This window comes from Holdemania sp. 1001095H_141210_F2, from assembly GCF_015558105.1.
GTDB lineage: Bacteria > Bacillota_I > Bacilli_A > Erysipelotrichales > Erysipelotrichaceae > Holdemania.
Window position 1 is genome coordinate 1 of record NZ_JADNPO010000016.1, and the last position, 57,130, is coordinate 57,130.

At 52.6% G+C, this 57,130-nt stretch carries 59 protein-coding genes and 1 tRNA gene (1 of these 60 cut by a window edge); 54 read left to right on the top strand and 6 right to left on the bottom strand.

The window, feature by feature from the left end; genetic code table 11:
- The 17 genes from I2G61_RS16500 to I2G61_RS10495 form a co-directional block, all read left to right on the top strand.
- A partial coding sequence (locus I2G61_RS16500; RefSeq protein ID WP_229100740.1) for a hypothetical protein occupies window positions 1-246 on the top strand: 246 nt, incomplete at its 5' end.
- A gap of 25 nt (window positions 247-271) precedes the next feature.
- Complete coding sequence (locus tag I2G61_RS10420; protein WP_072684271.1) at window positions 272-2,191, top strand: BglG family transcription antiterminator; 1,920 nt, start codon at window positions 272-274, stop codon at window positions 2,189-2,191.
- A gap of 31 nt (window positions 2,192-2,222) precedes the next feature.
- Window positions 2,223-2,501, top strand: coding sequence for a PTS sugar transporter subunit IIB (locus I2G61_RS10425; protein WP_072684272.1), 279 nt, complete (start codon window positions 2,223-2,225; stop codon window positions 2,499-2,501).
- Between the two features lie 20 nt (window positions 2,502-2,521).
- Window positions 2,522-3,781, top strand: a complete 1,260-nt coding sequence (locus I2G61_RS10430) for a PTS ascorbate transporter subunit IIC (protein ID WP_139248601.1) — start codon at window positions 2,522-2,524, stop codon at window positions 3,779-3,781.
- 268 nt (window positions 3,782-4,049) lie between these two features.
- The gene (locus I2G61_RS10435; protein WP_229100741.1) at window positions 4,050-8,405 is read left to right on the top strand and encodes a PolC-type DNA polymerase III; all 4,356 of its coding nucleotides are present in this window, start codon (window positions 4,050-4,052) and stop codon (window positions 8,403-8,405) included.
- A gap of 136 nt (window positions 8,406-8,541) precedes the next feature.
- A complete protein-coding gene (locus I2G61_RS10440; RefSeq protein WP_072684273.1) occupies window positions 8,542-8,868 on the top strand; it encodes a hypothetical protein in 327 nt (108 codons plus the stop codon).
- Window positions 8,869-9,005: 137 nt separating this feature from the next.
- Window positions 9,006-9,476: a ribosome maturation factor RimP gene (gene rimP / locus I2G61_RS10445; RefSeq protein ID WP_020223702.1), complete on the top strand. Its 471-nt coding sequence runs from the start codon at window positions 9,006-9,008 to the stop codon at window positions 9,474-9,476.
- A gap of 21 nt (window positions 9,477-9,497) precedes the next feature.
- The gene (gene nusA / locus I2G61_RS10450; protein ID WP_195548257.1) at window positions 9,498-11,195 is read left to right on the top strand and encodes a transcription termination factor NusA; all 1,698 of its coding nucleotides are present in this window, start codon (window positions 9,498-9,500) and stop codon (window positions 11,193-11,195) included.
- 24 nt (window positions 11,196-11,219) lie between these two features.
- Entirely contained in the window at window positions 11,220-11,477 is a 258-nt protein-coding gene (gene rnpM / locus I2G61_RS10455; protein ID WP_006059090.1) for an RNase P modulator RnpM, read from the top strand.
- On the top strand, window positions 11,470-11,769 hold the full coding sequence (locus tag I2G61_RS10460) for a ribosomal L7Ae/L30e/S12e/Gadd45 family protein (RefSeq protein WP_083538496.1): 300 nt from the start codon (window positions 11,470-11,472) through the stop codon (window positions 11,767-11,769). Before rnpM ends, I2G61_RS10460 begins: the two co-directional genes overlap by 8 nt.
- 10 nt (window positions 11,770-11,779) lie before the next feature.
- Complete coding sequence (infB, locus tag I2G61_RS10465; RefSeq protein WP_072684276.1) at window positions 11,780-13,627, top strand: translation initiation factor IF-2; 1,848 nt, start codon at window positions 11,780-11,782, stop codon at window positions 13,625-13,627.
- Between the two features lie 36 nt (window positions 13,628-13,663).
- On the top strand, window positions 13,664-14,008 hold the full coding sequence (rbfA, locus tag I2G61_RS10470; RefSeq protein WP_072684277.1) for a 30S ribosome-binding factor RbfA: 345 nt from the start codon (window positions 13,664-13,666) through the stop codon (window positions 14,006-14,008).
- Window positions 14,009-14,138: 130 nt separating this feature from the next.
- The gene (locus I2G61_RS10475; RefSeq protein ID WP_072684278.1) at window positions 14,139-14,441 is read left to right on the top strand and encodes a WXG100 family type VII secretion target; all 303 of its coding nucleotides are present in this window, start codon (window positions 14,139-14,141) and stop codon (window positions 14,439-14,441) included.
- 15 nt (window positions 14,442-14,456) lie between these two features.
- The gene (locus I2G61_RS10480; RefSeq protein WP_072684279.1) at window positions 14,457-14,750 is read left to right on the top strand and encodes a pore-forming ESAT-6 family protein; all 294 of its coding nucleotides are present in this window, start codon (window positions 14,457-14,459) and stop codon (window positions 14,748-14,750) included.
- A 69-nt stretch (window positions 14,751-14,819) separates the two neighbouring features.
- On the top strand, window positions 14,820-16,688 hold the full coding sequence (locus I2G61_RS10485) for an Ig-like domain-containing protein (RefSeq protein ID WP_072684280.1): 1,869 nt from the start codon (window positions 14,820-14,822) through the stop codon (window positions 16,686-16,688).
- Entirely contained in the window at window positions 16,685-20,581 is a 3,897-nt protein-coding gene (locus I2G61_RS10490; protein ID WP_195548258.1) for an FtsK/SpoIIIE domain-containing protein, read from the top strand. The genes I2G61_RS10485 and I2G61_RS10490 overlap by 4 nt, the downstream gene beginning before the upstream one ends.
- 1 nt (window position 20,582) lies before the next feature.
- Window positions 20,583-20,837 (top strand): hypothetical protein, encoded by a 255-nt coding sequence (locus I2G61_RS10495; RefSeq protein WP_072684282.1) that lies wholly within the window; start codon window positions 20,583-20,585, stop codon window positions 20,835-20,837.
- On the opposite strand, the gene I2G61_RS10500 is transcribed toward I2G61_RS10495, so the two are convergent.
- The gene (locus tag I2G61_RS10500) at window positions 20,818-21,609 is read right to left on the bottom strand and encodes a tRNA 2-thiocytidine biosynthesis TtcA family protein (RefSeq protein WP_072684283.1); all 792 of its coding nucleotides are present in this window, start codon (window positions 21,607-21,609) and stop codon (window positions 20,818-20,820) included. The two genes, I2G61_RS10495 and I2G61_RS10500, sit on opposite strands and share 20 nt — an antisense overlap.
- A 135-nt stretch (window positions 21,610-21,744) precedes the next feature.
- Here I2G61_RS10500 and truB point away from each other — a divergent pair, with 135 nt between their 5' ends.
- From truB to I2G61_RS10560, 12 genes are all read left to right on the top strand, one after another.
- Window positions 21,745-22,620: a tRNA pseudouridine(55) synthase TruB gene (truB, locus tag I2G61_RS10505; RefSeq protein WP_229100742.1), complete on the top strand. Its 876-nt coding sequence runs from the start codon at window positions 21,745-21,747 to the stop codon at window positions 22,618-22,620.
- A gap of 11 nt (window positions 22,621-22,631) precedes the next feature.
- Window positions 22,632-23,570, top strand: coding sequence for a riboflavin biosynthesis protein RibF (gene ribF / locus I2G61_RS10510; RefSeq protein ID WP_072684285.1), 939 nt, complete (start codon window positions 22,632-22,634; stop codon window positions 23,568-23,570).
- On the top strand, window positions 23,563-24,894 hold the full coding sequence (locus tag I2G61_RS10515; protein ID WP_072684286.1) for an RsmF rRNA methyltransferase first C-terminal domain-containing protein: 1,332 nt from the start codon (window positions 23,563-23,565) through the stop codon (window positions 24,892-24,894). The genes ribF and I2G61_RS10515 overlap by 8 nt, the downstream gene beginning before the upstream one ends.
- 14 nt (window positions 24,895-24,908) lie before the next feature.
- Complete coding sequence (locus tag I2G61_RS10520; RefSeq protein ID WP_072684287.1) at window positions 24,909-26,282, top strand: hypothetical protein; 1,374 nt, start codon at window positions 24,909-24,911, stop codon at window positions 26,280-26,282.
- Between the two features lie 64 nt (window positions 26,283-26,346).
- Window positions 26,347-26,820 (top strand): SpoIIIAH-like family protein, encoded by a 474-nt coding sequence (locus I2G61_RS10525; RefSeq protein ID WP_072684288.1) that lies wholly within the window; start codon window positions 26,347-26,349, stop codon window positions 26,818-26,820.
- Window positions 26,821-26,897: 77 nt separating this feature from the next.
- Complete coding sequence (locus I2G61_RS10530; RefSeq protein ID WP_159432779.1) at window positions 26,898-27,236, top strand: Asp23/Gls24 family envelope stress response protein; 339 nt, start codon at window positions 26,898-26,900, stop codon at window positions 27,234-27,236.
- 51 nt (window positions 27,237-27,287) lie between these two features.
- The gene (locus I2G61_RS10535) at window positions 27,288-27,692 is read left to right on the top strand and encodes a PPC domain-containing DNA-binding protein (protein WP_072684290.1); all 405 of its coding nucleotides are present in this window, start codon (window positions 27,288-27,290) and stop codon (window positions 27,690-27,692) included.
- Window positions 27,692-28,546 (top strand): patatin family protein, encoded by an 855-nt coding sequence (locus I2G61_RS10540; protein ID WP_072684291.1) that lies wholly within the window; start codon window positions 27,692-27,694, stop codon window positions 28,544-28,546. The genes I2G61_RS10535 and I2G61_RS10540 overlap by 1 nt, the downstream gene beginning before the upstream one ends.
- A 288-nt stretch (window positions 28,547-28,834) precedes the next feature.
- The gene (gene infC / locus I2G61_RS10545) at window positions 28,835-29,377 is read left to right on the top strand and encodes a translation initiation factor IF-3 (RefSeq protein WP_072684292.1); all 543 of its coding nucleotides are present in this window, start codon (window positions 28,835-28,837) and stop codon (window positions 29,375-29,377) included.
- A 22-nt stretch (window positions 29,378-29,399) separates the two neighbouring features.
- Complete coding sequence (rpmI, locus tag I2G61_RS10550; protein ID WP_006059109.1) at window positions 29,400-29,594, top strand: 50S ribosomal protein L35; 195 nt, start codon at window positions 29,400-29,402, stop codon at window positions 29,592-29,594.
- A 20-nt stretch (window positions 29,595-29,614) separates the two neighbouring features.
- A complete protein-coding gene (gene rplT, locus I2G61_RS10555) occupies window positions 29,615-29,974 on the top strand; it encodes a 50S ribosomal protein L20 (protein ID WP_072684293.1) in 360 nt (119 codons plus the stop codon).
- 89 nt (window positions 29,975-30,063) lie between these two features.
- Window positions 30,064-30,139, top strand: a tRNA-Glu gene (locus I2G61_RS10560).
- Window positions 30,140-30,194: 55 nt separating this feature from the next.
- On the opposite strand, the gene I2G61_RS10565 is transcribed toward I2G61_RS10560, so the two are convergent.
- A complete protein-coding gene (locus I2G61_RS10565; RefSeq protein ID WP_072684294.1) occupies window positions 30,195-30,419 on the bottom strand; it encodes a helix-turn-helix transcriptional regulator in 225 nt (74 codons plus the stop codon).
- A gap of 350 nt (window positions 30,420-30,769) precedes the next feature.
- Between I2G61_RS10565 and I2G61_RS10570 the strand changes: the two genes are divergently transcribed.
- The 9 genes from I2G61_RS10570 (at window position 30,770) to I2G61_RS10610 (ending at window position 38,945) form a co-directional block, all read left to right on the top strand.
- Entirely contained in the window at window positions 30,770-31,615 is an 846-nt protein-coding gene (locus I2G61_RS10570; protein WP_072684295.1) for an Mrp/NBP35 family ATP-binding protein, read from the top strand.
- Window positions 31,603-31,989 (top strand): NifB/NifX family molybdenum-iron cluster-binding protein, encoded by a 387-nt coding sequence (locus tag I2G61_RS10575; protein ID WP_072684296.1) that lies wholly within the window; start codon window positions 31,603-31,605, stop codon window positions 31,987-31,989. Before I2G61_RS10570 ends, I2G61_RS10575 begins: the two co-directional genes overlap by 13 nt.
- A gap of 94 nt (window positions 31,990-32,083) precedes the next feature.
- Entirely contained in the window at window positions 32,084-32,659 is a 576-nt protein-coding gene (locus tag I2G61_RS10580) for a GNAT family N-acetyltransferase (protein ID WP_072684297.1), read from the top strand.
- Window positions 32,656-33,558 (top strand): ABC transporter ATP-binding protein, encoded by a 903-nt coding sequence (locus I2G61_RS10585; RefSeq protein WP_072684298.1) that lies wholly within the window; start codon window positions 32,656-32,658, stop codon window positions 33,556-33,558. Before I2G61_RS10580 ends, I2G61_RS10585 begins: the two co-directional genes overlap by 4 nt.
- Window positions 33,533-35,551: a hypothetical protein gene (locus I2G61_RS10590; protein ID WP_195548259.1), complete on the top strand. Its 2,019-nt coding sequence runs from the start codon at window positions 33,533-33,535 to the stop codon at window positions 35,549-35,551. Before I2G61_RS10585 ends, I2G61_RS10590 begins: the two co-directional genes overlap by 26 nt.
- Before the next feature lie 61 nt (window positions 35,552-35,612).
- Window positions 35,613-36,287: a response regulator transcription factor gene (locus tag I2G61_RS10595; RefSeq protein WP_072684300.1), complete on the top strand. Its 675-nt coding sequence runs from the start codon at window positions 35,613-35,615 to the stop codon at window positions 36,285-36,287.
- Window positions 36,271-37,737 (top strand): HAMP domain-containing sensor histidine kinase, encoded by a 1,467-nt coding sequence (locus I2G61_RS10600; RefSeq protein ID WP_072684301.1) that lies wholly within the window; start codon window positions 36,271-36,273, stop codon window positions 37,735-37,737. Before I2G61_RS10595 ends, I2G61_RS10600 begins: the two co-directional genes overlap by 17 nt.
- Window positions 37,738-37,929: 192 nt before the next feature.
- Entirely contained in the window at window positions 37,930-38,409 is a 480-nt protein-coding gene (locus I2G61_RS10605; protein WP_072684302.1) for a MarR family winged helix-turn-helix transcriptional regulator, read from the top strand.
- Window positions 38,406-38,945: a flavodoxin domain-containing protein gene (locus I2G61_RS10610; protein ID WP_072684303.1), complete on the top strand. Its 540-nt coding sequence runs from the start codon at window positions 38,406-38,408 to the stop codon at window positions 38,943-38,945. The genes I2G61_RS10605 and I2G61_RS10610 overlap by 4 nt, the downstream gene beginning before the upstream one ends.
- Window positions 38,946-39,017: 72 nt before the next feature.
- On the opposite strand, the gene I2G61_RS10615 is transcribed toward I2G61_RS10610, so the two are convergent.
- The gene (locus I2G61_RS10615; protein WP_195548260.1) at window positions 39,018-40,445 is read right to left on the bottom strand and encodes a spore germination protein; all 1,428 of its coding nucleotides are present in this window, start codon (window positions 40,443-40,445) and stop codon (window positions 39,018-39,020) included.
- 107 nt (window positions 40,446-40,552) lie between these two features.
- On the opposite strand from I2G61_RS10615, the gene I2G61_RS10620 reads away from it, so the two are divergent.
- The 3 genes from I2G61_RS10620 to I2G61_RS10630 all read left to right on the top strand — a co-directional run bounded on the left by I2G61_RS10620 (window position 40,553) and on the right by I2G61_RS10630 (window position 43,361).
- Window positions 40,553-40,888, top strand: coding sequence for a hypothetical protein (locus I2G61_RS10620; RefSeq protein ID WP_006059125.1), 336 nt, complete (start codon window positions 40,553-40,555; stop codon window positions 40,886-40,888).
- A 5-nt stretch (window positions 40,889-40,893) separates the two neighbouring features.
- On the top strand, window positions 40,894-42,060 hold the full coding sequence (locus I2G61_RS10625) for a cation:proton antiporter (protein ID WP_072684305.1): 1,167 nt from the start codon (window positions 40,894-40,896) through the stop codon (window positions 42,058-42,060).
- Window positions 42,061-42,203: 143 nt separating this feature from the next.
- Window positions 42,204-43,361: a M20 family metallopeptidase gene (locus I2G61_RS10630; RefSeq protein WP_072684306.1), complete on the top strand. Its 1,158-nt coding sequence runs from the start codon at window positions 42,204-42,206 to the stop codon at window positions 43,359-43,361.
- Here the strand turns inward: I2G61_RS10630 and murB are convergent.
- Window positions 43,358-44,257 carry a UDP-N-acetylmuramate dehydrogenase gene (gene murB, locus I2G61_RS10635; protein WP_072684307.1) on the bottom strand — a complete coding sequence of 300 codons (900 nt, stop codon included), beginning with the start codon at window positions 44,255-44,257 and terminating at the stop codon, window positions 43,358-43,360. The genes I2G61_RS10630 and murB overlap by 4 nt on opposite strands.
- Window positions 44,258-44,368: 111 nt before the next feature.
- On the opposite strand from murB, the gene I2G61_RS10640 reads away from it, so the two are divergent.
- From I2G61_RS10640 to I2G61_RS10680, 9 genes are all read left to right on the top strand, one after another.
- Complete coding sequence (locus I2G61_RS10640; protein WP_195548261.1) at window positions 44,369-45,556, top strand: type II secretion system F family protein; 1,188 nt, start codon at window positions 44,369-44,371, stop codon at window positions 45,554-45,556.
- Between the two features lie 14 nt (window positions 45,557-45,570).
- The gene (gene pilM, locus I2G61_RS10645) at window positions 45,571-46,995 is read left to right on the top strand and encodes a pilus assembly protein PilM (protein ID WP_139248603.1); all 1,425 of its coding nucleotides are present in this window, start codon (window positions 45,571-45,573) and stop codon (window positions 46,993-46,995) included.
- Window positions 46,992-47,546, top strand: a complete 555-nt coding sequence (locus I2G61_RS10650) for a type II secretion system protein M (RefSeq protein WP_072684310.1) — start codon at window positions 46,992-46,994, stop codon at window positions 47,544-47,546. Before pilM ends, I2G61_RS10650 begins: the two co-directional genes overlap by 4 nt.
- A gap of 23 nt (window positions 47,547-47,569) precedes the next feature.
- Window positions 47,570-49,069: a hypothetical protein gene (locus I2G61_RS10655; protein ID WP_072684311.1), complete on the top strand. Its 1,500-nt coding sequence runs from the start codon at window positions 47,570-47,572 to the stop codon at window positions 49,067-49,069.
- 18 nt (window positions 49,070-49,087) lie between these two features.
- A complete protein-coding gene (locus I2G61_RS10660; RefSeq protein ID WP_072684312.1) occupies window positions 49,088-49,405 on the top strand; it encodes a prepilin-type N-terminal cleavage/methylation domain-containing protein in 318 nt (105 codons plus the stop codon).
- Window positions 49,402-49,944 carry a PilW family protein gene (locus I2G61_RS10665; protein WP_072684313.1) on the top strand — a complete coding sequence of 181 codons (543 nt, stop codon included), beginning with the start codon at window positions 49,402-49,404 and terminating at the stop codon, window positions 49,942-49,944. The genes I2G61_RS10660 and I2G61_RS10665 overlap by 4 nt, the downstream gene beginning before the upstream one ends.
- A gap of 10 nt (window positions 49,945-49,954) precedes the next feature.
- Window positions 49,955-51,637, top strand: a complete 1,683-nt coding sequence (locus I2G61_RS10670) for a GspE/PulE family protein (protein ID WP_195396457.1) — start codon at window positions 49,955-49,957, stop codon at window positions 51,635-51,637.
- Window positions 51,638-51,754: 117 nt separating this feature from the next.
- Window positions 51,755-52,153, top strand: coding sequence for a type II secretion system protein (locus tag I2G61_RS10675; protein ID WP_072684315.1), 399 nt, complete (start codon window positions 51,755-51,757; stop codon window positions 52,151-52,153).
- A gap of 83 nt (window positions 52,154-52,236) precedes the next feature.
- Window positions 52,237-53,316 carry a type IV pilus twitching motility protein PilT gene (locus I2G61_RS10680; protein ID WP_072684316.1) on the top strand — a complete coding sequence of 360 codons (1,080 nt, stop codon included), beginning with the start codon at window positions 52,237-52,239 and terminating at the stop codon, window positions 53,314-53,316.
- A gap of 23 nt (window positions 53,317-53,339) precedes the next feature.
- Here the strand turns inward: I2G61_RS10680 and I2G61_RS10685 are convergent, their stop codons facing one another.
- Together I2G61_RS10685 and I2G61_RS10690 are read right to left on the bottom strand one after the other, a co-directional pair.
- The gene (locus I2G61_RS10685) at window positions 53,340-54,083 is read right to left on the bottom strand and encodes an A24 family peptidase (protein WP_072684317.1); all 744 of its coding nucleotides are present in this window, start codon (window positions 54,081-54,083) and stop codon (window positions 53,340-53,342) included.
- Window positions 54,084-54,122: 39 nt separating this feature from the next.
- Entirely contained in the window at window positions 54,123-54,374 is a 252-nt protein-coding gene (locus tag I2G61_RS10690; RefSeq protein WP_072684318.1) for a kinase to dihydroxyacetone kinase, read from the bottom strand.
- Window positions 54,375-54,542: 168 nt separating this feature from the next.
- Between I2G61_RS10690 and I2G61_RS10695 the strand changes: the two genes are divergently transcribed.
- The 4 genes in view from I2G61_RS10695 to I2G61_RS10710 are tightly spaced (at most 1 nt apart) and all read left to right on the top strand, a layout consistent with a single transcriptional unit that may run on beyond the window.
- Window positions 54,543-54,821 (top strand): autorepressor SdpR family transcription factor, encoded by a 279-nt coding sequence (locus tag I2G61_RS10695; RefSeq protein WP_039864372.1) that lies wholly within the window; start codon window positions 54,543-54,545, stop codon window positions 54,819-54,821.
- The gene (locus I2G61_RS10700; protein ID WP_072684319.1) at window positions 54,811-55,470 is read left to right on the top strand and encodes an SdpI family protein; all 660 of its coding nucleotides are present in this window, start codon (window positions 54,811-54,813) and stop codon (window positions 55,468-55,470) included. The genes I2G61_RS10695 and I2G61_RS10700 overlap by 11 nt, the downstream gene beginning before the upstream one ends.
- Before the next feature lies 1 nt (window position 55,471).
- Window positions 55,472-56,182, top strand: coding sequence for an ABC transporter ATP-binding protein (locus I2G61_RS10705; RefSeq protein ID WP_072684320.1), 711 nt, complete (start codon window positions 55,472-55,474; stop codon window positions 56,180-56,182).
- Window positions 56,175-57,130: the 5' portion of a hypothetical protein gene (locus I2G61_RS10710; RefSeq protein ID WP_195548262.1), read on the top strand. Its footprint extends 637 nt past the window's final position; 956 of the gene's 1,593 nt are visible here — the first part of the coding sequence; the start codon lies at window positions 56,175-56,177; its stop codon lies off the right edge, out of view. The genes I2G61_RS10705 and I2G61_RS10710 overlap by 8 nt, the downstream gene beginning before the upstream one ends.

Sequence of the window (57,130 nt, forward strand, 5' to 3'; positions counted from 1 at the left end):
ATCCGTACGTACGGTGCAATGGGAGGGGCGAAATTTATTTTCCCTCTACCCTATTATCGCCGGCAGGCAGATTTTTCAACATGGAAATCGGAAAATACGTTTGAGGTTCAGCTTCTGCATAAAAACAGAATTCTGGAAAGTGAGGATCAGAAGCAAAAGCGAGCCGAAGCAGAGGTTTTTGTGATGGCGTGCAAAAGTTTGTTTCTCCTGTGCAAGAAGCCGTTCTTGTCCCACTATAATAAATAAGAAATAATAAAGAAAAGGAGAAACCATGAAGAAAAGACAAAGCGAGCTGATCCGCTGGATTCTGCAGTCGCCGGGCCTTCCTTTTGAAACGGCGTTGGAGAAACTCCATGTTTCCAAACGTACGCTCTACTATGACATTGAAGAAATAAATTATTGTTTGCGCCATTGCGCGCAGCTGAAAAAAATCGCGGGACAACTGGTCTTTGTGGGCGATCTGCAACGGGTCAGCCAGATGATCGCCGATCAGGAACTCACGCTGCAGGGAACGGAGGAAAAGCTGGAGTTTATTTTATATAAAATTCTGTGTGATGATTTTCCAAGATTGGAACAGATGGAACAGAAGCTTCAAATCAGTCATTCCACGATGACCTATCTGATGAATGAACTCCGCGTTCAGCTGGAGGCGCAGGGCATTGAATTACGCTATGACGAGGGCGCCTATCAGATCCGCGGCGATGAAAATCAAATCCGCGACCGCTATATATACTGCCTGTACAACGATAACAATCTGATCAACCGCATCAGCAGTGAAATCCTTACGTTTAATCAGAAAAATCAACTGGGCTTAGCGGATTATTCGCTGGCGCTGCTTTCAGCCATGCTTCGGTTTGTCCGATTACGAATGACTAAGAAATGCCGGATCCGAGCCGACTGGACGCTGGAAACGCAGGCCTTCCATTACCGTCAGTCAGTCGCGGCTGATCTGAAAATCAACGATCCGCTGGAAGCAGCCTATCTCACAGCGTTTATCAGCTCTTTGACAACGCTGAGCGCAGGTGAAAAACAGACGATTATCGATCAGGGCGTGACGCGGCTGATCACCTGTTTTGAGAGTCGGATGGCAGTGGTTATCGAAGACCGTGAAACGATCCGGCGCAGTATTGCGCAGCATCTTCTGGCCTCTTATTATCGGATTCAATTTCAGTTTCCAATTCGAAATTTCTGTCTTGATGAGATTAAGTCCCGGTACTTCGAATTGTTTACCATGATTCGTCTGATTCTGGAAGACGAACAAATCTTTCCGGAATTCAAAGGGATTCGGGAAGAAGAAATCGCTTTTCTCACCGCCTATTTCGGCGGGGTGCTGCGCAGTCAGGAAAATCACCGGCGAATGCGCAATCGGATTCTGCTCGTCTGTCCGCAGGGACTGATGGTCTCCAAAATGCTTCAGATTCAGATCGAACAAAGCGTGCCGCTGATCCAGATTGTCGATCAGGTATCGCTGCAGCGCCTGCCGCAGCTTACGGTTCCTTACGATTATATTGTGTCTACAATGCCGATTGAAGGCTATGATGAGAAACTGATTCAGGTCAACCCGCTGCTGAATCGTCAGGACGTCTGTTTGTTGATGGAAAAATGTGCGGGGATACCGATGCCGGACTCCGGTCCGGAAATCCAGCCGCTGTTGCAGGTGATCGAAAAATACTGTGTCATCCAAAACCGTCCGGCGCTGGTCAGAGAATTGGAAGCCTTGTTATACAAACATAAAGAAGAAAGGGGAAGTCCTATGTTAAAAGAACTGATCACATCCGATAAAATCCGTGTATTAGATCATGTCGACAGCTGGCAGTCCGCGATAGCCGAGGCGGCGCAGCCTCTGGTTTATGACGGAAGTATCGATCCGGAATACATTCAGGAAATGATCGCCTCGATTGAAAAGTATGGTCCTTACATTGTGCTGGCCGACCGCTTTGCGCTGCCGCATGCCAGCGGCGCTCTGCATGTCCACCGGCTGGGCATGGCGATTCTTTCCGTGAAGGAAGCGGTGGACCTGTTGGGAAAACCCGTCAATTTGTTCGCGGTTTTGGCGACGGTGGACAGTACCTCGCATATCCGCGCGTTAGCTGAACTGACTGAGATTCTGTACGATCAGGCCAACATTGACAAGCTGTGTCAGGGCAGTGCGGAAGAGATCTTGAGATTGATCCGGCAGGATCCATCTTAGATAAAAACGTTCGATAAAGGAGGTGAGCGTTATGAAATTTGTTGCCGTGTGCGGCTTTGGCGTCGGATCCAGTCTGATCCTGGCGATGAGCTTACAGAAAGTCGCGGACAAGCTGGGATTGGACGTGGAAGTGGAGAACACCGATCTGACGTCAGCCCACAGTGCGGACTGCGACGCTATTTTTACAAGCCCGCAGCTGCAGCCCGAATTGTCGCAGAGTGTTTCCGTTCCTGTTTTTGCCGTTACCCGCTACATGGATCTGAGCGAAGTCGAAAGCCAGGTCCGCCAGTTTCTCAATGAAAAACAGTAAGTCGAAAGGGGATTTACACTATGGAATTGATGAATTTTATAATTAACAGTATCTTTCGCAATCCGCCGGTTCTGCTGGGCTTGATCGCAGCCCTCGGACTGGCGCTGCAGAAAAAACCATTCGGCACGATCGTCAAGGGCGCGCTGATGACAGCCTTCGGCATGGTCATCCTCAACACCGGCGTCTCGATGCTGGTACAGTCGATTCTGCCGATCAACACGGCGTTCCAGTCGCTGAACGGCACCGTTGCCGAAGGTCTCAACGACGCGACCTTTACCGCTTCCTTTGGCGGCGATATCGGCATGGCGATGTTTATCGGGATGATCCTGCATCTGTTGATCGCCCGTTTCACGCCGGTCAAAACGATTTTCTTAACCGGCCACATGCTCTGGTGGTTCCCGTTTATCTTTGTGGCCGCCGGGGTTGAAGGCGGTTTGCGCGGAATGCCGCTGATTCTCTTTGGGGCGATCTGTTCCGCATTATACTGGTCGCTGATGCCGTGGGCGCTCAAGAAATACACGTTTGCGGTCACCCGGGACAACAGCTTTCTGCTGGGCCATCCGACCGGCTATCTCGGCTTGATTTCCGGGTTTGTCGCCTCCAAAGTCGGCAATAAAGAAAAATCGACGGAGGATATTCAAATTCCGAAGGCGCTGTCGTTCTTCCGTGAGATCTCCATTACCGGCTGTCTGGTCATCTTCGTGATGTTTGTGATCGTCGGCCTGACGATTCCAACGATGCTGGGCGAAGGCGAAAACGTCGTCGTTGTAGCGATTGCGCAGGGTTTGAATTACGGCGCGGGCTTGATCCTGCTGCTGCAGGGCGTGCGCATGTTGATCAGCCAGATCGTTCCGGCGTTCAAGGGCATTTCGGAGAAAGTCGTTCCGAACGCGATTCCGGCTTACGACTGCCCGATGCTGTTTACCTACAAGCCGAATGCCGTTCTGATCGGCTTTGTCGTCGCGATGATCACCTCGACCGTTTTGATTTTGATCTGCAACGCGACGCAGGTCTTCGGCATTATGCTGGTTCCGTTAGTCATCACTTCGTTCTTCGAGTGCGGCACGGCGGCGATTCTGGGCGAAGGCCAGGGCGGCCTGCGCGGCGCGGTGATCGGCACATTTGTGGCCGCGGCGGTGATGGTTGTCATGGTCGGCTTCTCGGCGCTGGCGTATTCGCATACGATCGCCAACTGGATGCTGATCAATGCCGGCAACGACTTTTCACTGTTCGGCATGCTGGCGAAAGCGGTCGCCTCCCTGCTGGGCGGAATCTTCTGATCTGTCATTCAATTTGACTTTTAATTATGTAAAGAACCGGTTCGCTGAAAAAGGCGCCGGTTTTTTTGCTTTTGAAAAGCCGGTCATCGCTGTTACACCTGCGAAAAAGCCTTGGTTAAGGTTGTCCATCTCGTTTATTCCTGAGGTGGTTTGCGGCCAACGCCGGTTTCTTTTCACTTGTCTGACAAGCGGATGAAAGATATTTTCAATTCTATTTCAGGATGAAAAATGGTAGAATGATACCCAGGAACAGGATGGAGATGCGCCAATGGGAACAATCGAATTAAAAGAAACGCTAAGCAAGGTTCAGTTCGAAGGACTGGACAGCGCTTATTTTGAACAGGGAAAAATCACGCATTGTAAATTTATTACCGCGAAAAAAAAGGTTGTGCTGGAGCTTCAGCTGCCGCGGACGCTGCCGCTGGAACAGCTGCAGTGCTTTAACGACGGTCTGATCAAGCTGATCGGCTGTCCGGTTGAGCTGCGGATCAGCGCGGACGTCTGTGATCTTGATTCTGGCGAAATGTTGAAATATTGTAAATATTTCAGCGAGCACTCACGTTTTGGTCAGGGGTTGAAAGACGCGATCCCAACGGTCAGGGATCAGATTGTCGATTGTCTGTTTGCCGACGAAACGCTGAAGCAGCAGGCGACGGCCTGTCGGGAAGAACTCGATCACTTCATGCAGAACGCAGGGATCAGCTATGATTTTGAGTTTTCCTGCCGCGCGGCCAGCTTCACCCAGATCGAGGTCAAGATGCCCAAGGAAGCCCCGAAGCCGCAGGCCAAGCCGGCGTTTTCTGCGGATAAGCCGAGCTATCGCTCCCGCCGCACGAAGATGGAAGATTATACCGTGCTGACATTGAAGGAAATCAACGACGAAATTCAGAATGTCCAGTTTACCGGCACGATTTTTGAAAAAGATTCAGTGACGATCAAAAAGACCGGCAACGAGATTCAGACGCTTTATGTCAAGGATAACGACGACGCGATTACCTGCAAGCGGTTTGAGAGCGCCCGCTGTCCGAAGGAAAAGCTGAACGAGGTCGGTGTCGGGGACGACGTGCGGGTGTATGGTTCAGTCCGCTATGATTCCTTTGCCAAGGAGCTGGTGTTTTTCCCGGACGACATCGTCAAGCTGGAAAAGAAGGAAGAGGAACAGGATACGGCCGACGTCAAGCGCGTCGAGCTGCACTGTCACACGAATAAATCGGAAATGGACGGCGTTTGCGAAGTCGAGGAATTGGTGACGCAGGCGTTTAAATGGGGGCACCGCGCGATCGCGATCACGGATCACATGGCCTGCCAGGCATTCCCGAAGGCGCAGAGCTGCGCCGCCAAGCTGCTCAAGGGCAACAAGGACCGCGAATTTAAAATTCTCTACGGCGTTGAAATGAACATGGTCGACGAGTTTTTGACGATCATCCGCAATCCGCGCGCCGATTCGCTGAGCGATACGGCGTATGTCGTCTATGACCTGGAAACCACCGGCTTATCCTGCAGCTTTGATCACATCATCGAATTCGGCGCGGTCGTGATCGAACGGGGCGAGATCAAGGAAACCAAACAGCTGTTCGTCAAGCCGCCGGTGCCGATCAACGCCTTTATTTCAGAAAAGACCAACATTACCAACGAAGACGTCGCCCAGGCCAAACCGTTTGCCGAGGTGGCACAGGAGCTGGTTGATTTCATCGGCGATAAAGTGCTGGTCGCCCACAATGCGACCTTTGACTACAACTTTCTCAACGAAGAACTCAAACGCATCGGCATGGCGCCGCTGACCAATCCGGTCGTCGATACGCTGGATTTGGCGCGTGCGCTGCATTCCGACCGCCGCAGTTACCGTCTGGGCAACATCGCCCGCCATTACCGGATTACCTACGACGAAGAAGTCGCGCACCGCGCGGATTACGATGCCGACGTGCTGGCCAGCGTGTTCATGTTGATGATCAAGGAATGCAAGGACCGCGGCGCGCAGACTGTCGCCGATCTGCAGAATCTGCAGGATGAAAAAGCGTTTGTCAAAGTCATGAAGCGTCATGTCAACGTGATCGCCAAGAATCAGGCCGGACTGAAGGATCTGTTCAAGCTGGTTACGCTGTCCAATACCGATTATCTGGCGGTCTTCGGCAAAGCCAATTCCAAAAGCAGCGGCGAAGAATTTCTGGCTGAACCGCGGATTTTGCGGCGATGCATCCAGGAGCTGCGCGAGAATCTGCTGATCGGCTCGGCCTGCTACAACGGCGAGGTGTTCGAGCTGGCAGCTAACCGCAACCAGCAGGATCTTGAAGCGGCGATCGCTTTTTACGATTACATCGAAATCCAGCCGCTGGAGAATTACCGGCCGCTGGTTGAATCTCATTCCCTGCCGGATACCGATCGGCTGAAGCAGGTGCTGATGCGGATAATCCGGACGGCGAAGAAGCTGAACAAACCGGTCGTTGCGACCGGCGACGTCCACTATTGCAAAAAGGAAGAAAAAATCCTGCGCGATATCTACATCCAGACGCAGGGGATCGGCGGCGTCCGACATCCTTTGTATATCTATGATAAGGAACGGCGCTCCCGCACCGTAACGCCGGATCAGCATTTCTTAACGACCAATCAGATGCTTCAGGCGTTCGACTGGGTTGAGGATCGGCAGCTGGCCTATGAGCTGGTCGTCGAAGCCCCCAACGCGATCGCCGATCAGGTGGAAAAGGTGCTGCCAGTACATGACAAGCTGTATACGCCAGTCATCGAAGGTTCCGAAGAGAAGCTGAAAACGATCTGTTATGAGAACGCGCATAAAACCTATGGCGAAGTGCTGCCGGAAATCGTGGAAAAACGGCTGGAGCGTGAGCTGAACTCGATTATCGGCAACGGTTTCGCGGTTATTTACTACATTTCCCATCTGCTGGTCAAGAAGTCCAACGAAGACGGCTATCTGGTCGGCTCGCGAGGCTCGGTCGGCTCCTCCTTTGTCGCGACGATGTCGGGAATCACCGAGGTCAATCCGCTGATCCCGCACTACGTCTGCCCGGATTGTCAGCACTCTGAATTCATCACCGACGGCTCGGTGAAGTCCGGTTTTGACCTGCCAGCGAAGAAATGCCCGAAATGCGGCGCGGAGATGATCGTCAACGGCCATGACATCGCGTTTGAAACCTTCCTGGGTTTTGAAGGCGATAAGGTTCCGGATATCGACTTGAACTTCTCGGGCGAATATCAGGATAAGGCGCATGCCTTTACGAAAACAGTTTTCGGCGAGGATCACGTATTCCGCGCCGGGACGATCGGCACGGTCGCCCAGAAGACGGCGTTTGGCTATGTCAGCGGCTATGCGGAGGAAATGGGCTTGGAAAACATGCGTCAGGCGCAGCGGCTGCGATTAGCCAACGGATGCGAGGGCGTCAAGCGGACGACCGGCCAGCATCCTGGCGGCATCATCGTCATCCCGAGCTCCATGGACGTCTATGACTTTACGCCGGTTCAGTATCCGGCCAATAACCCGGATTCCGAATGGAAAACGACGCACTTCGATTTCCATGATATCCATGACAACGTCTTGAAATTCGATATCCTCGGCCACGTCGATCCGACGGCGATGCGTCTGCTGCAGAACATCTCCGGGATCGATCCGACGACGATTCCGATGAACGATCCGGAAACGATGTCGATTTTCAATTCCGTCGACGCGCTGAAAGCCGATCCGCGGGTGTACAGCGAGGCGACCGGGGCGGTCGGCCTGCCGGAATTCGGCACGAAGTTTGTCCGCGGTATTCTGGAGCTGACCCGTCCGAGCACGTTCTCCGAACTGCTGCGGATTTCCGGTCTGTCCCACGGTACCGACGTCTGGCTGAACAACGCCAAGGATCTGATCGACGGCGGGCTGACGCTGCACGACGTCATCGGCTGCCGTGACGACATCATGACCTATCTGATTGAAAAGGGAATGCCGAAGAAGGATTCATTCTTCATTATGGAAAGTGTCCGAAAGGGCAAGGGCTTAAAACCGGAATGGATCGAATTGATGAAGGAAAACAACATTCCGCAATGGTATATCGACAGCTGCTTAAAGATCAAGTATCTGTTCCCGAAAGCCCATGCCGTCGCCTACGTCATGATGGCGATCCGCATCGCGTGGTTTAAGGTTCATCATCCCTACTGGTACTATGTCGCGTTCTTCACGCTGCGCTGCGATGCCTATGAAATCGAAACGATGGTCAAGGGCATGGACGCGATCAAGCGGCGGATGGACGAGATTCAGGCGATGAAATCGAATCCGGAAACCAAGCGTCAGGTCACCAAGAAAGACGAAGATCTGTACTCGATGTTCGAGGCTTGTCTGGAGATGTACGCTCGCGGCTATCGCTTTTCCAACATTGATATCGACAAATCCCTGGCGACGGAATTCCGCGTGCTGCCGGACGATCTCAAGACGATCATCCCGCCGTTTACGACAGTCGACGGTCTGGGCGCCAACGTCGCCAAGTCGATCGTAGAAGCCCGCCAACAGGGCGAGTTCTTATCCAAAGAAGATTTATTAAACCGTACCCAGCTCTCCCAAACGCTGATGCGCAAGCTCGAGGTGCTGGGCACGCTGGAAGGCATGCAGGAAGAGAACCAGCTGAGTCTGTTTTAATTGGAAACTGGAAAAAGCCCGGCTGCAATACAAAATAACTCATTTGAATCAAATCTGGGAAATCATCCGCCTGCGGGCGGATTTTCCTGTTATAATAGAGGCGGGAGAATCTGTTCTCAAAAAGGAAGCGGTCGTTATGAAAATCGAATGTCCTGTCTGCCACGAAGAAATTCCGGCTTCGCAGCTCAATGAAGTCCGGGAATTCGACTGTCCGCACTGTCATTACCGCATTGAAATGGAGCCGTTTGCGGCTTCGCTGATGCAGCTGTTTCCAGTTGCGGCGCTGATCCTGTTCATCCTGGTGTTTACGATTCTGAAGCTCTTTCTGCCGGAACAAACGCTGGTGATCGTTTTTCTCGTCGTCTTCTGCATCGGCGCCCGGCTGCATTGGAGTCTGGCTGTTTTGCGGTATCTGGGACTGCTGAAATTCCGCCGTAAAGTCGATGAAGAGAAAAAACTGTGAGAAAAACGTCTGAAAAGCGGGGCCGAAGTTCAGAAAACGCTTGATTTTTACGCCAATTCTGTGTATAGTAAGAGTGCATAAAGAAACAGCAGGAGTGGTGAAAGCCACTCCTTCATTCATGTTATAAGGAGAGAAAAATGGAACAGTTGGAAAACATCAAGACGTTGATTCTGCCTGTCCTGGACTCCCTTGGCATTCAGCTTTACGATCTGAAATGGGTGAACGAAAAGAAATCCCGGATTCTTCAGATCGCAGTGATGAGAGCTGACGGATCTATGGACATCGATACCTGCGCCTTAGTCTCGGAGAAAATTTCCGAAGCTCTGGATGCCCATGACGATTGGATCAGCTTTGAATACTTTCTGGAGGTGTGCTCGCCCGGCGCGGAACGCGAACTGCGCAATGAGGAAGAAATCCGCGGCGCTTTGGGTAAGCATGTCTTCGTCCGGTTAAAAAGCCCGGTCAAGTCGATGATGGAAATCACCGGCGATTTACTGGAAATGAACGAAACCACCCTGACCCTTAGCTATCGCGATAAAGCTGTAACCCGCAAGGCTCAGGTGGAACTGGATCAGATTGAAAAGATCCGCCTGGCTGTGAAATTGTAAGGACTTGGAGGAGAAATCGCAATGAATTTCAAAGAATTTTTGAAGGCGATGCAGACGATCGAGGATGACCGCAAGATCACCAAGGAAATCGTCATCGCCGCGCTGCAGGAGGCTTTAGCCAAAGCCTATCGCAAACACATCGACATCCCGGACGTGCTGGTTCGCGTCGACATCAACGAAGCCAACGGTCAGATTCATGTGTACCAGCAATATACCGTCGTTGAGGAAGTCGAGGATGAAGAGCTGGAGATCGCGCTGGCCGAGGTCAAGGATAAAGGTTATCAGCTGGGCGATTTAGTCGACCGCGAAGTGGATATCAGCCAGATCGGCCGGGCCGCCGCGCTGCTGGCAAAAAACGTCATGAAGCAGAAAATCCGTGAGGCGGAGAAGCAGGCGGTTTATGATGAATACATCGATCAGCTGGACGAAATGGTCACCGGCATGATCGAGTCGGTCGAGGAGAAGTTTGTCGTCGTCAATCTGGGAAAGACGATGGCGCTGATGCCGCGCGCCGCTCAGATCCCGGGCGAACGCTACGTCGAAGGTCAGAGCATCCGTGTCGTCATCACCGAATGCAACAAAGATACCAAGGGTGCGCAGGTGCTGGTTTCCCGTTCCGACGCGAAGCTGGTCAAGCGTCTGTTTGAAAAAGAAGTTCCGGAAATCTATCAGGGTGTCGTCGAGATCAAGGCGATTGCCCGTGAAGCCGGGGAACGGACGAAGATGGCCGTCTGGTCGAACAATCCGGACGTCGATGCGATCGGCGCCTGCATCGGTCCGCGCGGCAGCCGTGTTCAGGTCGTCATCGACGAGCTGAAGGGTGAGAAAATTGATATCTTCGAGTGGAGCGACAACATCAGCGAGCTGATTAAAAACGCGCTGGCTCCGGCTCAGATTCTGGCGGTCTTGCCAACCGAGGACAAGCGTTCGCTGCTAGTCGTCGTTGAGGACAACCAGCTGTCGCTGGCGATCGGCAAGAAGGGCAAAAACGCCCGTCTGGCCGTGAAGCTGACCGGCATGCGGATCGATATTAAGACGGCCGGCGAGATCGAGGAACAGGGCATCGACTGGAAGACGATGATGCTGCAGTTTGCCGCTGAGGAACAGAAGCGGCTGGCAGAACAGCGGATCGCCAAGCAGCTGGAAGAGGCTGGCGTTCAGGAAGTTGAAACAGAGCCGGAGGCCGAATCGGAAGCTGCGGTCGAAGCACCGGAAGTTTCTGCGGAAACGGAAGTTGTCCAGGAAGCGGCCGTTGAAACGCCGCAGGCGGAAGCGGAAGTCGAACCGGAACCGGAGGCTGCGGAAGAAGAAATGCTGACAAAGCCGGAAATTCAGCCGGAAGTTAAACCGGTTGAAGTGCAGCCGGAAGTCAAACCGGCAGCGTCTGTCAAGAAAGAGGAACCGGTCCGCGCCAAGCGTGAGGTTCGCGAACGCCGCGAATATGTATCCCGCTTTGAACGGCTGGCTGATCCGACGCAGTCTTCGGCGCATACCGAAGAAAAAGCGCCGCTGCGCCGCCGCAAGAATGTCCGCGAGGATGACCGCAAGCTGCGTCTGAAAGATCTGAAGAAGGATAAGGACTACGAATTCAAGCCAGTCTATTCAGAGGAAGAGCTGGAGGAAATCCGCCGTCAGGAAGAGTTGGAAGCGCAGAACAGCTGGATCGAGGACGATATCGATTTCGATGAATTCGACGAATACTACGACGAAGAAAAATAAACCGGAAAGACGGGAGGGAGTACGATGAAGAAAATACCGATGCGCAAATGCGTCGCAACGCAGGAACAGTGTCCGAAAAAGGAACTGCTGCGGATTGTGAAAACGCCGCAGGGCACGGTGGAAGTGGACCTGACCGGCAAGCTGAACGGCCGCGGGGCGTATCTGAAAAGGGACGCGGCGGCGCTGGAGCTGGCGATCAAGCGGCAAAGTCTGAAGCGCGCTCTGGAATGCGAGATCCCCGAAGAAGTTTATGATAAAATCCGCGAGGTTCTCGGTGAATAACAAGGTTTCAGGATTGTTGGGAATCGCTTCCCGCGCCCGCAAGGTCGCAACCGGGGACAGCGTGATGGCGGCAATCCGTCAAAACAAAGCGAAGCTGGTTCTTCTCTGCGCGGACTGCGGTAGCAACGCGCAGAAGAAGATTCAGGATAAATGCCGTTTCTACGGCGTTGACTGGATAGTCGAGGGGACGGCTGAAGAACTGTCGGCCGCGCTCGGCCAGCCCAGACGGATCGCATGCGCGGTTCTGGACGAGGGACTGGCCCGGTCTATTCAGGATGCAGTTATGAAATGAGGTGAAGGTATTGGCTAAACAACAAAGAAGGAATAACTCGGGAAGACGGAATAACCACAGATCCAACAATTCCAATAATTCCTATAACCCACGGCCGAAGATGGAAGCCGTAACCAGCATTACCTACGAGGAAGGAATTACCGTCGGGGAATTAGCGCAGAAGATGAATCGCAATGCCAGCGATATCATCAAGCTGCTGTTTATGCTGGGCAAAATGGTGACGATCAACAGCTCGATGGATGACGAAACGATTGAGTTGGTCTGCATGGAGTACGGCGTGGAAGTCAAGAAAGAAATTCCGGTGGATCAGGACAGTCTGGAAGACGAAGTCGAAGAAAATCCGGAGAATCTCGTGCAGCGCCCGGCGATCGTTACGATCATGGGGCACGTCGATCACGGCAAAACGACGCTGTTGGACACGATCCGCAAGACGCGGGTCGTCGAGGGCGAATTCGGTGGCATCACGCAGCATATCGGCGCCTATCAGGTCAGCGTCCAGGGCAAGAAGATCACGTTCCTGGATACGCCGGGCCACGAAGCGTTTACCGCAATGCGCGCCCGCGGGGCGAAGGTGACGGATATCTGTATCATCGTCGTCGCCGCGGATGACGGCGTCATGCCGCAGACCAAGGAAGCCGTCGACCACGCCAAAGCAGCGGACGTTCCGATCATCGTCGCCGTCAACAAGATGGACAAGCCGGCTGCGAACCCGGACCGCGTCATGAACGAGATGGCCGATCTGGGCTTATTGCCGGAAGAATGGGGCGGCGATACGATCTTCGTCAAGTGTTCGGCGAAGCAGGGCGACGGCGTCCAGGATATTCTGGAAACGATTCAGGTCGTTGCGGAAATGCGCGAGCTGAAAGCCAACCCGAAGCGCAACGCGACCGGTACGGTTATTGAAGCGAAGCTTGACAAGGGCCGCGGACCGGTCGTCACGCTGCTGGTTCAAAACGGCACGCTGCACACCGGCGACTGCATCGTTGTCGGCGCCTGCTTCGGCAAGGTCAGAAAGATGACCGACGACCGCGGCCGTGAAATCAAGGAAGCCAGGCCATCGACGCCGGTTGAGATCATCGGCTTAAACGATGTTCCGGTAGCGGGCGATATGTTCAAGGTCTTCGACAATGAAAAGCAGGCCCGTGCGATTGCGGAACGCCGTTCCCAGACCAAGATCGAGCAGGAACGCAAGAGCAGTTCCGCAATGAGCTTAGACGATCTGGCGCGTCAGATCGAAGCTGGTGAGGTTCAGGAAATTCCGGTTATCGTCAAGGCCGATGTGCAGGGCTCGGCGGAAGCCGTCAAGTCCTCGCTGGAAAAGCTGGATGTCCAGGGTGTCAAGGTCAACGTCATCCGTTCGACCGCCGGGACGATCAGCGAATCCGACGTCATGCTGGCGAGCGCTTCCAAAGCGGTGATCTACGGCTTCAACGTCCGCCCGGACGCCAATGTGCGTAAAAAAGCGGAAGAAGAAGGCGTCGAGATCCGTCTGCACAACATCATCTACAAAGCCATGGAGGAAATGGAACTGGCGATGAAGGGCCTTTTGGCGCCGGTGTACGAGGAAGTCGTCATCGGACAGGCGGAAGTCCGTCAGACCTTCAAGGTTTCCAAGATCGGCACGATCGCCGGCTGCATGGTGACCGACGGCAAGCTGGTCAAGGACTGCAAGGTGCGTTTAATCCGTCAGGGTATCGTCGTTTACGACGGCCAGCTGGGCTCGCTGAAGCGTTTCCAGAACGACGCCAAGGAAGTCACCAACGGTTATGAATGCGGCTTAACGATCATGAATTTTAACGACATTAAGGAAGGCGACCTGATTGAGGCCTACGCCGATCAGGAGGTTCCTCAGAATTAAGGAAACGCTTTTCCTGAAGAAACAGGAGGGACGCTCATGTCTGTCAAACAAGAACGGGTAGCGCAGATCATCCTCAAAGACGTCACGGATATCATTCAGTTTTCCCTGAAGGATCCGTCCGTCGGATTCGTCACGATTACTGACGTGCAGGTGACCAACGACTACTCCTACGCTACGATTTACGTTTCTTTCTTAGGCAAGGAAGAACGCAAGCAAGCAGGTCTGAAGGCACTCAACCGGGCAAAGGGTTTTATCCGCTCGGAGCTGGGCAAACGGCTTTCGATCCGCAAGGTTCCGGATTTGATTTTCAAGCTCGACGATTCGCTGGAAAAAGGAGAGCGGATCGACTCGATTATTTCGCAAATCAATCACAAAGCTTAACCGGAAATCCTGTCTGAAATGAATCGGACAGGATTTTTTTTGTTTTTTTTCAACTTTTTTCCTTTTTTTGGAAGGCTTTTTCGAAAAAACCGCAATATTAATACTAGGGGCGTGCAGAAAGGAGAACACAATGAGAACGATTGCGGTGGAACCAACCCGGCTGGAAGCGTGTGCCGGACAGATCGAGCAGCTGCGGCAGGAGGTGGAAAGGACGGTCGCACGGCTGTACGAGCGGGTAGAGCTGATGGCGGCGAACACCTGGATCGGCCGGGACAATCTGGCGTTTACAACGCAGATCCAGGGCTATCAGGATGATTTCCGAAGGGTCGAGCTGCTGATGCAGCAGTACAGCGAATTCTTAAAAGCCTCGGCGCGAAGCTACCGGCAGATGCAGGAAGAACTGGCGGCGCAGGCCAGCCGGCTGGTCAATTAAAGGGAGGAATTGAAAATGGATAACTTGAAGATTTCATTAGCGGGAGTTAAGGATACTTCCGGTGCAATTCGCGTCTGCAATGAACAAATTTACAGCGCATTAATCGAAGCGAAGAAACAGATGAACGATTTGGCGATGGTGTGGCAGAGCGACGGCTCGGAGGCGATCCGCCAGCGTTTCAATCAGTTTGCGGCGCAGTTTGAAACCCAGAAGCAGATCATCGAGTCGTACGCCCGGTTTCTGGATACCGCCGTGTCCAGCTATGATACGCTGGAAGCGACGATTCAGAACAACGCCTGTTCATTTTAGCGTATGCGCGGGCGCTGGAGAAGTCTTTTCGCCGCGGGGCTGACGGTGCTGATGATGGCGGAGGGCTGTATGCCGCAGCCGACGGGAGTTTTGCGGTGCGATTGGGCGAAGATGTTGGCGGAAACGTTGTTTTTTGACGATTCCGCCGCCGGCCTGGCCGCCTTGAAAGATTGGGGCGTGGAAGTGGAGATGGACCGGCAGCGGGTTTCACGGCAGGCGGCCTGTCTCAATCTGCTTCAGGCTTACGATGGTGAAGATCCATCATTAGAGCGCTGCCAGACGCTGGGATTTCTGACGAAGCTAAAAGGCTGGCTGACGGCGGAGGAAGCGGCAGCGTCATTGAAGGAATTGACGCGGCAGCTCAACCAGTCTGAAGCAAAGACGCTGGTGTTTGAGTGGGAAGCAGCCGGGTTATGGAATGGAGAGGGACGGCCGGATGAAACGGGAAGGATTGTGCTGAATCCCGGACAGACTGGAAAGTTGGGAAGCTGGTTTACCGATCCGGATTCCCGTCAAATCTACATCACGGATTCGATCGTTGAAACCGAAGGTCAGATCATGGCTGAAGTCCATCCAGAGGATCCGCAGACGTGGCTGGCCGAAACGCAGTTTAAACTGGCGTTTGATGCGGATTGGAGTCAGGCTGAGATCGAGCCTTATGGGCAGAACGGTGAAGAACTTCTGTCCCTTGCAATGAATGCCGCGGAAAGGGCGGAACCGCGGTTTGCGTTGATGAAGCAGCAGTTTGAAGTTGGCAAAACGCAGGTAAGCTGGAGCGTGGCCGCCAGCGGAATTCATGTCCATGCCGCAAAAAAGCTGGCCAACAGCGCGACGCTGCAGATGGACTATGATCTGACCGGACTGCATCCGGTGATCGAATGGAACGGCTTGAGCAGGGATGGCCGGCTGCAGCTGGACTTTGTGATGAACGAATCGGCCGGTCTGACGCGCGGGGTGTCCAATACGCTGACCAGCGACTTTTCTGGTCTGGATCCGCACACACTGTTAAACTCGCTGACCGCTTCCTTTACAAGCACGCGCAAGGACGCCGACACGATCATCCCGATCGCCAGGATCAAACTGCCTGTACCGCAGTTTCCGATCGTCGACCTGCTTTTAACCCTGCAGCTGCATTGTTATGCCGGCGGCAAGATCGAGCTGCTTCTGAGTCAGGAGGGCAGCGTGGGCATGGAAATAAGAAACGGCGTTCTGCGGCCGATCCATCAGCTTGAACACCGGCATGATTTCATCTTTCAGGGCTCGGCCAAGATGACTGCGGCCCTGGATGCTTCCGCCCGGGCAGCCGGGATTTCACTGATGGATCTGATGCTGCAGACAGGCTTGCGCGGCGTGATGCGCACGACGGCCTGGATCAGCCAAAACGGCGAACTGGAATCCCGGGCAGCGGGAGAGTTACCCCTGGAAAGTCAGCCGGTTCATGCGAATCTGCAGTTCTGCAGCGATTTAAACGTTCACGGTATTCTGGAATTGGAAATCAATTCTCCGGAGTCGTTAGCCGGTCGGTTTGGCATGGGCCGGACATTTTCAATCCTGAATGAGAACAACGCGACGCTCAATCCCCATGGCCGCACGCATCTGGAAAACGGGATCTTTGTGGATCGCTGCACCCGCGGTGAGCCTTCTTCCTCACCAGCGCCGACCACGGCTCCGATTGTACAAACTGATCGGATCGAGCTGGCGGAAGTTTTGTTGATATTAAGTCCGAATCAAAGCGGACAGATTGTGATCCGCGGACTGCCGGAAGGCGTGACGGTGTCGGATCTGATGTATTCCGTGGACGATCCGGGGGTGGCTACCGTCGTGCAGACCGGCAAGGTGCGGGCAGTCAAAGCCGGGGATGCGATCGTCACGATCAGCGATCCGTCGGAAACCTACAAGACAAGCTGTCATATTCATGTGCGGGCTGAGGCGGCATGATCGTCTGCATCCTGTGGCAGCACCGACTGGCGATCCGTCATGTCCATCCGCAGCGCGGCTTATTCTTTGCCCCTGAAGCGGACAGCGTGCTGGCGATTACGCAAAAGAAGGAAGGGTGGCAGCTGCAGCTCAGCGACACACTGCAGTTTCTGGACAGTCCGCGCCGCTGCCGCCTGATCAGCCGGCGGCATGACGAGCTTTGTTATCTGCCGTTCTATGAGAAAATTGACCTCTTTTATACCTTTGATGAGACCGGATTTAATCAATACACGCTCTATCAGCGTCCGCAGGGTTGCTGGATGCTTAATGACCAGCGGTTGAGCGAACCCTGCGGCGATCAGGACGAACCGTGGGCAATACTTGACTTCGATCAGAATCTGGCGAAGGAAACAACGCAGTTTCCCGGTATGATCGTCAACGGCGTCCATCAGCGTCAGACCCGGCTGGAAGCGGGAATGCGCCTGCAGTTTGCTGCAGTAACGATCCTGATTCATCCGGCATTCATCGCACTCAACAATCCGGGAATGCAGCTCAAAATCAAGCTGAAGCCGCTGCGCCGGCAGGCTTTAGCCGACTGGATGTACCAGCCGCCGGATAAGCTGCCGCTTCCCTTTCATCCGACTTTTCAGTTTTATCCCGTCTATCCCCGATGTCCGCTGCACTTGCCCCCGGGCCCCCCAGTCAAGCTCAGACCCATGACTTTCAGCGTACTGACGATCGGTCCTTCGCTGATGATGGGCGCGGCGTCGATTGCCGTCGGCTTGTCGTTAGGTCAGGGGGCGGCAGGGATGATGGTGCTGATGCCGGCCGTCATGATGGTTTCGGCGGTGTTCTGGCCGCTGGTTCAGCTGGCCGTGAATCATCTGTTAAACAGGCGTGATCGGCGTCGGCGCAAACAATGGCTGGCGGACGTGCTGGAAGGGTGGGAACAAAGCTGCCAAACGGCGCTGCGGGAAACGACGGTGTTTCTGTCGCAGCGCTATCCGGAGGCTGACGCGCTAAAAAGGCAAATTGAAGAACAATCTGTTTTTGATACCGACAGTGCTCATCCGCTGTTCGGCAAGCTCAGTTTAGGCCGCCAGCGGCTGACGCTGATTCCTGAAATAAATCTGGACACACTGGATTTGCATCAACCCGCGGATCAAACGGTCAAGCAACAGATCGACGCCTGGCAAACAACCCATCCCTTCACTGCTGCCGCGCCGCTTCCCTGGGATCTCTTTGAGTGGGAACGAGTCGGTTTAGTCTGCGATGAAAAATCGCTGGCTGCTTTTTTCAATACGATTTTAATGACGCTGGCGCTCCATCACCAAGCGCAAAGCCTGGCTCTGGCCTGGATCGGTCCGGTGCCTGAAATTCTCTTTGAAACGCTTTGCTGGCTGCCGCAGATTTATGACGAACAAGGATTGCGGCGGATCTGGACGAAACGGGAAGATTGGGATCGCGGCCGGCGGCAGATTCAGGAAATTCCTGTTCCGACGTGGACGCTGGTGAGCGATCCGGGCGCGGCTGCTTATTGGGAAGCGTCGAAGCCGAAATCCTGCGTGTGGCAGTTGGCGGCCCGATCGGAGGATCTGCGGCTGGCAGCGCAGCGAATTTTGATCATTGAGCAGGGACATGGCCGGATTCTGACGCGCTCACGTCAGCTTTGCCAGGAATTCGACGTGGATTTCAGCTATGCGAAAAGCTTCCGCGACAGTGCGCTGGCACTGTACCGCTATGGACAGAAAAGCCGGCCGTCCAGCCGGCAGGTTGACATTCAAAGTTTGCTGGGCCAGGCGGGAATCGGCTGTCCGCCCTGGCAGGAGTCGGCACGCCTGACGCAGCTGCGAATTCCTTTGGGGCTGGATGAACAAGGCCAGCCGGTAATTCTGGATCTGCATGAAAAAGGCCAGGGACCGCATGGCTTAATCGCCGGGATGACCGGCAGCGGTAAAAGCCGGCTGTTGGAAACGCTCGTCTTGTCAGCGGCCTGGCATTACAGTCCGGATCAATTACAGTTTGCGGTCATTGATTACAAAGGCGGCAGCCTGATCGAGCAGCTGCGTTTTCAAGGGCGGCTGATCCCGCATTGCTGTGCTCAACTGAACAATGTCGCAGAAGGTGGGGCAGAACGATCTTTGATCTACCTGCGGCAGGAATGCGAACGCCGGCAGCGCTGTTTCGCTCAGGCGCAGACACGGTTAAAGCAGCCCGTTGCCGATCTGGATCATTACCGCCAGCTGTGTCTTGACCACCCGCAGTTGACACCTTTGGCCCATTGCGTATTGATTATTGACGAATTCGCCGAGCTGAAGCAGTCGCAGCCGGAGTTTATGCGGGATTTGATCCAGATCTGCCGGATCGGACGCAGCCTGGGATTGCACCTGATCCTGGCGACACAGCGGCCGGCGGGCATCGTCGACGAACAGATGTGGAGCAATTTCAATTTTAAGCTCTGTTTAAAAGTGGCGCAGAAACAGGACAGTCAGGAAATACTGCATTGCGATAAAGCGCTGCGGTTAACCCGGCCGGGACAATTTCTGCTGCTGAGCCAGCAGGATCTAATCCAGGGACAATGCGCGTGGTTAGGCGGTAAGCAGACGCCGGATCCCATTATCCGCTGGCTGGATTCCCGGCTGCAGCCGATCCGCGAGGTGCGGCGGGGTAAAAATAACAGCCTGCGCCAAAGTGAAGCGCTGATGGCAGCGATGCTGCGGGAAGCGGACCGCCGCGGTTTGTCTGCGCCACCGCTGTGGCCGCCGCTGCCGGCGGCGGTGGATTTGGCCGAGCTGAAAAAACAGACGGCCGGGCTGGTGCTGGGCGTCGGCGATGATCCGCAGCATCGCGCCACGCCGGTGATTGTTCACCCTTTGGCGCATGGTTTGTTCATCAGTGAGGAAGCGGCGCCACAGGAGGCCTTCTTGCGATGTCTGATCCAAAGCGCGGGACGGTTTGACCAAGCGGCTGAGTTTGTCGTGCTGGATCCGCTGGATCAGCTGCCGCAGTTCTATGCGGAACCCGCGGTTATCGAAGTTCTGACGTTACAGCAGCCGGAATTGATGGAACGATTTTTCAGCTTGCTTAAGCGCGGTCTGCGGCAGCGTCAATCCGCTGAAATTCCGTTGTTTGTCCTGACGCTTCAGCTCAGCACAATTCTGGAACGTTATGACAATCTGGCGCTGTTTCAGCAGCTTTTGGAAGAAGGTCCGTCGTTAAACCTGTATTTATTGTGCGCGGAGAAGCAAGTCAGTCGGCTGCCGCTGCGTCTGACGCAGAGTCTGCGGATTCGCTATATCCTTGGTCCGGCCGCGCCGGCCCAGCTTGGCGAGGTGCTGGAGCGAACCTGGACTCAACCGCTGGCGAGCGGTTGGGGATTGGTTCAGAAGGAGTCCGTTCTGAATTTCGTTTTGGCCCGGCCGCTTTCTCCACTTCTAAACGATAAACCGAAACGCTGGCAGCTGCCGCGTCTGCCGCAGCGTCTGCCGCGCCGCTGGCTGAAAAAGAAAGCCGTGTTTCTGGGCGTGGATCCAATTCTGTGCAGGCCGGTCTATGCGACGCTGCATTCGCGGCAGCATCTGGTTGTACTCAGCTGTGAAGCGAAGCTCTGCGCCGCCAGGATCCGTCAGCTTGGCGGCGGGCCTTATCCCATCGTCGATGTCTCCCGGCTTGACGAAGCGGAAATCATCGCGTTTTTGGAAGGAGAAGCGCCGTTTGTTCTGGTTGGCACAGCGAGCGATTTGCAGCGCAGCACATGGCGCAGGCTGGTTGATTTTTCATTGACGTTGTGGTCCGGCCCGGGCTTGCGGCAGCAGCTGTTTTTCCCGGTGCCTGCCACGATAGCAAATTTAACAGATCAGGAAAGTATGTGGATTCAAAACGAACAAATGCAACGATTGAAGGAGATAGAATAAAATGGAAAATGAAGTTTTACTGGGTTTTGAATTAGTCTGCTGCGACGCGTATTTTGAATGCAGCGTCGATTCGTCGCTGACGCTGCGGGAAATTGTCGAAGGCCTGCAGGAGATGAGTCCGCCGGAAATCCGCGAGGAATTTGATCTATGTCAGCCGCTGATCTTATGTGATCCCCAAGAGCACCGGATTCTGGACGAACAAAAAACAGCCGCCCAGCTGCGGCTGCCGGACGGCTTTAAGATTCTGATTTTCTGATCGGATGAATTTCGGTTTGGCCTGTGGCAGGTTCTTTTTGCCACAGGCTGAGCTGCTTTTCATTGTGCAGCATCAGCAGGAAGTTGTCGCGGGCCATTGGATATTCCGCGTACAGCCGCTCCAGCATTTCTTTCATATCCTGCCTTCGGGTGTAGCCATCCATCGGACAGGTCGATTTCACAACCGGTACGCCGCAGCTCTGTACCGCCGCGCGGATTTGATTTTCACGGGCGTAGATGAAAGGCCGGATAAACGGCATTTCGGCGTTGGATAAATACATCTTCGGCGCGAAGGTGGCCAGCCGGCCGCCATAGATCGCATTCATCAATAAGGTTTCAATCGCGTCGTCCCCATGGTGCGCAAACGCGACTTTCGTGCAGCCGAAGTCCTTTGCGGCCCGGTTGACGGCGCCTTTTTTCAACGTTGAGCACAACGAGCATTTCAAGGAACCGTCCGCATTGGCCTGAATTTTTAAAATCTCGTAGATTCGGCTGGGCACGAGTTCCAGCCGGATGCCGCGCTGTTTGAAAAAGGCTTCGGCATCCGTAAAGTCCATATCGGGAAAGCCCATCTGAATATGAATGCCGACGACTTCAAACTGCTTGCTTTGGATCCGCCGGCAGAACTGCTGGTAAAGATGCAGGCAATAAAGCAAAAGCATCGAATCCTTGCCTCCGGAGACGCCGACGGCAATCCGGTCGTGATCGGCGATCATGCCGTAGTCCTGATCGGCTTTGCGGATACAGCCTAAAATTTGTTTCATCGCATTCATGGTTTTGTCCTCCTGACGTTTTTTACTTCCGTCCTATTATACCACAGGCCCTGTTTGAAGCCCAGGTGAACATTCCGTGTGAGATTTACGCGGATACGGCGATAGGCTTTGCAAACGGATGGGAGCCTTGGTATAATGAAACGTGGAGTTTGGAGTGATACAGTGGACGGAATTTGTTTAATTAATAAACCGGCAGGCATGACGTCGTTCGACGTGGTTTATCAGGTCCGTAAAGCCGCCGGCATCAAGAGCGTCGGGCATACCGGAACCCTTGATCCGCAGGCGACGGGCGTCCTGGTTGTGCTGCTGGGCCGGGCTTGCAAAGCGCTGCCGTATTTATCAGGCAAGACGAAAGAATACATCGCCGAGCTGACGCTGGGCACAAAAACCGATACGGGCGATATCTGGGGTAAACCGTTGGAAACCAGACCGGTTCGCGAGGTTGAATCGACGCAGCTGGAAGCGGTGCTCAACAGCTTTCTTGGCGTTTCGCTGCAGCTGCCGCCGATGGTATCCGCAATCAAAAAGGACGGCAAGAAGCTGTATGAATATGCCCGCGAGGGCGTGGCGGTCGAACGGGAAAAACGTCCGATCGAAATCACGGAAATCGAATTATTGCAGACCGCTCCGGTCATCCGTTTCCGCGTCGTTTGTTCCAACGGAACTTATGTGCGCACCTTGTGCGAAGACATCGCGGAAAAACTGGGAACCGTGGGCACGATGAGCAGTCTGGTCCGGACTCGGGCCTGCGGCTATACCTTAGAACAATGTCAGTCGCTAAACGAGGTCCGGCAGGGCTGTTTTCAGCTTGTTTCCATCTATGACGGCATTGCCAGCCAATATCCGCTGATCGAAGCGGATCCAGCGCAGATTCCGGATATTAAAAACGGCAAGCGGCTGCACTTGGACAGCATGGAACCCATCGTCGGCGTCGTCAGCGGAAAGCAGGTGCTGGCGATGATGGAACGGCAGGAAGATGGAATTTACCGCTGCCTGCGGGGATTATGGTAGGAGAAATATCAATGAAAGTAGATATGATAAAAACGCATGGCGGGCCGGTTCTGGAAGGGCCGGTCTGCGCCTGCATCGGCTATTTTGACGGTCTGCATCGCGGACACCGGGCGTTGATTGACGAAACGATCCGCCGGGCGAAGGCGGCGGGGTGCGACAGCGCGCTGATCACATTTTCACCTGATCCGTGGATCACGATCGGCAAGATGCAGAAAGTGCAGCATTTAACGACGCTGGAGCAGCGCATCGAGCTGGCCGGCAAGATGGGAATAGACCGTGTGATCGTACTGGATTTTGTTAAAGAAATGGCCGAGCTGTCGCCGCAGGCGTTCATTGACATGCTGGCGGAGCATTGCCGTCTGAAGGTATTAGTCTGCGGTTTTGATTTTCATTATGGAAAATTCGGCAGCGGCAGTGTCGAAACGCTCAGAGCTGAAGCTGATGGACGGTTTGACGTCGTGGTGATCGCGGCGGTCAACGATCAGGGCGATAAGATCAGTTCTTCACGGATCTGTCGTTGTCTGGAACGGGGCGACGTTGCGGAGGCCGGGCGTTTGTTAGGCTATCCTTATGAAATCCGCGGCGTGGTCGTTCACGGCCGTCAGAAGGGCCGCGAGTGGGGCTTTCCCACCGCAAATTTAAAAACGGATGAGGAAACGCTTCTGCCTTTAGGCGGCGTGTATGCCGGGGAAGCGGAAAGCAAAGGCCGCTGTTGGAAGGCGATGATCAATATCGGCCACAATCCGACCTGCAATCCGGTTCGCGAGCTGTCGGTTGAAGCAAACCTGTTGGACTGTGCGGAAGATTTTTACGATCAGCCGATGCGGCTGCGCTTTTACAAGCGGCTGCGGGCAGAGCAGCAATTCGCTTCGCTGACGGAATTAGTCGATCAGCTTCGCCGGGATCAACAGGCCGTCCGCGAGGTTGTTCAGGAGCCGGGAGATGAATGAACAATTCTTAAAGCGGATGCAGACGCTGCTGGGGGCGGAGTACGACGCTTATGTGGAAACCCTGCACAATCCGCCCTTTCGCGGTTTGCGGGCCAATTTGTTAAAAATCCAGCCAGATGCCTTAGTTAAGCGTCAATTCGCTTCCTTGTCGCCCTCTCCCTTTGCCCGGGAAGGCTTTGTGCTGACCGGTTCGGAAACAGGTCTGGGCAATCATATTTATCATCGCCAGGGATTGTTTTACATGCAGGAGCCATCGGCTTCGTCGGCGGTGACTGTGCTGGATCCGCAGCCGGGCGACTGGGTGCTGGACTTATGCGCGGCGCCGGGCGGCAAAAGTACGCAGATCGCGGCGCGGATCGGCCATGCCGGCTTTCTGATCGCCAATGAAATCGACGGCGGCCGGGCGCGCGTCTTAATGAGCAATCTGGAACGTTTAGGCGTCAGCGAAGCCCTGATCACTCACGCTTCCCCAGAACAGCTGTGTCCGCAGTTAACGGGCTGGATGGACAAAGTTCTGGTAGATGCCCCATGCAGCGGCGAAGGTATGTTTAAAAAGGAAGATCAGGCGCTGGCCGACTGGAGCGTCGAGCATGTCCGCTCCTGCGGTCTGCGTCAGCAGAAAATTTTAGAATCGGCCGTATTCACGCTGAAGGAACAAGGCATTCTTGTCTATTCGACCTGCACGTACGCCCCGGAGGAAAACGAACAGGTTATTGATCAGTTTCTGCGGAAGCATCCGGAAATGGAGCTGCTCGACTGCGGCGTGAAGTTTGGCCGGCCAGGCTTGTCGCTGGGGCTTGTCGACGGTGCGAAGGTCCGGCGGATTTTCCCGATGGATCAGGGCGAAGGTCATTTTGTCGCGAAGCTGCGCAAAAGGGCGCCTCAGCCTTCAGTCCGCCAGCGGTTTGTCAAAAGTTCGCCGCTGCCGCCGGCAGCCCGGGACTTTTTCAACGATCAGCTGACGGAGATCGGCAACCTGCATTTCCATCTGGAACAGGACCGGTTGTCCCTGATGCGGCATGAATTTATCCAGCTGGATAAAATTCCGGTGCTGCGGCAGGGGGTAATGGCCGGGGAAATCGTCAAAAATCGGCTGGAACCGCACCATCATTTCTATACGTCCGCCTTGCTTCAGGATCGTTTTATAAAAACCGTGGAGCTGGATGAAAACCAGCTTGTGCTCTATTTGCAAGGACTGCCGTTAACGATGAACGCCCCGCGCGGCTTTCTCTGCCTGAGATTTGAAGGCTATCCCGTCGGCTTTGGCAAGAGCGACGGCGCCGTGATTAAAAATAAATACCCCAAAGGACTGCGTACACGCTGAAGGAGGATGATCCCATGCGTCTTGAACTGTTTGATTTGATCGACGATTCGGTCAAACTGCTGGAACTGAACAACCCGTCCTACCAATATGTCGAAGGGGCGATTAAAGGCTGCTTCGAGCATCTTCTGGAAGACTATATGGATTATGTCGTCGGCTTCAGTTCGCGGATAAAATCAATCGGGTCGCTGAAGGAAAAAATGATCCGCAACAAATATTACCTGCAGTTTTCAACCGGCGAGGAGGTTTTGAATTTTCTTCCCGATTTGATCGGACTGACCGTGGAATGCCGCTTTATCAGCGATGAAAACCGGATTTACCAGGCGATCCGCCATCATTTCAGCTTTGTCGAGGGACAGGAATATGCCCAATGCATGCTTTATCCCGATCTCTGTCTGAATCTGGCGATGCCCCAGCCCCAGCTGCAGCGCAACGGCTTTACGATTTACCGGATCGACGGCTATTATCTGTTCAACGGCCGCAAGGTGAATTTTGAGCTGCAGATCAAATCCATGGTGCATTCCTTCTGGAGCGAGATCGAGCATCAGGTCGTCTATAAAAACACCCAGTACGTGATGTTTGACAGCTTCATGAAAGATATTCTGGCTTCAATCCGCGATAATCTGGACGTCGTCGATCACCAGCTGGAAATCGTCTATACGCAGATTCTCAATCAGAATAAAGACAAGGATATCGGCATGAGCGAACGCGGCTTCAAGATGTTCATGGCGAAATCGATCAGCGATCTGTATGCGATTAAGATGATCGAGTCGATCGGGTTTACGACCGATTTCAAGAAATGCAGCGCCGTGCTCAGCCAGTACATCTACATTAAAGATTTTGTCCAGTCGGACCAGCCGCAGCAGAAAATGGTCGAATATTTCGAACATTTCAACCTGCTGAAAATCAGCGATCTCGATTTCACGGAACCGATCACGCTGGAAAAAGAATTCATTCATTACGATCCGTTCTGCGATGTGCTCGGCCGCTATTGGCAAAGCATCATCAACATTGATTTTGAGTGGCACGTGTTCTTCGTCATGCTTTTTGCGATCCAGCCGGGCAACAACATTCAGGACTTCACGATGTTTGTCGAAGTGCTGAAATCGCTGATTGTCAATCGTTTCTGGTACGAGAAAAAATTCACGACGCTGGACAGCGTCAGCGCTCAGACGATCCGCGACGATCTGCTGCGGTGCGTCGCGGAAGCGATGGTGGAGGTCGGCAAGATCGAGATCATCCACGAAGACCGCCTGCTTCAGATCATGGAGCTGTTCCACGATGAAATCGACGGTCTGGACGATGCGTTGGGAAGTATGGAGGAATATCAGCTGCAGCGCAAGGATATTCTGGCGCAGCTGAAGCATAAAATCTGCGCTCTGTTTTATTGACAGTCAAATCGCTCATAACGGACAAGCCTGCCGCATACAGTACAAGTGAGCAGGAGGCCGTGATATGAATAAACAGGCATTTGCATTTCTCACTTTATTTACATTGATTCTGATGCTTTCAATCTACTATGTGACGCTGCCGGCCGATCAGGGACAATTAAATCCCGATCAGCTTTTAACCGGACAGAACGAGGATCAGGATTCCCTGGCCACGATGCAGCAGCAGCTGCAGGACAAACATAATGCCCAGGCCCAGAACTCTCAGGCAATCGTCGCGTCGCCTTCAGCCAGCACCGAAGAAAAACAGGATGCCTTGCAGCAGGCGGGACAGGTGGAACAAAACAGGAAAACCGAAGAAACGATCGTCGCGGCGCTGAGTCAGGCTGGAATGGAGGGATGCGTGGCGGAACTGCAGGACGAGGTCGTGCGGATCGGCTGTCCGAAAACGCTGGCCGGCGCCGAGAACGCGTCCAAGATCATGAAGATCGCCGCGGATCAGCTGCAGGATGAACGGGTGCCGGAAGTCACGTTTAAGTAGACGGCGCTAAAAATAAAAACCCCGTTTCATTTTCTTTGGCAAGTTTGGCTTTCTCTGGTATAATAGGAACAAAGAAGGTGAATAAATTGGCTCAGGAATATATTCAGATTAAAGAAAAAGACGAAGGCACAGGCCTGATTGCCTTATCAAAAGGTGTATTTGAAACGATTGCCCAGATCTCGATCGACGACGTCGATCAGGCGTATGCGATCGAACCGACAACGCTGAAGAAACCGATTCAATGCAAAATCGCGAACAACCGTTTAAACGTCATGGCGGAAATCAAAGTAAAATTTGGAGCCAACGTGAATGCGGTCTGCGAAACACTGCAGGATCGGATCTATCAGAATATTCTGCAGATGACCAGCCTGAAATGCAATCTGGTTGACGTCAAGGTCGTTGGATTTCTCTTTTAACAAACAGCCGGATTTCTTCCGGTTTTTTCTTTTTTACAGGAGGTATTGAAGATGAATACAGAATGTTTCAGAGTGCTGCCGGGACAGGATCTGGCAAAGACGATTGAACGCTATTGCGCTGAGCGTCAGATTACCGCCGCGGCGGTTGTGGCCTGTGCCGGATGCCTGCGCGTCGTCCGGTTTCGGATGGCGGACGGCGTTACGATCTATGAAAAACAAGTCGATGCGGAGATCGTTTCGCTCAGCGGCACGATCAGCGAACAGGGAATGCATGTGCATATCAGCGTCTGCGACCAAAAGCTGCATACCTTCGGCGGCCATTTAACCTCCGGCTGCATCGTCAATACGACGGCCGAGGTCGTCCTGCTTCATCTGGATCAATGGCGGCTGACGCGCACGCCGGATCCGGCGACCGGTTATGACGAGCTGAACGCAGAAAGGATCGGTGAAGCGTAATGGGAGAAACGAAAATCGGTCTGGTACTGGAAGGCGGCGGGATGCGCGGCGTGTATACCGCAGGTGTGCTGGACGCTTTTTTAGATGCCGGCCTGGAATTTGACGGGACGCTGGGCGTTTCCGCCGGCAGCTGCCATGCGGCCAGTTTTTTATCGAAACAGCGCGGCCGGGCTTACCGCGTCAACGTCAGCTACCTTAATGACTGGCGCTATTGCAGCGCACGTTCATGGCTGACCACCGGTGATTTCTTCGGCGCGAAAATGCTTTACGATACGATTCCCAATCAGCTGGATTTGTATGATCATACCGCATTTGAACAACGCCGCGGCTGGTTTCGCGCCGTGGTCACCAATCTGGCGAGCGGTGAAGCGGAATATCCGGTAATCGAAGATCTGCATCGCGATATCATCTGGCTGCAGGCGTCCAGTTCGCTGCCGTTGTTGTCGCGCACAGTCAAAATTGAGGGACAGGAATATCTGGACGGCGGGATCAGCGATTCAATTCCAGTTAAGGAAGCGATGCGCCTGGGCTGTGAAAAGAACGTTATCGTCTTGACCCAATGCGCCCAATACCGGAAAAAACCGAATGAGCTGATGCCATTGATCCGCGCGAAATACCGCCGCTATCCCAAGCTGATCGAACTGATGGCGACCCGTCATTTGCGCTATAACGAAACATTGGAAGAAATTGAAGCGCTGAAGCAGCAGGGCAAAGTCTTTGTGATTCAGCCGCAAAAACCGGTCACGATCGGCCGGCTGGAAAAGAACCGTAGTGAGCTGCATGCCTTATACCGCGCCGGTGTGGAAGACGGCGCCGCGCAGGCGGAAGCGCTGCGGGAATTCATGGGACGCTGAAATCAGGACGAAGAGAACGTCCAGTCCGGTATGGATCCGGCTTGTTCAGCAGGGAAACGCCGCCGGGCTGACCGTTTGCATGTCCAAAGCAAATTCGGATAAGTTTTGGAAAAAACCTTTGACAAGCCGCAGGTTCCATGGTAAAGTAAACAAGCAAAGAAAAAGTATGTAGAAAGTAGAAGTGCCCCTTCTCACCTGATGTCCTTCAGACTTGGGTTGACGCTGCAAACACAAAGAGAACTGTGTAAGTAGAAGCGGGTATTCTAGGAGTACCTGCTTTTTTGCAGTATGGAGGTGTCGTTTATTAGCAAGAAAGTCATGACCAACGATGATCTGGTCAATGAAAACATTCGTTTCAAAGAAGTCTTAGTCATTGGCCCTAAAGGAGAGCAGCTAGGCGTGATGATGCGCCGGGAGGCCCTGGAAAAAGCCTACGATTATGAACTTGATCTGCTGTGTGTCGCTCCAAATGGAAATCCGCCGGTCTGCAAGATTGTCGATTACGGACGGTATCGTTTTGAGGCGCAGAAAAAGGCGAAAGAAGCCAAGCGGAATCAGCATGTCACAGAGGTTAAACCCATGCGCTTATCCCCGGTTATTGATACGCATGATTTTGAAACCAAACTTCGTCAGGCCCGCAACTGGGTTGAAGATGGAATGAAGGTTAAGATCGATATGCGCTTTCGAGGCCGTTTGATCACGCGCCTGGAGGTCGGTAAAAAGGTTATGAATAGCTTCGTCGAACAGATGTCGGATATTGCATCCGTTGAAAAGGCTCCGGCCCTGGAAGGCAATACGATGTCTGTGGTTCTGACACCGAAGAAGAAATAAAAAAGTATAGGAGGACTTGATTATGCCAAAGATGAAAACAAAAAAGGCGCTGGCAAAGCGTGTTAAAAGAACAGGCAGCGGAAAACTGAAGAGAAGCCATGCTTATATCTCTCACTTTGCAGCGAACAAAACTCATAAACAGAAGGTACAGCTGAGAAAGTCGGCACTGGTTGACAAGACCGACATGAAGCGGATCAAGTACCTGATTCAGGACTAATTAGAGGAGGACGTTAGAACATGCCAAGAGTAAAAGGCGGAACTGTAACCCGCGCAAGAAGAAAAAGAACATTAAAGTTAGCGAAGGGCTATTTCGGCTCGAAGCACCTGCTGTATCGTACAGCTCATGAACAGGTCATGCGTTCTCTGCGTTACTCCTATATCGGACGTAAGCAGCTGAAGCGCGATATGCGCAAACTGTGGATCGCACGAATCAACGCAGCAGCGAGAATGAACGATATGAGCTATTCTCAGCTGATGCACGGCTTAAAGCTGGCCGGCGTTACGATCAACCGCAAGATGTTGTCGGAAATCGCGATTCACGATGAGAAGGGCTTCAAGGCAATCATCGAAACCGCAAAGACGGCATTAGCGAAATAAGTCAGAACCCCGATGAAAAAAAAAACGGTGCAAATTGCACCGTTTTTTGTTGAATTTGCCGCAGGAATAAGCTATAATAATTAAGCACTGGCTCGTTGGTGAAACGGTTAACACAGCGCCCTCTCAAGGCGTCATTCACGGGTTCAAATCCCGTACGAGTCACCATAGATAAAATAAGACCCTTATCCAAGGGTCTTTTTGTTGGTTCAGTGCAGAAAACTCAAAGCGAAGTTTCGCAATCAGAATCGGCTGGCCGGATACAGACAATTTTTTCAATCGGGACCTCCAGAATCGAACACAAGATATCGACGGTGACTAAGGTCAGCGGCTTATTTTTGCGCATGCGATGAATCGTACCGCGGCTGATATTATGATGGTAGATCAAATCGTACTGGGTTACGCCGGTTTCCTTTAAGGTTTTCCAAAATGGACTGTAATCGATCATAAATTCACCTCATTTCATTACCATTCTAAGCGGTGAACGAAAAGGTTAATATTGCCAACAATTCAGGAATATAGCCGGTTAAGTGAAGGAAAAGCGGTTTTCGTGGTATTCTATCCCTGTTTTCCGGCTTTATTCCTCAGGGATTAGGATCTGCAGTAAATCTTGAAAAATGTAAAAAAAAGCTGGAAATGTCAGGAAATTACCGGAAATTAACCGCCCTTTAAATCCGTATTCGAACAATTGGGAGAAAATTTGGGAAGCAATTTGAAAGATTTCAGGCACAGCGTTGGATTGTTCGGCTTAGAAATGATATAATACATAACGTCAGAAAAGAATTGAGGTATTACGATATGAGCGAAACATGCAATCACGACTGCGGCAGCTGCAGCGCTAACTGCGCCAGCCGGCAGGAACCGCAGAGCTTTTTGGAAAAACCGAATCCGAACAGCCGGATCCGCAAGATCATCGGCGTCGTCAGCGGCAAAGGCGGCGTCGGCAAATCATTAGTCACTTCGTTGTTAGCGACGACGATGCAGCGGCGCGGACATCAAAGCGCCGTCATGGACGCCGATATCACCGGACCGTCGATTCCGAAGGTGTTCGGGATCCATGGCATGGCGTATGGGAACGACGACGGCATTCTGCCAGCCGTCAGCTCGACCGGCATTCAGATCATGTCCGTCAATCTGATGCTGGACAATGAGGAAACACCGGTGATCTGGCGCGGCCCGATTTTAGCCGGCATGGTCAAGCAGTTTTATGGCGAAGTCATCTGGTCGGACGTCGACTTCATGTTCGTCGATATGCCGCCGGGAACCGGCGACGTCCCGCTGACCGTATTCCAGTCGCTGCCGTTGGACGGCATCGTCGTCGTCACCTCGCCGCAGGAGCTGGTTTCCATGATTGTCGCCAAAGCCGTCAACATGGCGAATATGATGAACATTCCGGTATTGGGCGTCGTGGAAAATATGAGCTATTTGGAATGCCCGGACTGCGGCAAGAAAATCGAAGTCTTTGGTCACAGCAAGCTCGATGAAGTCGCGGCTGAAAAGGGTCTTGATATTCTGGCGCGGCTGCCGATCAATCCGCAGTTTGCCAGTCTGTGCGACGCCGGCCGGATCGAAGATTTTGAAGGCGATTGGATGACGAAAGCCGCCGAAAAACTGGAAGGATTGTTGGAAAAATGGAACAGGTAGCAGCGATTCCTTATGAAAACGGACAGGTTTTCGGACATTACGGCAAGACGCGGCAATTTCTGATCGCGACGATTGAAGCAGGAAAAATCGTAACCAGCGCGATTGTGCCGACCCAGGGCAAAGGCCATGGCGAACTGGCGGGCTTTTTAAAGGAACACGGCGTCACAGCGTGTCTGTGCGGCGGCATGGGCGAGGGTGCTTACCAAACGTTGAGGGCGCAGGGCATTGCGGTTATCCGCGGCGTCAGCGGCAGCGCGGAAGCGGTGCTGGCAAGCTACGCGCAGGGCCGGATTGCGGATGATCCTGAAGCAGTCTGCACGCATCATCATGATCATGACGAAAGTCATAGCTGCAGCTGCGGAAAACATTCGTAAGAATTTGAATCCTGTCATAAAGGCTTAAGAAATTGAGCCTTTTTTTCATTTCCCAGCTCGGCTATAATGAAAGAAACAAAGGTAGGAGATTGCGATGAACATCAAGAAAATGATCGGAGAGAAAGTCATTTTATCCCCGTTGGACAGTCGGGAAGCGGAGCGGCTTGTTCATTGGGTCAATGATTTGGAGGTAACGCTGGGCACGACGCTGGCCGCTACCAGCATGACCTTGGATAAGGAAACTGAAATGTTAAAGCAGATGGAGCAGGGCGGCCGGGATTTTTATATCGTGGCCCGCGACAGCAGGCAGCCGATCGGCACCTGCGGCATTACGAACTGGGATCCAATCAATCAGTGGGCCAGCGTCGGGATTATGATCGGCGAGCGGAACTATCACAATCAGGGCTGCGGCAGCGAAGCGCTGGCGCTGTTATGCGATTACTGCTTTAATCTTTTAAACTGCCACAGCGTTCATCTGGAGGTCTATTCGTATAATCTGCCGGCCATCGCCTGTTACAAAAAGGTGGGCTTTCAAGAATGCGGACGCTATCATCAGGCGAAGAAGATCGGCGGACAGTGGTATGATTGCATCCAGATGGAACTGTTTGCGGAACAGTTTGATTCCTGCTGGGTAAAACCTGCCGTAAAGCGCAGGCAGGGAAACGCATGATCATCGCAGAAAATCTCGGCAAGAAATTCCGGAATAAAACCGTGATCCGGCAGATGAACTGTGCTATCAAAGAGGGCAGCATCTATGGGCTGGTCGGCGCCAACGGGGCGGGGAAGTCAACGTTTTTACGGATGTTGGCGGGGGTGTATCAGCCCAGCGAAGGCAAGGCCGAGATCAATGGGGAAGCGGTGTTTGACAACGCGAAAATTAAAAAGGAGATCGTCTTCATCCCTGATGAGCTGTACTTTTTTCCCAACTACAATTTCCGCATGATGGCCGATTATTACGCCAGTCTGTACGAACATTTCGACCGCCATCGCTTTCAGATGCTGTGCGATCATTTCAAGCTCGACACTGAGGCGCGGATTCAGAATTTCTCCAAGGGTATGAAGCGGCAGGGCGCGCTGATTCTGGCGCTGTCGACCCGGGCCCATTATTTCTTCTTTGACGAAACGTTTGACGGTCTGGATCCGGTCATGCGCTCATTGGTGAAATCAGTGCTGTCCGAGGACGTCGCGCAGCGCAGCTCGACCGTCCTTTTAACCTCGCATAACCTGCGGGAGCTGGAAGATCTGTGCGATCACATGGGCTTGCTTGTAGAAGGCCGGATCATGTTTGAAAGCGACATTGATTCGTTGAAAACCGAGATGTTCAAGGTTCAGATCGCGCTGCCGGACAAAACGTTCGACCGCGATGAATTCCATCAGCTCAAGGTGCTGTATTACAAGAAAAGCGGTTCGATCGCAACGATGATCGTCAAAGGCGACCGTGAGCTGGTCACCGACGTACTTCGCAGCAAGCAGCCGATCATCCTTGATCTGCTTCCGCTGTCGTTGGAAGAAGTGTTTATTTATGAAATGGAGGGATACGGCTATGAGTTCGATTCGCTCCGTCTTTAATTTTAAAGTATTCTGGCAGAACTTCCGCAGCGCGCAGGGACTGCTTCTGGTGGCGATGATCATCTACCAGGCCGGAATTTTAATCAACTGTTTTTCGTTCAGCCGCACGCCGGGGATGACCCGGGTCGTCGCGTTTTCCGAAATCTCGGGAATTATCAGTCTCTGCGCCTGTTTTCTGCTTCCGATCGCGGCCTGCGTGACGCTGTTTGATTTTCTTTTCAGCAAAAAGAAAAGCGACCTTGTGTTTTCTTCACCGATCCCGCGCAAAACGCTGTACTGGTCCAACTGGGCCGGGGGCATGATTTTTCTGTTGATCAACGTTTTGATCGCTTCGCTGATGCTGCATGTCACGCTGCTGCGCAATCCGCAGCTGATCGTCGAAAATGGCGTCGTGATCCGGTTTCTGATCTTATGGGGCTTAAGCATGATGATGGTGTATTCGTGCTGCTGCCTGGCGGTGTCGCTGACCGGCAACCGGTTTGTGCAGTTTGTGCTGGTCGCGGTGCTGACGTTATTGCCAGGGTGGTTCCACTATACGTTCCAGACGCAGTTTTACAATTATGATCAGCTGTCCCAGGTTGACTATTCAAGTCAGAAAGCGACGGAAACGCTGACCAATCCTTATTCCATGCGGATTGTGCAGGATGAGGGAAAAGTGGATACGCTGCCATATATCGCTTTCGATCAGTTGATCAGCAGTCTTTCCGGGATGCGTCAGTCGTTCAGGGTGACGGATTACAACAACCACACAGCGTTCAGTTACAGCCGCTGCTGGATCATGCTGATCAATCTGCTTGCCGCCTCGGCGTTGGGCAGCTGGGCGTTTATCCGGCGCAAGGTCGAGGTAGCGGAGACCTCCTTTATCAGCGAAGCCGCGCATGAAGCGGTGCGGATTGCGGCGTTTGTGCCGATTTTCTACACGCTGGGCATGAAAGACTGGGTTTCGGCAGTTTTATATGCCGGAATCTTGTTGATTTTATATCATCTTTACGATTATCTGGCGCGGCGCGAATTCATCAGCCTGCGCAGGACGCTGATCAGTTTTCTGGCGGTCGTGGCGATCGCGGCACTGATCCGTTTTCCGATGCGGATTCTGGTCCGCCGGGAAGCATCGCGGCAGATTTCAATCGAAGACGTCAGCGCAGTCGCGCTGGCCCCGGCCTCCACGCTGGGATCGCGTCAGCATGAGGCGCTTTTACAGCTCAAACTGGACGATCCGGAGCTGATCCGGCTGGTTTTTCAAAGCAATGTCAACAGCGAATACACCGAAGGTTCAATTCATATGATCGTCCGGTTTTACCAGGGCCGCGGCTACTCTGATTTCTACGTTAACTTCGCGCCGGAACAAATCCCGCAGCTGGAAACGCGGTTAGGCGCCAACGATCAATATCAGCTGCTTTACCGCAGCCTCGATCCGCAATCGGTCTACTGGATTGAAGCCAACGGGATTTCGGCCGGTCTGGATAAAGCCGAGGTCGATCAGCTGGTCGCACAGCTGCAGCAGGAACAACAGCAGCAGAATTTTGCCGATCTGCTGCATGAAACAAAACAGATCGCCTGCCGTCAGTCCGACGAGTCCTATTGCTTTTTAAGCCTGACGCTGGTCTCGTTTGAAAACGGCGAGCGGACGGAACAGAATGTCGATCTGCTTCGTTATCAGTCGGTATTTCAGCTGTACAGTTCGTTTGTCAACCAGCAGTTTTTAAAAACCTATGCCGATAACGTGCGCTTTCTGAATTTTTACAGCATGTACGACAATCAGCTCGAACAGATCCGGCAACAAACCGATTTGGATTATGAAAGTTTTAATCTCCGGCTGTCTCAATGGCTGAACGAGAATCTGCCGACTCAGCTGCAGAAAGCGCCGCTCTCTTCAGAAGAATTCCTGTCGATCACCTATTATGATTCCCAGCGGCAAAGTCAGGGGGCAATTTTTATCGAGAAGAACGAGAAGTGGCAGGAATTTGTCAGCTCATTAATTCAACCTGAATAAAATTCACTTAAAATTCACATCGTCAGGGTAAAATAAAAAAGAAATCAGGAGGTGCATCCCAATGGTCAAAATCTTGGTGGTCGACGACGAGCAGCGGATTCGCGAGATGATCCGCAAATATGCTGAATACGAGGGCTTTGCGGTGGATGAAGCCTGCGACGGTCTGGAAGCGGTCGACAAGGCGCTGAAGGAAAACTATGATCTGATCGTCATGGATATCATGATGCCGAATCTGGACGGTTTTTCAGCGTGCCGGGAAATCCGCAAAACGCATGAAACCGTACCGGTTATTCTGTTGTCGGCATTGGGCGAGGAATACGATAAAATTCATGGATTCGATTTGGGCGTCGACGATTACGTTGTCAAGCCGTTCTCGCCGAAGGAGCTGATGATGCGGATTCACGCGATTTTAAAGCGGACCTCCCAGAGCGAGAAAAAAGAGCTGATCAAGATCAACGATCTGACGATCGACTTTACCGGGCGGATTGTGAAGATCAAGGATGAGAAACTGAATTTATCGCCGAAGGAATATGATCTGTTATTCTATCTCGTTAAAAACCGCGGGATTGCGCTGACGCGGGAGAAGCTGCTTCAGAATGTCTGGGGCTATGACTTTTTCGGCGATGAGCGGACGTTGGACACGCATATCAAGCTGCTGCGTAAGAATCTGCGGGAATACAGCCGCTACATTACGACGCTCAGAGGGGTAGGCTATCGTTTTGAAAACGGAAACTAGTCTGCAATGGAAGCTCGTTAAATATCTTCTGGCGTTTGTGATCGCGCTGTTAGCGCTGCTATGGCTGTTTCAGGTCGTTTTTCTGGACAGTTTCTATCAGCGGTTTAAGATCGAGGGCATTGAAAAGATCGGCAATACGCTGGCGGCGAATCTGCAGAGCGAGAAGTTTACGGAAATTGTCGCCCAGCAGGCCCGCCAGAACGACGCGTGCATCCGCGTGCTGCAGGGCATCTATCAGATTCAGACGACCAATACGATGGGCTGCCAGATCTATAATCTCAAGAACAGCGATATCGCTCATTACATCGCGTTAGCGGAGGCCAATGGCGGCGATTATCTGGATATTCAGTCGGAGCAGGTTGTCAGTGAACTGCCCAACGGGAGTTTGCTTTTTTCGAATAAACAAGGATCGCGGAATTTGATTTACTTTAAAATTGTTGAGGACAACAGCGCGCTGAAAACGATCATTATGGTCAATACGCATATCTCACCGGTCAATGCGACGACGGAAACGCTGCGCACGCAGCTCAGCTATATCGCGCTGATCGTCATCATCGCTTCGCTGGGACTGGCCTATCTGATGTCCCGCAAGATTGTCAAACCGATCGTCAACATCAATCAGAGCGCCCGGCAGATGGCGGAGGGAAATTATGATATTGTCTTCACCGGCCGGGGGTATAAGGAAATCACACAGCTTAATGATACGATGAATCACACGACGCGCAAGCTGAAGGAAGTAGATCAGATGCGCCGGGATCTGATTGCCAACGTCTCGCATGATCTGCGCACGCCGCTGACCATGATCAGCGGATATGGCGAAATGATGCGCGATCTTCCGGGTGAAAACACGCCTGAAAATGTTCAGGTTATCATCGACGAAGCGCACCGGCTTTCCAATCTGGTCAATGATCTGCTGGATCTGTCGAAGCTGCAGGAAAAGAAGATAGAGCTGCATGCCCGAAATTTTGATCTGACGCAGTTGATCGAAACGGTGCTGCACCGATATGAAAAGTTTACGACACAGGACGGCTTTGATATTCAGTTTCAACACACCGAATCTGTTGTGGTCAACGCCGACCCGGATCGTTTAGGTCAGGTCTTGTATAATTTCATTAACAACGCGATCAACTACTCGCTGGAGGATAAACGGATTGTAATTCGTCAGACAATCGTCGATGGTCAGGTGCGCGTGGAAGTGGAAGATCATGGCGAAGGGATCAGCGAAGACAAGCTGAACTATATCTGGGACCGGTATTACAAGATTGATAAGACGCATAAGCGTTCCAGCGCCGGCAGTGGAATCGGACTGGCGATTGTGCGGGAAATTCTGGAGCTGCACCAGGCACGATACGGCGTGCGCTCCCAGGTCGGTCAGGGCTCGGTGTTCTGGTTTGCGCTTCCGCTTGCGGCGTCTGCGCCGCAGGAAAAGTGTGCTTCGGAACATTCCTGACAGGTTGACTGAAATGTTTGTCAGTATTTGTTTCAAAATAAAGATCAGTTTTGACGCAGGCGCCGTGAACGAGGGCCTGCGTTTTTTTTCTCCTTGCCGTCTTGAAGCGTGCCGGCGGCGATTGACAGCTGCGCCGCGGCTTGTTACAATGAAACAAGAAAGGTAACTTGTTACCTGTAAAAGGAGAACAACATGGAAATTTCCGATTTGGTGAGGCGCTTTTCCGATATGCCCGAACATCAGCGAAAAGCGATCTTCAGCCAGCTGATGATCGCCGCGAACCGGCTTCAAACAGTTTTTGATCATGAAATACCGCAGGTTACGTTGAAACAGTTCATGCTTTTAACAATGGTCCGGCAGTCTGATCAGCAGCTGACCCTCACGCAGTCAGGCAAATTGTCAGGCTGTTCGCGTCAGAATGTGAAAAAGCTGGCGGAAGCGCTGCAGCGCAAAGGATTTGTCCGCGTGCATCCTGACGCCGCAGACAGCCGCGCCTCACGGATTGAACCCACGCCGGCGCTGGAGGCTTATTTTAATTCGCTGAGCACTTTGTTCCAACAGCGGCTGGCGACGTTGTTCGCGGATTTCAGCGAAGCGGAAACGGAACAGCTTTTTCAGCTTTTGGTTAAATTAGCGGCGGGGATCGACGCGCTGGAAGGAGAACGGGCATGAAAAAAGTTCTGGTTCTGGTTCAATCAAAGTATGGCGCTTCGCGGCAATATGCCAGGTGGCTGGCGGAACGGATAGCCAGCGATCTGGCGGAAACAAAAAATTTTGATCCGCAGAATTTTGATCGTTATGCAAAGATCGTGCTGGTGGGCGGCGTGTATGCTGGAACGATGGCCGGCGTAGATTTTCTGAAAAAACACCGGGCGCGTTTAAACGGGAAGATGATCGCCGTGTTCGCGGTGGGCGCCAGTCCGGCGGATGCGGACGAACTGAATCGGATGCAGCATTGGCTGAACGAAAGGCTGCCGGATGCGGCGTTATTTTACGGCCGGGGGCGTTATGATGAGCAGCAGATGAATTTTATGGACCGCACGCTGTGCCGGATGCTGAAAAAATCACTGCTTAAAAAAGATCCGGCTACTCTAAAGCCCTGGGCACGGGCAATGCTGGAAAGCGAAGGGCGGGGGGCTTGCGACTGGTGCGATCCGAACGCCTTGGAGCCGCTTTGTTCCGTCTTGAAGAATGAAATGAACGAATAAGATAAGACTGCGGCATGGGAGAGTGATCCATGCCGCAGCCGTTTGATTCCAGAGAAAATGAAGGAAAATAATTTATTGTTTTTGTCCGGGATGGCGATGGTCCGCCGGTTTGCGCAAAAGCAGCGAGCGCAGCTTTGTGCCGTCGTAGGGATAAAGCGGATAGCAGTAGTTGCCTGACAATGTGTCGGTCTTCAGCATCAGCACGATGATTGCGGCAGTTCCCACAACCAGCCCCCACGGGCCGAACAGCGCGATCAGAATCAACAAGCTCATCCGGAAGAATTTGAAGCTGTACCCCAGTTCAAAGCTGGGCTGGGCATAATTGCTCAGCGCCACAAAGGCCATATATAAAATGACCTCGCCGTTAAACCAGCCGGTGCTGACGGCATATTCGCCCAAGATCACTGCGCCGAGGATGCTGAAGGCGCTGGATAAAGACGAAGGGGTGTTTAACGACGCCAGCCGCAGACCGTCGATCATCACCTCAATGATCAACAGCTGCGCTAATACCGGAATTGCGGCACTTTGTTCGATCAGGATGAAATGCAGATTTTCCGGCAGCAGCCAGGGACAGCGCAGCGCCAGATACCAGCAGGGCGTAAAGAATAACGTCAGGAAAAAGATCAGGATCCGCACCAGTTTTAAATACGTTCCGATCAAAGGCGGAAAGTAATAATCGTTGGCTTCCTGAAAGAAATCGAAAAAATGCGTCGGCAGAATCATCGCCGAGGGCGTATTGTCTGTCAGCACGATCAGATTGCCTTCAAGGATACTGGCGCTGGCAGTATCGGGGCGCTCGGTAAAGCGGATCCGCGGCAGCGGGTTGAGCCATTGCCTGGGCAGCAGACATTCCGCCAGACTTTCCTGAGACAGACTCAGACCGTCAACCTCGGTGTCATTCAGTTTCGTCCGTACCTTCTCCAGCAGTTTTCGATCAACCTTGTCGCTCAGATAGCACAGCACGACATCGGTTTTGGACCGGCTGCCAACCTGAACATATTCATAGATCAGTTTCGGATCGCGGATCCGCCGGCGGATCAAAGCAGTATTGAAGATAAGCGTTTCAACGAATGCATCACGCGAGCCGCGCAGCACGCGGTCATCCTCCGGTTCCTGCATCGAGCGCACCGGATAGCTGCGGGCGTCGATCAGCACCGCTTCCTGCGCGCCCTCGGCCAGAAACAACAACGTTCCGCTCAACACGGCGTCAACCGCTTTGGCCAGATCGGTCGTGCCTTCCACTTCCAGATAGGGGATCTGTCGGGCCAGCCAGCCGCTGATGGAAGCCTCCGCCAGCGGATCCAGCTTCATCATGTGCTCCATGATTTTCTCCATTACTTCGTCCTTGGCGAAGCCGTCGATAAAGATCAGCTCGCCCTGACCTTGCTTGAGATCAAAGACGGTGCTGACGCAGTCAAAGCTCTCCTCAATCGGCAGCCGCCGGTGCAGATCGGCGGAGAACTCGACGGTGAAAGCGCTTGATTTTTCCAAAAAAATCACCTCGTTTCCAGTATTCCCAAATCTGCGGTTTTCTTGCGGGGAAATTCCTTGTCAAACAGAAAACCGGTGCTATAATAAAACAGGTTTTAAGAAAAGAGGGACGTTGTATGGAATTATTATTTTTTGTCATGAATCAGATTGATAAATTAGATCAGCTGCTGAAAGACTTATCGAACGAAAAGAAATTCAGCGCGACGATCATCGACAGCGCGGGGATGGCGCGGCTGTTGGCGGATCACGATTATCTGTTCGGCTCGCTGCGAGCGCTGTTAAACAACTCGCAGGTCAACAGTAAGACGATCTTCATGGTGCTCAATCATGAGGATGTCGAACACGCGGTGCAGATCATCGAAAAGAACGTCGGCAATCTGGACGAGCCGAACACGGGCGTCGTCTTCACGGTGCCGGTCAGCTATGTTAAGGGCATTGTGAAGAAGGGGTAATCACGATGCAGCAGTTAATGAGTTTAGCGATCCTGCTGCTGACGGGATTGGTTTTCGGCCGGCTGATGAAGCTGGTTAAAATGCCGAACGTCACCGGCTATCTGATCGGCGGTCTGATCGTCGGTCCATCCATTTTAAATCTTGTGCACGCCGATGCGCTCAGTCAGCTCGGCTTTATTTCCAGCGTGGCGCTGGGCTTCATCGCCTTTTCAATCGGCAGTGAATTCAAGGCCAGCTATTTCAAACGCGTCGGCATGACGCCGATCGTCATCGCGATTCTGGAAGCGATGGTGGCGGTCGTGCTGGTTATCGCCTCGCTGATCGCCTTCGGTTTTGATCCGGCATTCTCGTTTGTGCTGGGAGCCATCGCGGCGGCGACCGCGCCGGCGGCGACGATCATGGTCATCCGCCAGTATCGTGCGAAGGGGCCGGTGACGGAAACGCTGCTGAGCGTCGTCGCGCTGGACGATGCGGTTGCGTTAATCGGCTTCGGTATCGCGGTGGCGATCGCCCAGATGATCGAAAACCCGGGCAGCGGTAATCTGATGATGCAGCTGATGGATCCGGTGATCGAGATTCTCGGTTCGCTGGGCAGCGGCGCCGTTCTGGGTTTTCTGATGTTGATTCCACTGAAGTTTTTCCATGATGAAGATAACCGGCAGGCGCTGATCTACGCGTTTATCTTCATTGCGCTGTTTGTTTCCAGCACGTTTGGCTTCTCGGATCTGCTGACGTGCATGGCGATGGGCGCGGTCTTTGCGAACATCTCTAACGAAAGCGACAAGGTCATGGCGATTGCCGACCGCCTGACGCCGCCGATCTTCATGGCGTTCTTCGTCCTTTCCGGGGCGGATCTGAAGCTGAGCATCCTGCCTTCGATCGGCCTGGTCGGCATCATTTATGTCGTCATGCGCGTGGTCGGCAAGTTCTTGGGCGCCTGGGCAGGGGCAAAGATCATGCATGCCAGCGAACCGGTGCAGAAGTATCTGGGCTGGGCGTTATTGCCGCAGGCCGGCGTCGCGATTGGTCTGACCGTCGTCGCGCAGACCGTTGTGCCGCAGTACGCGGAAACCGTGCGGGCAGTTGTCCTGTGCGGTACCCTGATTTATGAACTGATCGGTCCGAGCGTGTCCAAGTGGGCGCTGACGCAGGCGGGCGAGATCGTGGAATAAGAATGAAGCAGAGCGTTCGTTTTGAGACGATGTTCTGCTTTTTCTCTGCCGGAAAGAAAAAGAAATCCGAAATCGTGATCGGATTTAAGCGGAAAGACGTGACAAACAGGATGGAACATGATAAATTTTTAACCATGAGGTGAATGGGTATGAAAGAACAATGCAAGACATGGGTTAAGCAGCATCTTGACGAAGGGATGGAGCTGGTCAAGGCGATGTATGAGCATCCTGAACTGGGCGATCAGGAATTTGAATCAATGGCGCTGCTATGCGAAAAACTGGAACAGCTGGGGTTTGCGGTGGAGCGGAGCTATCTGCTTCCGACCGGCTTCATCGGCCGCTATGATTCTGGAAAGCCGGGACCGAAAATCGCGTTTTTATGCGAATACGATGCGCTGCCGGAGGTCGGCCACGGCTGCGGCCACAACCTGATCGCGGCGATCGGCGTGCTGGCGGGCGGCGCTTATAAAGCGGTGATCGATCAGCTGGGCGGAGAAGTTCGGGTAATCGGGACGCCGGCCGAGGAAAACTTCGGCGGCAAGGTGCGGATGGCCGAGAAGGGCTGCTTCGACGATCTTGATGCGGCGATGATGATCCATCCGGGCACGGAAAACCGGCTGGGCGGCAGAACCAACGCGCTGATGCCGCTGAAATTTGAATTCTTTGGCAAAAACGCACACGCCTGCCACCCGCAGGAAGGCCGCAGCGCGCTGGACGCGGCGGTCAATACGTTTGTCGCAATCAACATGCTGCGGCAGTTTATGGAACCGGGCAGCTTTATTCACGGAATCGTCAAGGACGGCGGGGAAGCGGCCAACGTCATCCCGGCCTATGCGTCGCTGGAATACTATTTCCGCGCGCCGACGATGGCGGAGGCGAAGGCGATGTCGCAGCGGGCGGTGGAGTGCGCCGAGGGGGCTTGCCAGATGGCCGGGACGACCTTGAAAACAAGCATGTACGAATGTCCGTACGAAGACAATAAAATCAATTATACACTGTGCAAATTGCTGGAAAAACAATATGCCGAACTGGGCTTAAGCGACATCCAGCCGGTCGACGAGGTGCCGGGCGGTTCCAGCGATATCGGCGCGGTCAGCTACCGCTGTCCGGCGCTGCACGGATATATCCAGATCTGCGGATGTGAAGTGACAGGTCATTCCCGCGAGATGGCGGCCGCGACGATCAGTCCGCAGGGGTGCGCAGGGTTGGAAAACGGCGCCAGCGCGCTGGCGATGTGCGCGGTTGAGCTGGCCTCGGATCCGCAGCTGCTGCGGCAGGTCAAGGAAGAATTCGCGCGTTAAAGCGTTTCAATTTCACATTCCAGAACGACGGAGGTCTGATCGAAGACCTCCTTTTGTATGTGCGCGACCAACGCCGTGACATCGCCGCTGGAAGCCTGATTGCGGTTGATGATAAAGCCGGCGTGTTTTTCCGAAACCTGCGCGCCGCCGATCTGTTTACCTTTGAGGCCGCACTGGTCGATCAGGGCCGAGGCGTAATGACCGGCGGGGCGCTTAAACACACTGCCGGCGCTGGGATAGTCCAGCGGCTGCCTGGCGGTGCGGCGGGCCATGGTTTCTTCCATGAGTGCTTTGATTTCCTGGCGGCGGCCCGGCGTCAGACGAAAGACGGCGCTGACTAACACATGGTTTTGATCATTGAGCAGGCTGGAACGATAGCCGAAGCGCAGCTGATCGCGGGTGAAGGTTTTTTCTTCACCGTCGACTAAAACCTGGGCGGATTCCAGAATCTCTGAAAGCTCTGTGCCGAAAGCACCGCTGTTGTTGTGCAGCGCGCCCCCGACGCTGCCGGGAATTCCATACAAACGTTCCAGTCCGGATAATTCCGCCTGCATCGCGCCGTTGCACAGCCGCTTGATCGTGAGTCCGGCGTCCGCCCGCAGCAGCGTGCCTTTCCGCCTCAGTCCGGCCCAGTTGGACCGCAGCAGGATGATCATCCCCGGATAGCCGGCGGTTGGGATCAGAACGTTGCTGGCCTGACCTAAAATCCGGTAGGGAATTTCCGCCCGCGCCGCACAAACCACACAGTCCCGCAGCTTGGCAGCAGTGTCGGGCAGTGCGACTAACTCCGCCGGCCCGCCGATATGAAACGACGTGTACGGCGCCATCGTCACCCGCCGCTGCAGTTCAATATTTTTCTGTTGAAGCTCCTGAATCAGATTTAAGTCAATACGCATAGTCTCTCTCCTTTAAAAATGTTAGAAGTTTACGGCTGAATTCTGGGCAGACATCCTTAAAGATGATATAATAATAAAAATGATCTAACCGAAATGAAGGATGTGTGTTGAATGGAGTCCTATCTTTATACGGCAGTGAACAACGAAGGAAAAAAAGTACGGGGCGAGAAGCGGGCGGAAGACGTCGTGCATCTCTACTCGCTGTTGAATAACGAAGGGCTGTATTGTCTCAACGCCCACCGCAAGGCACAATGGGAAACCCAGACGGTAAAACCGAAAAATCAGGAGCTTTCTCTGATGTGCAAGCAGCTGTCAGCGATGTTAAGCTCAGGGATTCCGTTAGTCAACGCCCTGGAAATGCTGCGGCAGAAAAGTGATAAGAAGAAAATGAAGAAGCTGTATGCTCAGCTGGTCGAGGAAGTGCGCAAAGGCTCTTCGCTGACGCTGGCGATGAAGCAATGTCAGCAGGCGTTTCCGCCGCTGTTGATCTATCTGGTGCAGGCTGGAGAGATGAACGGAACGCTGGATTCGGTCATGGAGCGCATGGCGGGGCATTACGACAAAGAATATAAGCTGCGCAACAAGGTCACCTCTGCTTTAATCTATCCGATTATGCTGCTGGTGGTGACCGTTGCCGTCATCCTTGCGCTGATGACTTCCGTTGTGCCGAGCTTTTTGAGCATGGTCGGGGATATGGAGCTGCCGTGGAATACGCTGCTGCTGATCTCCATGAGCAATTTCATCGTCGCTTACTGGCCGTTTCTGCTCTTAGGCGTGCTGGTGGCGATCCTCGGTTTCCGGATGGCCTTGAAAGTGCCGGCAATCCGCCGGGGCTTCGATGAGATTAAAGTAAAATTTCCGGTGTTTGGAACGCTGAACCGGATCGTTGCGACCTCGCGGTTTGCGCGGACGTTTTCCTCGCTGTATTCCAGCGGAATTTCCGTCATTGATTCGCTGCAGGTATCCGGCGACGTCTTAAATAACAGCTATTTTACCGAAAAGGTGAACTGGATCTGTGAACGGGTGCGGCGGGGTGAGATGCTCTCCCGTTCGATTGAAGCTTCTGAAGCGTTCGATCCCTTGCTGAACTCGATGATGTATGTCGGCGAGGAATCCGGATCGCTGGAGGAAGTGCTGAATTCAATCTCGGATTATTACGATACGGAAGCGGACAACGCGACGCAGAAGATGGTCGCGCTGATGGAGCCGATCATGATCGTGATTCTGGCGATCATCATCTTCTTCGTTATTATTTCCATCATCATGCCAATTTATGATTCCTACGGGATGATCGCATAGCAGGGGGAAGCATTATGATACTATTGCATATTATGCAGCGGCATGCCGTTGTGGTTTGGGGAAAAGCAAAAAAACATGCGCTGGAGGTTCAGCGCACGCATTCCTGCGCGATTCCCGAAGGTTTATTGATCAACGGCTTTATCCAGAATGAGGAAGCCTTTGCCCAATGGGCGAAAACGATGGTTTCCGAGCTGGGACTCAAAGGCAAAAAAGTAACGGTGATTGCCGACAGCACGGCGGTGATCTACCGTCAGATCGAAACGCCGAAACTCAAGGCGAAGGCATTGGAAAAGAACCTCTATTTCAATTTGGCCCGCCAGATCGGCAACATCACAGAAAATACCGTTGATTACGCGATTTTGCCGCAGGCGGAAAACGGCAGCGAAAGTCTGACGGTCGTCGTCCCGCAGTCGTATGGCGATACTTACAGCAAAGCGCTGAAAGCGGCGGGCCTCAAGCCGCAGCGGATGATCACCTCGACGCTGGCGTTAATCCAGGCGGGAATGCGGTTAAATGAAGAAAAGACCGCGATTTATTCGTGGTGTTCGGACGAAGTCTGCACGTCGGTTTTATTCAATAACGGCCGCTTCATGTTTTCCAACGTGTTCCGCTTTGATCGCAATCAGACGCCGCTGGCCGTCATGAACGAGCGGATTTCCCAGCTTGTCCAATTCCAGCGGATTAAGAATCCCGATTCGCCCGTGGAGCTGGTGCGGGTCGGTGTGCCGGAGAACGCCGAGTCAATCGCCGGCGAGCTGACGCAGCTGCTGCGGCTGCCGACCGAGATCTTCCCGGCAGTCAGCGGCTTGAGCGCATCCGAGGTTTCCTCGCAGGTCTGCGCGGTATATGGTCTGGCGATGCTGGCGCGGCCTTACGACCTGTTCAGGGGAATTGATCATCAGCGCTATACCGAGGCTTACCAACGGCGCCGCAGCCTGCGCGTGATTCTCGGGCTGTTTGTCGTTAACGCCTTCCTTCTTGCGATCCTTTGCTATCGGCAATTCGCTTTGAATCAGATTGAGGACAACGCGATCAGGCAGGTGCAGGCGCAGCTGCAGCTGCCCGAGCGGCTGCAGCAGTATGACGACGCGCTGATGCTGTCGAGTGAAAATACGCTGACCCGTCAGCAGATTGAAGACGCGCTTCAGGTGCTGCAGTACAGCGAACAGACTGAACAGTTTTCCAAGACGCTGTTCGAGCAGATTCAGGCGCTGCGTCCCAAGGACGTCGCGATCAGCGGACTGCAGGTTCAGGATGGTCTGGCCGTTCAGCTGACCTGTACGGCAGGCAGCCGGCTTTCCCCATCTCAATACGCGCAGGATCTGCGTTCGACAAACTGGTTTGCGGATGTGAATTATACCGGCTTTACCTATAACGAAAGCAAGAAGAACTACAATTTCCTGATCACATTGACGCTGAAAGGGGTGGACGCGGAATGAAACTCTCTGAACGTGAGAAAATCTTACTGGTCGTCCTGGCGTTTATGTTATTGAACGTGATTGGCATTCAGTTTATTTTGACCCCGATGCAGCAAAAACATGAGGATTTAGTCAGCGAGCGCGCTCAGATTGAAGACGAGCTGGCGCAGCAGCAGCTGATGATCGACATGCTGGACGCCTTGAATCAGGATCATGTGGATCTGGCGGTTCAGCTGCAGAATCTGGCCGACCGCTTCGTGCCGCCGAAGTATTCGGAATTGAAAGACGAATACCTGTATGAAACGATGGCCGATTTTATCAAACAATGGGATTCTCTGACGATCTCGGATCTGACCTATGCGATGCTTCCCGGCAGCGAACAGGCATTAAGCGTCGTGCTGATGGTGGAAGCGGATTTCACGGTCACTGGTTCGATGGATCAGATGATCGGCGCGATGGATAAGATCCAGCAGCTGCCGCAGGTCATTTCGATTACGTCTCTGTCGGTGAACGAGAAAGAAAAGCAGATGCAGGGTTCGTTTCATATCCAGTTCTACACGTTTAACGATTAACTAAAGAGAAAGGGGGTGTCGCAATGCGGTCAAAACAGGGAAGCACATTGTTGCTGACAATCTGTCTTTTTATGGTGTTTCTGATTTTTGCCGCCGCTCTGATTCCTCTTTCCCGCCGGGCTTTTCAGCAGACGGCCGCGGACGTGACCCAGCAGCAGGCGGATTATATTGCCCAAAGCGCAGTGGAGGCGCTGATCACGCAGCTGGATGAAGAAAATCTGCGGCAGACGCTGATCAAGGTTGTACAAAGAACTCAAGATCAGGTTGTGAGTGATTGGGCCAGCTATGGCGGCCGTGGCGAATACCGGTATGTGATTACGCTGGATCCGTTCTATGAATCGCATGAGTATTTTTTATGGGAAAAGCAGCATCTTCTCATCAGCGCGCAGTCGAAATATGAAGGAAAGACGTCCCAGATGACAGCTGTTGTGCAGGCAACAAAATACATGAATCAGTTCTTTGATCCCAACGGGATCGAAAGAGAGATTACCGGTAAGGATGGCCTGTCGAAACGCGCCGTCCTGATTAACGAATGCCGGATTCCAACGGATCATTCGGCCAGCTTCTGGATCAATGCGATTTCTGATTTGACGCTAACGCAGCAGAATGTAAACGGAAACATCAGTTCTGAAGATGAAAAACCCGATGAATTACAGAAAAATCTGGATCCGAAAGTTGTCTTAATTTACCGGAACATTAAGAATCCTGTGGTCACCGGACATATTGACGGCAATGTCGTCTTAGAACCGGCTGAATACACAAAAGCGACGATTGGCAGCGATACACCGGGAGAAGTCGTCATCGACGGCGACGTCATTTGTAAAGGCGATCTTGTGTTGAAGAATGCCACGGTGACGGGAGCGATCTATTATACCGGCAGCTTTAAATCAGAGAACGCTTCTTATACTGGAGAAATTCGGCAAATTCAATCCACAGACGCTCTTTTTGAAAAGTATCTGTTTCATCTTTCGGTAATCCCCAGAAAAATAGAAAGCATTGAAGGCTATCGTAAAGTTACTTCATCGGATGCCGAGATAGAGATTAAAATCACGGAGGATTCAGCGATATTTTATGAATTTTCAAATCCAAATCTGGAAAAATTACAGATTAAAAACGGGAAAACACTGGATATTTCGTTCGTTAATTTAGCCAAAATGCCACATCAGCTGATCGTTGAAAGCGAAAACAAATTTTATCGGCCGGTCTTTTTTATTGAAGATGAAAATCCTGTGCTCAGCGATCAGGTCTCGACGAATCTGTTGAACAGCGAAAATATTATCCTCGTTTTTACCCATCCGGTTCGAATTCAGGGTGACGTCAATGTGAGTGTTTTTGCGCCCAAGATTATTTTTGAGGCTGAAAATATCACGATGAATGGTCGGCTGCAGGCTTGTGAGTTCGAGCACAGCGAACTTGTCAGCAGCGTCAACCTGAAGGCGAGAAATAATGCGGATATTTATGAGGTATTTAAATTAGGCGGAGAGGATGCCTATTATTTTGACCTGTACTATTATCAACCATAAGGAAAGGATGGATCTGCCATGAATAAACGCGGCATGACTTTGTTGGAAATTGTGATCTCGTTAGGCATTCTGGTGATTATCGTGACTTCGCTGACGAAGGTTTTTACTTCCGGCGTATCCTTGACGATGGAATCGGACAGCCTCAGCCGCAGCGAGTTAAAAGTGCGCAAGGCGATTGCGGGTGAAAAAATTGCCGGCGTTAAAATCACGCCGCAGGACGCGTCGCTGACCTTCTCGCTGGATGGACAAAGCTATTCCATTTCCGGACAAATGAAGACGTATTCCGATGCTAAGGGGCGTGTTAACTATCGTTATTTTGAGGCGGATCCTTCATGAAGAAGCGTGGGTTTACGCTGATTGAGATGGTGTTGGTCGTCGGGTTGTTAACGACGCTGGTGATTGGCTTGACCGCGATCTTCAGGCCGATGATCGCAACCTATCAGAAAAGCGCGCTGCAGACCGATCTCAAAGACAAAGCGCAAATTCTGATCGAACAGATCAGCAAGCCGATGCAGACCGCGAAATCCCTTGTCAGTGAAAAGAAATCAATTACGGAATTTAAAGATGAATATGGCCGGAACTTTCTTGTTTACAGCATTGTCAACGGTCAGCTGCAGGTCTGGGATTTTCCAGGGGGGACGCCAAAAGCGCTGTATTCTCCAGATTTTTACAACGGTTACAAAGTGGATATCAAGCTGTCCACAGCGATAAAAGATTACGACAGCGATACGACGACAGTGAAAATCGTTCTGATCTTCAATAAGAATGGTGAAAAATATCGCGCGGAATCAGCGGTCGAATGTATGAATATTGATTATGGCCGCCAGGATTTCAGCATTGTCCTGTCAGAGGGCTATATCGCGATAGAAAGGTAGGCGCAGACAAGTGAAAAATCTTCCGATCGGCCAGCTGCTGCTGGAACAGGGTTACATTACAGAGGAACAGCTGAACAGCGCGCTGGCGCATCAGAAAGCACATCCCGGCAACCGTCTGGGCGACGTCTTAATTGAATTAGGCTATATTACGGAAGAAAAGAAGCTGAAAGCGTTGAGCGTGCGTCTGAACGTTCCGGTCTACGAAGGCTTCCAGATCAATGTCAGCAGCGATATCGTGCGGCTGATCTCCGAAGACGTTGCGAAGAAGTATCAGGTCATGCCGCTGGAAATCAAGAACAACGCCCTGCAGCTGGCGACCAGCGATCCACTTGACTTCTATGCACTGGAAGATATCAAGGCTTCCTGCGGTATTCCGGTATCTCCGGTCTTAGCTCCGAAGGAAATGATTGAGAATGCGATCCGGCGGAACTACGCGCAGGCCAATGTCAGCAGCGCGATCGACGAAATTGAGAAGGATCTGACGGAAGATCAGGACTTGGCGCTGAACGATGAGCTTTCCGAATTGACGCAGCGTGTCGATAACGCGCCGGTCGTCAAGTTTGTCAACAACATGATTCGTCAGGCTTATGAAACAGGGGCGAGCGATATTCATATCGAACCGTTTGAAATGACGACGGTGATCCGCTTCAGAACCGACGGTGTTCTGCATGAATTCACGCGAATCGCGAAGTCCGTGCATGAGGCTTTGATTACGAGAATCAAGATTATGGGGAACATGAACATTGCGGAAAAACGAATCCCGCAGGATGGTCATATTGAAAGTCAGATCGACGGCAAGAGTCTGGATATCCGTTTATCCTCGCTGCCGACGGTTTATGGCGAAAAGATGGTCATCCGTCTGCTGGGCCACAGTCTGCAGCAGCTCACAACGTTAAAAGATCTTGGCCTGCAGCAGAAAGACTATGATCTGATGGAGTCCATGATTCATCAACCTTACGGCATTCTGTTGTTTACCGGCCCGACCGGCAGCGGCAAAACCACGACGCTGTATGCTATTTTAAATGAACTGGCAAGAGAGGAAGTCAACGTCATTACGATTGAAGACCCGGTTGAAAAACGAATGATGGGCATCAATCAGGTTCAGGTCAACGCTAAGGCCGGATTAACCTTTGCTTCAGCCCTGCGTTCCATTCTGCGGCAGGACCCGGATATCGTCATGATCGGCGAAATCCGAGATGAAGAAACCGCGGAAATCGCCGTCCGTTCAGCAATCACCGGCCACTACGTTTTATCTACCATTCATACCAATGACAGCGCCACGGCCATTGCCCGTTTGAAAGACATGAAGGTGGAACCTTACCTGCTGTCTTCTTCCGTTGTCGGGATCGTTGCCCAGCGTTTAGCCCGTCAGCTATGTCCGCATTGCAAGGAGCAGGTCATGCCTACGCCGGAACAAAGTCAGCTGCTTGGCGGCTATACCGGACCGATCTACAAACCTCATGGCTGCGCCCGCTGCAATCAGACCGGATATAAAGGACGGACGGCGTTATTTGAAATCCTTCCGCTGACCGCTGAGATCCGCGATTTGATCGTCAGCTCAAATGATACGAATAAAATTAAAGAGTCCGCTATCAAAGCTGGTATGACAACGCTGTCGGAGGAAATGGTGAAGATGATTATCAAGGGACAGACGTCGATGGAAGAAATGCTGCGGGTCATCTATACGATTTAATTCGGAATCCTAATTGGATTATTACAAAAAACTTAAATTTTTTACACGGTTATCATAACTCTTTTACAATAACCGTGATATAATGATAGTGTTCAATATGAAAGGAATATTAAAATTATGAGGAAGAGTGCAAAGAACAACAAGAAAGGTTTTACCCTGATTGAATTGATCGTCGTCGTCGCTATTTTGGTCGCTTTGATGTTGATGTTGGTGCCGAAGCTGACAGGATTTACTGATGAAGCTACAAAGACGGCGAACACAGCAAATGCTAGAGCAATCTATACGGCAATCAAAGCTACAGAAACTGCGAAATCTACGGGAATGTATGGTAAAGATGATGCAACTGTTAAAATGTGTGATGATACTGTAGAGGTATACAAAGTGTTTTGGGAAGATGCAGCACCAAAAGGGACATGTTCCTATAATCCAGCTGAAGATTATGTGAAGTATGGAACAGGTAATACTGAGGGACGTTATCCAATGCCAGAACCTGAAGCTTCTGCAGGAACAAACTAATAATTCAAATCGAGAGCGTAACCGCTCTCTTTTCTTTCTCCCCATTTCAGCGTACAATGAACAGTATAAATGAGGTGATCACGATGGATTTACAAGCTTGGATGGATCGGGGACGGGCAATGGACTGTACCGATTTACATTTGACGGTCGGCCTGCCGGTCGTGGCAAGAATGTTAGGGGAACTGACAATCATTGGGGATGAACCCTTAACGAAGGAAGACATTCACTCGATGCTGGCGACGGTCATGAACCGGATTCAGCAGGAAGAATATCAGAAAGGGGATCTGGACTTTGGATTCCAGGATGCGCATGGCTACAGCGTGCGTGTCAACGCTTATTATCAGAAAGGCAATCCATGCGCAGCGCTGCGTCTTTTGCGTAATACGATTCCTTCTTTTGATGATTTGATGATTCCGGAAGCTGTGCGCAAGCTTTCCACGCTGCCGCGGGGATTGGTGCTGGTTACGGGGCCGACCGGAAGCGGAAAGTCAACGACGATGGCCGCCATGATCAATTCGATTTCGCATGAACGCAAAGCGCATATCATTACGATTGAGGATCCGATTGAATACCGCTTTGAACATGCGTCCAGCGTTGTTCATCAGCGTGAGGTCGGCGTGGATGTTTCTTCGTTTGCGGATGCGCTGCGCAGTGCGCTGCGTGAAGATCCGGACGTTATTCTGGTCGGCGAGATGCGTGATTTTGAAACGATTCAGGCCGCGATCCGGGCAGCGGAAACGGGCCACTTGGTCATCTCCACGCTGCACACCAATTCGGCAGTCAGTACGATCGACCGCATTATCGACGTGTTTCCGGAAGCCCAGCAGGGGCAGATCCGCGTCCAGCTGGCAAGCGTGCTGAAAGGCGTCGTCACCCAGCAGCTGTTAGTCCGTCAGGATCAGCCGGGCCGGTTGGCGGCCTTTGAGATTTTACTGACCAACGATGCGATCGCATCCATGATCCGTGAAAACAAAGCGCATCAGATCAGCAGCGTCTTGCAGACAGGCCAGAAGGCCGGGATGCGGCAGATGGATTACGATCTGGCACGTTTGGTGCAGGAAGGGAAGATCTCTGAAAAAACAGCGCATGAGCGCTGTCTGAAGGAAGCTGATCTGCAGCAATACCTGTCTTACGCACCTTCGGCTTCGACGTATTACTTTTAAAAAAAGACAGCTTGCGCTGCCGTTTAGAACAAGGTGAGATAAGCCTGAATCAGAGCGTTGCCCCAAAGCACGCTGAGCGTCAGGCCGACCGCCAGAAAAGGACCAAAGGGAATTTCAGATTTCCGGTCCTTTTTTTTACAAATCATCAGATACAACGCCGCGATCGCCCCGATGAAACTGCTTAAGACAAACGCTGTTAAAACCAACGGCGCACCCAGATAAAACCCGGCGGCGCACATGATTTTTACATCGCCCCCGCCCATCGCGTTCAACCGCGACAGGATCCAGAATGGGACGCTGATGATCAGCGCGCCCAGAATCCGGCTGGGGATGGAGGCAGGTTCCAGCGCCAGGGCGATCACGGCGAGAATCAGAATGAAAACGGAAAGCCGGTCGGGGATTTCCATCGTATCCAGGTCGATCATGGCCATGACAATCAAGATCGAAAGAAAGAAACAATGCAGCACGGCGGTGAACGTAGCCCCGTAATAGAAACCACACAGCGCATACAAAATTCCAGTTAAGCTTTCGATCAGCGGATAACGCGGTGAGATCGGCGCGTGGCAATAGCGGCATTTTCCCCGCAGCCCCAGCCAGCTGAGAACCGGAATCAGATCCATCGCGGACAAGGTGTGATGACATTGCGGACAGAAGCTGCGGCCTTTCGCCGTCGACAGCCGCAGAGGTAAGCGATAGATTGCGACGTTAAGATAAGAGCCGATCACCAGTCCAAATAAAAAGAAAAACAGAACGATTAACCATTCCATAACGAGTACCTGTTCATTCACGGACGGAGCCGTCCGCGATTAACCCTGCAGCCCCTGAGACTGACGTTCCATGTTTTCAACGACGATATCATGAATCTCGCCCAGGCTGGCACAATATTCCAGCACCTTCCAAGGCGTATTGGTATGAAAGTGAATTTTGATCAATTCGTCGTAGCCGACGGCTAACAGACAATCGCCTTCGATATTCTCCGTGATGTAATCATGAATCGCATCTTCGGAAAGATGCTCGCCTTCAATTAAAAGCTGGGTGTCAAATTTAAATTCCAACATAACATTCTCCTTCGCCTGTTTTGGCGTTAATCTTATTTTACTCTGATTGGGAAGTCCGGGCAATCGTTCTGCAGAAGAAAGAAAAGAAGAAAAATAAGAATTGACAAGGATAGAAGGTACCTCTATAATACATTTAGATAATTATCTAAATGAATGGAGGAGTGAGAAGTGGGGATGCAGGAGACCTTTAAAGCTTTATCCGATCCCACACGACGTGAGATTCTGGAGCTGTTAAAGGAGAAACGGCTGACCGCGGGTGAAATCGCCTCGCATTTTCAGATGACCAACGCGACGGTATCGCATCATCTGGCAGTGCTGCGGAAGGCGGATCTGATCAGCGATGACCGTGACGGCAAGTTCATCTATTATGAATTGAACATGAGCGTGTTTTCTGAAGTGCTGGGCTGGGCCTTAGGGTTCATCAAGGAAAAAGAGAGTGGGGATTGAGTTGAAAGCGTTCTTTAATTGGAAATTGTTAATTCTTCCGGCGCTGGCAGTCGTGATCACTTTGATCGTGTGGCCTGCTTTGCCGGAGATAATCCCGACGCATTTTGACGTTCAGGGACTGGCGGACGATACAGGTCCGAAAATCATGATCTGGATTTTCCCGGCGATGTTGTTTCTGCTTCCGGCACTCATGATGATTTCGCCGATGATTGATCCGCGGCGGCGTAATTACGAGAAATTTAAAAAGTCCTACGGCGTTATCCTGGGCGTGACGGAAGTCTTTCTGTTTTTGATGTACGGCTGGATTTTAGGTCAGATCTTCGGCGTTGCGTTCATTAATGGCGAATATCTGCTGCCGGTGATGACCGGTTTGATGTTTTTGGCGCTGGGCAACGTCATGCCGAAAATCAGGCAGAACTATCTGGTCGGCGTGAAGACGATCTGGAGTTTCGACGATCCCGATAACTGGAATAAAACCCAGCGCTTCGGTGGGTATTGCTTCTGCGTGGTGGGCGTACTGCTTCTGCTGAGCTGTTTTGCGCCGCTGGCCTGGCGGACGGCGGTCATCTTGATTTTGATTTTTACCGCGGCGCTGCTGCCGATGGGTTATTCCTGGCTGTTGTTCAGGAAAAAGGAAAAGGAGAAGTAAAATGCTGGAAATAAAAGGCTTAGTGAAGCGCTATGGCGCCAAGGCGGCGGTGGATCATCTCGATCTGACGTGCGAAAACGGCGAGATCTTCGGATTCATCGGTCCCAACGGCGCAGGCAAAACAACGACAATCAAATCGGTCGTCGGGATTCTGGACTTCGACGAGGGCGAAATTTGGATCGACGGGCATTCGATCCGTCAGGAACCGCTAGTATGCAAACAGAATCTCGCATATATCCCGGATAATCCGGATCTCTACGATATCATGCGCGGAGATGAATATCTCAACTTCGTGGCCGACATCTATCAGATTGACAAAGAAACCCGGACGAAGCGGATCCGGAAATATGCGGCATTGTTTGAGCTGGAAGGGGCGTTGGCGATGCCCATCAGCAGTTATTCGCATGGCATGAAGCAGAAGCTGGCTTTGATCAGCGCATTCTTGCATGAACCAAGACTGCTGGTATTGGACGAGCCGTTTGTCGGTCTGGATCCGAAAGCTTCCTTCTTATTGAAAAAACTGATGCGCGAGCATTGCGACCGCGGTAATACGATCTTTTTCTCGACGCATGTGCTGGAAGTCGCGCAGAAGCTTTGCGATCATGTCGGGATCTTAAAAGATGGACGTCTGGCGGCGCTGGGTACGATGGAGGAAGTCACGGGCAACCAGTCGCTGGAACAGGTGTTCCTGGAGCTGGCCGATCATGAATAGAACGTTTGTCCTGATCCGGCTTTCGCTGAAGCAGCTGATCTGGCAGATGGCCCGCACCTTCGGCGGCCGGAAGAAATTCAGTTCCCTGCTGGTGCTTTTGGCGGCGGCGATGCTGATCGGATTGTCGGGCTTATACAGCTGGGCGATGATCGAAAGTGTGCCGACGGAACTGAACATGCTGATCCCGCTGTCGATGCTGAGCGCAGCGTTCGGGTTGATTCTGGTTTTTGGTTTCTATCACGCGCAAGGGTATTTATTTGACTTTCAGGATTATGATCTGTTGGCAAGCATGCCGCTGACGCGGCGTCAGATCCTGATGTCCAAACTGGTCGCTTTAGTTGCGATGATGCTGATCTACAGCGCGTTTCTGACGCTGCCGATGATGGCGCTGTTTCAGCTGCGCTATGCGATGCCCGCGACATTTCTGCTGTATGGACTGATCGGCCAGCTGTTTCTGCCGATCGTACCGATGAGTGTGGCGTGTCTGGCGGCGGTTGCCGTGCGTCTGATTTCCAGCCGTCTCAAACATCCGGTGCTGATCCGCAACGTGTTGTCGTTGGGAATGGTGATCGGCTTGATGACAGTCATGACGTTGTTTCAGGGACAGACCGGGCAGGCGCAGGACCTTGCCGCGCTGATTCAGCCGATTCAGACGTGGCTGGCTCCGGTGTACTGGCTGACGATGGCGATGATCAACGGGAATCTCTTTGCGCTGCTGAAGCTGATCGGACTTTCTTCGCTGGTTCTGATTCTGTTTCTTGTTTTGATCGCGCCGATCTGGAACGCGCTGAATCAGAAAGCGCGGACGACGCCGGTCAAAGCCGGTGGGAAGGTGAAGCTGGAGGCTTCTTCGATGAACGCGGCGCTGCTGCGCAAGGAGCTGCGGCGGTATTTCGGTTCGACATCGTTAGTGATGAACACGATGGTCGGCCCGGTGATGGTGGCGCT

Coding starts and splice junctions, on each gene's coding strand:
- I2G61_RS10420 (WP_072684271.1), top strand. CDS start 272: ATGAAGAAAAGACAAAGCGAGCTGATCCGCTGGATTCTGCAGTCGCCG.
- I2G61_RS10425 (WP_072684272.1), top strand. CDS start 2,223: ATGAAATTTGTTGCCGTGTGCGGCTTTGGCGTCGGATCCAGTCTGATC.
- I2G61_RS10430 (WP_139248601.1), top strand. CDS start 2,522: ATGGAATTGATGAATTTTATAATTAACAGTATCTTTCGCAATCCGCCG.
- I2G61_RS10435 (WP_229100741.1), top strand. CDS start 4,050: ATGGGAACAATCGAATTAAAAGAAACGCTAAGCAAGGTTCAGTTCGAA.
- I2G61_RS10440 (WP_072684273.1), top strand. CDS start 8,542: ATGAAAATCGAATGTCCTGTCTGCCACGAAGAAATTCCGGCTTCGCAG.
- rimP (WP_020223702.1), top strand. CDS start 9,006: ATGGAACAGTTGGAAAACATCAAGACGTTGATTCTGCCTGTCCTGGAC.
- nusA (WP_195548257.1), top strand. CDS start 9,498: ATGAATTTCAAAGAATTTTTGAAGGCGATGCAGACGATCGAGGATGAC.
- rnpM (WP_006059090.1), top strand. CDS start 11,220: ATGAAGAAAATACCGATGCGCAAATGCGTCGCAACGCAGGAACAGTGT.
- rbfA (WP_072684277.1), top strand. CDS start 13,664: ATGTCTGTCAAACAAGAACGGGTAGCGCAGATCATCCTCAAAGACGTC.
- I2G61_RS10475 (WP_072684278.1), top strand. CDS start 14,139: ATGAGAACGATTGCGGTGGAACCAACCCGGCTGGAAGCGTGTGCCGGA.
- I2G61_RS10480 (WP_072684279.1), top strand. CDS start 14,457: ATGGATAACTTGAAGATTTCATTAGCGGGAGTTAAGGATACTTCCGGT.
- I2G61_RS10485 (WP_072684280.1), top strand. CDS start 14,820: ATGCCGCAGCCGACGGGAGTTTTGCGGTGCGATTGGGCGAAGATGTTG.
- I2G61_RS10490 (WP_195548258.1), top strand. CDS start 16,685: ATGATCGTCTGCATCCTGTGGCAGCACCGACTGGCGATCCGTCATGTC.
- I2G61_RS10495 (WP_072684282.1), top strand. CDS start 20,583: ATGGAAAATGAAGTTTTACTGGGTTTTGAATTAGTCTGCTGCGACGCG.
- I2G61_RS10500 (WP_072684283.1), bottom strand. CDS start 21,609: ATGAATGCGATGAAACAAATTTTAGGCTGTATCCGCAAAGCCGATCAG.
- truB (WP_229100742.1), top strand. CDS start 21,745: ATGAAACGTGGAGTTTGGAGTGATACAGTGGACGGAATTTGTTTAATT.
- ribF (WP_072684285.1), top strand. CDS start 22,632: ATGAAAGTAGATATGATAAAAACGCATGGCGGGCCGGTTCTGGAAGGG.
- I2G61_RS10515 (WP_072684286.1), top strand. CDS start 23,563: ATGAATGAACAATTCTTAAAGCGGATGCAGACGCTGCTGGGGGCGGAG.
- I2G61_RS10520 (WP_072684287.1), top strand. CDS start 24,909: ATGCGTCTTGAACTGTTTGATTTGATCGACGATTCGGTCAAACTGCTG.
- I2G61_RS10525 (WP_072684288.1), top strand. CDS start 26,347: ATGAATAAACAGGCATTTGCATTTCTCACTTTATTTACATTGATTCTG.
- I2G61_RS10535 (WP_072684290.1), top strand. CDS start 27,288: ATGAATACAGAATGTTTCAGAGTGCTGCCGGGACAGGATCTGGCAAAG.
- I2G61_RS10540 (WP_072684291.1), top strand. CDS start 27,692: ATGGGAGAAACGAAAATCGGTCTGGTACTGGAAGGCGGCGGGATGCGC.
- infC (WP_072684292.1), top strand. CDS start 28,835: ATGGAGGTGTCGTTTATTAGCAAGAAAGTCATGACCAACGATGATCTG.
- rpmI (WP_006059109.1), top strand. CDS start 29,400: ATGCCAAAGATGAAAACAAAAAAGGCGCTGGCAAAGCGTGTTAAAAGA.
- rplT (WP_072684293.1), top strand. CDS start 29,615: ATGCCAAGAGTAAAAGGCGGAACTGTAACCCGCGCAAGAAGAAAAAGA.
- I2G61_RS10565 (WP_072684294.1), bottom strand. CDS start 30,419: ATGATCGATTACAGTCCATTTTGGAAAACCTTAAAGGAAACCGGCGTA.
- I2G61_RS10570 (WP_072684295.1), top strand. CDS start 30,770: ATGAGCGAAACATGCAATCACGACTGCGGCAGCTGCAGCGCTAACTGC.
- I2G61_RS10575 (WP_072684296.1), top strand. CDS start 31,603: ATGGAACAGGTAGCAGCGATTCCTTATGAAAACGGACAGGTTTTCGGA.
- I2G61_RS10580 (WP_072684297.1), top strand. CDS start 32,084: ATGAACATCAAGAAAATGATCGGAGAGAAAGTCATTTTATCCCCGTTG.
- I2G61_RS10585 (WP_072684298.1), top strand. CDS start 32,656: ATGATCATCGCAGAAAATCTCGGCAAGAAATTCCGGAATAAAACCGTG.
- I2G61_RS10590 (WP_195548259.1), top strand. CDS start 33,533: ATGAGTTCGATTCGCTCCGTCTTTAATTTTAAAGTATTCTGGCAGAAC.
- I2G61_RS10595 (WP_072684300.1), top strand. CDS start 35,613: ATGGTCAAAATCTTGGTGGTCGACGACGAGCAGCGGATTCGCGAGATG.
- I2G61_RS10605 (WP_072684302.1), top strand. CDS start 37,930: ATGGAAATTTCCGATTTGGTGAGGCGCTTTTCCGATATGCCCGAACAT.
- I2G61_RS10610 (WP_072684303.1), top strand. CDS start 38,406: ATGAAAAAAGTTCTGGTTCTGGTTCAATCAAAGTATGGCGCTTCGCGG.
- I2G61_RS10620 (WP_006059125.1), top strand. CDS start 40,553: ATGGAATTATTATTTTTTGTCATGAATCAGATTGATAAATTAGATCAG.
- I2G61_RS10625 (WP_072684305.1), top strand. CDS start 40,894: ATGCAGCAGTTAATGAGTTTAGCGATCCTGCTGCTGACGGGATTGGTT.
- I2G61_RS10630 (WP_072684306.1), top strand. CDS start 42,204: ATGGGTATGAAAGAACAATGCAAGACATGGGTTAAGCAGCATCTTGAC.
- murB (WP_072684307.1), bottom strand. CDS start 44,257: ATGCGTATTGACTTAAATCTGATTCAGGAGCTTCAACAGAAAAATATT.
- I2G61_RS10640 (WP_195548261.1), top strand. CDS start 44,369: ATGGAGTCCTATCTTTATACGGCAGTGAACAACGAAGGAAAAAAAGTA.
- pilM (WP_139248603.1), top strand. CDS start 45,571: ATGATACTATTGCATATTATGCAGCGGCATGCCGTTGTGGTTTGGGGA.
- I2G61_RS10650 (WP_072684310.1), top strand. CDS start 46,992: ATGAAACTCTCTGAACGTGAGAAAATCTTACTGGTCGTCCTGGCGTTT.
- I2G61_RS10655 (WP_072684311.1), top strand. CDS start 47,570: ATGCGGTCAAAACAGGGAAGCACATTGTTGCTGACAATCTGTCTTTTT.
- I2G61_RS10660 (WP_072684312.1), top strand. CDS start 49,088: ATGAATAAACGCGGCATGACTTTGTTGGAAATTGTGATCTCGTTAGGC.
- I2G61_RS10665 (WP_072684313.1), top strand. CDS start 49,402: ATGAAGAAGCGTGGGTTTACGCTGATTGAGATGGTGTTGGTCGTCGGG.
- I2G61_RS10675 (WP_072684315.1), top strand. CDS start 51,755: ATGAGGAAGAGTGCAAAGAACAACAAGAAAGGTTTTACCCTGATTGAA.
- I2G61_RS10680 (WP_072684316.1), top strand. CDS start 52,237: ATGGATTTACAAGCTTGGATGGATCGGGGACGGGCAATGGACTGTACC.
- I2G61_RS10685 (WP_072684317.1), bottom strand. CDS start 54,083: ATGGAATGGTTAATCGTTCTGTTTTTCTTTTTATTTGGACTGGTGATC.
- I2G61_RS10690 (WP_072684318.1), bottom strand. CDS start 54,374: ATGTTGGAATTTAAATTTGACACCCAGCTTTTAATTGAAGGCGAGCAT.
- I2G61_RS10705 (WP_072684320.1), top strand. CDS start 55,472: ATGCTGGAAATAAAAGGCTTAGTGAAGCGCTATGGCGCCAAGGCGGCG.